This is a genomic window from Legionella sp. PC1000, assembly GCF_014109805.1.
GTDB classification, from domain to species: Bacteria; Pseudomonadota; Gammaproteobacteria; order Legionellales; family Legionellaceae; genus Legionella; species Legionella resiliens.
In genome coordinates, this window is record NZ_CP059400.1 from 114,487 (window position 1) to 172,157 (window position 57,671).

The window sequence follows — 57,671 nt, forward strand, 5'->3', positions numbered from 1 at the left end:
TAGAATTGATTGCCAATGCTTTATCATAAGCTTTAATTGCTTCTTCATATTGTCCCATATGGGCTAGGGAATTTCCTTGGTTATAATAACCTTGTTCATTTTTTAAGTTTTGATACAACTCAGCTGCTTTTTGGTAATCGCCTGCGCGATAGGCAGCGGCGGCAGCCCAATCGCTACGTGTAAATGTTTCCTTGGCTTGTTTGAATTGGTTTTTTGTCATTAAGTCTCGTCCTTGTTGATCCCGCGTGGACCACAAGTCTTGCCAATTAAAGGCATGGGTAGCAAAGGATAAAAACAAGATGAATAAAAGAATAAAGCGGCGCATCATACGGCTACCCTCTGTATCCAACCACGTCGAAATACGGGCAGAAGTAACAGCAGCGCAGGAATTAAAAACCACCGTCCTTCATCTCGCCAAAGTGGAATGTCTTCATCTTCACTTAGAGCAAACTTATTGTTATTACTGAAATTTAGCCATTGATCTATGTCATTTGAATCAGAAGTGTATTTTACCAATAGTCCTCGACCTGCATCAGCAAAACGATTAAATAGCGGGTTTAGGTTTTTATCAGCTTTGACTGGCATAATTGAGGAGTAAATTCCTGATTCTGCTAGTTTTTTCGCCAGTGCAATTGATGTATCGGAAGGGGAGTCTGCTGTTAATACCAAAATTTGTCCCTGTTTATAACCCGCTTGTTTGATTAAGTTGCTGGCTTCATTCAAGGCACTATCAAGATTTTGTCCAGTTACTGGCATGATATCTGGAGTGAGTGAAGACAGTAGGGAAGAAATAGTATGTCCATCATCTGTAAGTGGAGAGACAACAAAAGGTTCGCTGGTAAAGACCACAAGACCAAACTGACCGACATCTTTGTGAGCAAATAAATCATGCAACTTAAATTTAGCCCTACTTAATCGATTAGGCGATAGATCATTGGCCATCATATTGTCCGACATATCCAAAACTAAAACTCGGGGTTGTATCGGTTTATAGGTGGCTACAGGCAGCTTATCCCAAACAGGGCCGGCAATACTCAAAATCATAAACAAAATGCTTAAAAACAAACAGAGCATCGAGCCCATACGTTGCCCTTGTCCTTTTTTTTGCATGAGATGGCTGAGTAAATGCGGATCACAAACTTCTGCCCAAGCATGCAATTTAGGTTTTTGGCGCCAAAAAGCTACAGCTAACCCTAATAAAGGAAAAACCATTAACAGCCACCAAGGTCTTAAAAAATGAAAATCTGCAATCATGACTTTAATGCCTCCCGATTTGGCATTACAGCGCTTTCTTTCAGTTTTAAATCTGCTTTTCTAACTAGCCAAGAGAAACAAAGCAATAATGCAAGACCAACAAACCAGGGATAATATTCCTTTTGTGGACGGATTGTAGCTTGTTCCTGTTTTATGGTTTCTAATTCGTTAATCGTTTTATAAATTGAACGTAATGTTTCAGTATCCGTAGCACGGAAATAACGGCCTCCAGTCATGTCAGACATTCTTTTTAAGGTTTCTTCATCCAAATCTGCTGAAGCATTTTGCATCATAAAATTACCGACTAATGCTCTTGAATCTGCTTCAGAGCCTAAACCTATAGTGTAGATTTTAATTCTTTCTTCTTTAGCCAATTCGGCTGCTTTTAACGGAGCCAGTACGCCAGAATTATTTGCACCATCTGTTAGTAAAATAAGCACTCTTCCTTTTTTGGGTACATTTCTCAACCGTTTAACAGCAAGACCTACAGCGTCACCAATAGATGTGGTTTTACCTGCAAGCCCAGCGGTGGCATCTTCAAGACGCAGGAGAATGGTATGTCGGTCATAGGTAAGCGGCGTTTGCAAGTAAGCACGAGTACCAAAAAGGATTAAACCAATTTTATCACTTGAACGTTCACGCACAAATTGATCGGCGGCATTTTTTACGACACTTAAACGGCTTACAGGTCGGCCATGCAGGAGCATATCAGGAATTTCCATGCTTCCAGACAAATCTAAAGCCATCATGATGTTAAAACCTTCACGCTCAATAGGTTTGGGAGCACCAATCCAGCGAGGACCCGCTAAAGCAACAACCAATAATAACCATACAATGACTGGGATGAGCAGCGAATATTGTGCAGAAACAGAACGTTTTTCCTGATCTGCTATATCGATCATTGCGGCAAAGAAAGGTACTTTCAATGCAGCAGGCAATTGTACTTTGACTCTGGGCATCAAAAACCAGAAGATTAAGGGTAAAGGAAAGAGTATTAAAACCCAAGGATTAGCTAATTCGAACATGGCACTCCTCTTTGTTTAATCCAAAGCTGTGCTGTGCTGAACAAGGGCTTGATATCCACCGTTTCCCCTGTTTTGAAGGGCGCATCTAATAACAAATCTTTTACTGGATTGAAATCAATTCCTTTGCTTGTCTCATTTAAGAAGTTAAGCCACTGTTCTCCATGTAAACTTGCAACTTGCTCTCTTGGATAATAGACGAGAGCCACTCGGCGTAACAATTCTGAAATACGTGCACTGGTCTGAGTGCCATTATGTTCTTGCTCATATTCTTTTTGATAGGTATTTAACAAAAGCAATGCATGTTTTTTGGCCAGAGCATTGCGATATCTCTTATAAACATCGTAAGCAAGTATGATTGCTAAAAATAAAATCAAACCCATCAGAATATACCATCCTGGAGCCAATGGCCACCAGCCAATTGGAGTGGGAAGATGAATGTCTTTTAAGTGTGCCAAGGGATCAGTGTTAGCCACGGGATCTCCTGGGAAACGTTTGACGCACTAATGGCGCTAAATCAACGTCTGCTGTCACTTGAACATACTGAATATGTAAGCGTCGAAACTGATCTTGCAGGTTTTCTATGCGTTGTTGGCAATATTGCTCATAAGCGTTGTTCACTGAACGTACGCGGGTATCGAGTATTATTTCTTGCTGTCCATTTGTCATTGCATATTGCTGAGGTTTGGGTGGAGAAAGTTCTACTCGATCACAAACATGGTAAGCCAGAATATCATTATGGTAGCGTAATCGTTTTAAATGCTTTTCGCATTCACTATCCATAGAGTAAAAGTCACTGATCAAAACCAGGATGCTTCCTGGTCTGACTACACGGCGTAAGCGTACTAATGCGTCACTAAGCAGCCTTGGCTGCGCTTCGCGTTGCGCTTCAGTTTGATCAGTATATCGACTTAAGGAGGCCAGCAAAGGCAGTACCCCCATATCACGACTGCGTGGCGTAAACTCACTGTGATCCGTGGCAGAAAAGAATACTCCGCCCACTCTATCGCCTTCTTTGATCACTGTCCAAGCAAGAAGAGATGCTAAGCGTGCAGCAATGACTGATTTAAATGCGACGCGAGTACCGAAAATCATGGAGGGATTAAAATCAGTGAGAATCACCACTGGTCTTTCCCGTTCTTCCTGATAAATTTTGACATGAGGTCTTCCGGTGCGTGCGGTAACGCGCCACTCCATGTGGCGTATTTCATCACCAGCCTGATAATTTCTTACTTCGGCAAAATCCATACCACGACCACGTAATTTGGATAAATGATTGCCTGATCGTATTGCTTTACCTTCAGGGCGATAATGAACGGATTGGACATAACGTCTCAAGTCAATCAATTCATTTAATTCTGCAATAACGCCATTAACCATAAATACCTCTTGCACCTCATATTCTCTGTAAATGGGGACTGAATCATCAAATTCAAGGAAGTTATTTTGTTTGGTTTCCCAACCTACATATTTTTCAGGGAACATGGCGAAGCCGTTACCCGGGGTATCGATTTCCCCTCATCCCGGGTTCCGCTGCGCTGCACCCAAGCTACGGAACAGCAACCAAGCGCAATAAGGAGTCAATAAAATCATCACTATTAATTCCTTCTGCTTCAGCTTCAAAGCTTAATAAAATTCGATGCCGTAACACATCATGAGCAATCACATGAATGTCATCTGGAGTGACATAATCTCTACCGCAAAGCCAGGCATGAGCTTTAGAACAACGATCGAGAGCAATTGTGGCACGCGGGCTGGCTCCAAAGCGCAACCAACGGCCCAACTCTTCACTGTATACACCTGGATTACGTGTTGCTACGACTAACTGGACCAGATAATTTTCTAATGCCTCACTTGTATGAACATTAAGTACTTGCTTACGTGCTTCAAATAATGTTTTTTGTGATAATTTCTCTGATGCAGGCGGTTTAGTGGCCATCACCGCCCCTAAGGCCTCTCTGCGTGATAACGCTAAAATATCATGCTCAATTTTGGCATCAGGATAACTAATTTTTACATACATCAAAAACCGGTCCAATTGTGCTTCGGGCAATGGATAAGTTCCCTCCTGCTCAATGGGGTTTTGTGTTGCCATAACCAAAAATAATTCAGGCAAAGGATAGGTTTTGCCTCCTATAGTAACTTGTCTTTCGGCCATTGCCTCAAGTAAAGCAGATTGTACTTTCGCCGGAGCACGGTTAATTTCATCTGCCAAAAGCAAATGATGGAATATAGGACCTGGTTGAAATACGAAAGAACCATTTTGTGGATGATATACATCAGTACCTGTTAAATCTCCAGGCAATAAATCTGGGGTAAACTGGATGCGATGAAAATTCCCTTCAACTCCATCAGACAGTTCTTTAACCGCCCGTGTTTTTGCCAATCCAGGCGCCCCTTCAACTAATAAATGGCCATCGGCAAGTAAGGCGATGAGCAAACGCGAAATTAATCCACTCTGACCTAAAATTTGCGAATTTAAGCGATGACTTAACTGTAATATTTGATGCTGCACCGCATTTCCAGTCTTATTGTCTTCTACTTGCTCCATAGTTTCTACCTTAATATAAATAACATCGACAGAATTTAAAATAAAAAAACTTATCCTAGCGTGAATTACATTCAAAGCCAAGTACTGCAGATTATTATTTGTTTAAAATTTTAACAGAATAATCGAATTATAGACTTTGTGGGGCGCAACGTAACCTGGTTTTATATAAATTAAATTTTTAAACTGGGTACGCTCGCCTTATCTCGCTTTATTATTGCAGATAATCAGGGTGAAGCTCCAAAGGCATCATGGTTTGCAATTTTTGATATAGGGAAAGAATTTCTTCACAAAAAACATGAAGTTGTTGTTGGTTTTCCCATAAATCATAATCTGTTCCCTTAAGGAAAACCTGTTGTTTTGCGAGAGTCTTTAATAAAATGATTTCCTGGTGCGAAAATCCTAAATGGTTATTTAATTCAACCAGCTCCATAAGATTCTTATGCTCTTTGACTGGACGATGTTCATGCAAACAATAAGCTTTCAATGTCAGTTGAAAGGCTTGATACATCAATGAAGTTACTGGGGTTAACGCACTGAGTGGATCAGTTTGCCTATATATCCAATTGGTGATTTGTTGCAATAGATAGTCAGCAGCATAGGCGTGTTGTGTCGCAATATTGAGCATTTCCAAAGGGGATAAATAACGTTTGTCCATAAAGGAGTTTTCCTGTTTGATTCGATTTAGGTTCAAGTATGTTAAAATTGGCCCTAATTATATCCATGAATTAAATTGATGCACGCTTTTCTTAACAGTTCTTTGAAAATAGGGCCTTTAACATTGCCCAATCGGTTAATCCAAGGTCCTTTAGCAGGTTACAGCTGTGCACCATTCAGAATTTTATTTAATCATTATCGGTCACCTGCGTATGGTGTTACGGAAATGAGTTCTGCAACAGATATCCTCCATAAACATACCAGGAGTTCACGTTATATTTATCGAGCACCCCAGGAACGGATCCTGGCCTATCAAATTGCAGGTACCGAACCGCATATATTGACGCAAGCAGCACAGCAATTACAGTTCAATGGTGCGGATATTATTGATATAAATTGTGGTTGCCCAAAACCTAAAATACGTAAGAAAGGTGCAGGAAGTGCTTTGCTGGAAGATCCAGAACAGTTGGTACGCATCGTTAAAGAAGTACGTGCCGGGATTACTATTCCTTTAACCATAAAAATTCGGATTCAAGGTAATGAAAAGGATTTTCTTTTAGCGAAAAAAATTGAAGAAGCAGGCGCAGATGCACTGATTGTACATGGTCGGCGTTGGATTGATGATTATGATGTTGCATCAGACTTACACCAAATCGCACACATCAAGCAAAGTATTTCTATTCCGGTGATTGCCAATGGAGATATTCATGATATTCACAGTTTACACAGAGCAATAGAATTAAGTGGTTGCGATGCTTATATGATTTCGCGTGCTGGAAGTGGCAAACCCTGGCTCTATCAAGAGTTATTAGAGCAGCAAAGCGTATCAGTGAGCTTCAAGGAAAAACGTGATCTTTTTATGACCCATTTGCAAGGATTAGCCGTACTTGAAGATGAATATAAGGCAGTGCTACAAAGCAAATCTTTAGTTCGTTACTATTTTGGCAATTTGGTTGATGCATCATTATTAAATCGTTTTTATCAATTGGATTCATTAGAAAAAATTGACGGCTTTTTGAGGGAGATAAAAATTTAAAGCAAATCACTATAGTCTTGATTGTAAACTATGAGATGCTCTAATCGCCGGACAACTTGATTTGCTTTTTCCTGATCCCCATTTTCAAAACGAAGTTTGGCAAGATAATTCAAGTAGAGCTCAATATATTCTGGATGAATAGGGTACTGAAGGCCGGATTCCAAGATTTCCTGAGCGGAATGCAATTTATTTTGTTCTATTAAAAACCGGGCAAAAGTAAGTCGCGCTAAACAAAAATGAGGATTGTTTTTTAAAGCCTTAAGAAAATATACTTTTGCTTTTGGGGCCTCATTAAGCACTAAACTTTGCAACAAAGCCATTTGGAAATAAGACCGAGCAAAATAAGGATTCATTGCGATTGCCTGGTTAATCGCTTCTTTAGTTTTTTCTACCCAATAACGGCGTGTGAGAGCAGACTCTGCTTGTTGAATCAGTTGTAAGCAAGCATCTATTTTAAGACTTTGGATTTCAACAAAAGGAAATGATTTCAGCGCCTGATTACTCTTCTCAAAGGCCTCATTGAATTGCTTTGCTTGGAGGGCCGTTTCAGTTTTCTCTATATAGTATTCGAGTATTAAAAAACGAATAAAATAACTGCTGATAACTAAGAGAAATACAATTATTCCGCCTCTTAGGATCCACATATTTTTAAAAGAGAATGAATAAAGCCTGACAAGACCTTCGTTTCTAAAAGAATAATGAAGATAACCTAAACAACAACCCATAAGGAGATTCAGGGGAAATACATAAAAATTAAAATCAACAAGACTATGACATGTCAAAGCAGCTAATGCAGCAAAACACACCATACGCTGGATATGTGCAATTGGGTTGTGACTTGGATGATTTAAGTAACGTCGTAAATATACGACTAAAGTCATTATAATTCCAAACAGAATAACAATGCCTGGAACCCCAGTTTCAATAAATAGTTGCAATAAATCATTATGGGCGTATTCGAGATTAGAACCGTCGCCTGGCAAACTAAATGCAGGGTAGTAATGTTTAAAATTAAAAATGCCTAATCCGTACCAGGGTGTTTTTAGCCATAAGTGCCACGCACCTTGCCAGATGATAAGACGTGATTTCTCGTGGGCAAGTAATTCAAGCCGATGGTGTATGGCAGGTTGAGCAAAGAGATACAATGTACCCAAAGCCAGTGCCAAAACTCCTGCTAAGTGGGAAACATTTTTTATTTTTAGTTCATGACGACATAAAGTGAGTTCTAACAGGGTAAAGAAAATAAAACAAAGAATAACTCCACGGCTTAATGCAGCGAATAAGGCTAGGCTGATTATGTAGATGCTGGCTAAAAGAGCAACTTTTTTTATCGTTTTTTGTAATTTGGAGGCGGTTGTTTTTATAAACTCGGGGTGATTCGAAATGAAAAATTTCCCTATGAGTAACAGGTTAATCATCATTAAAAAAGCCGCAGCAGTGTTTTTGCTTGCAAAAAAACCGGCAGGCATGGCATTTCGAGCGAATAACTGAGTGAGAGCATATGCTGCGCAAATCAAACCTAAGATCCAGAGCAATCTGAGTAAATTGTTCCATAACCATTCAGAAAAGGGATTTCCATTAAATAAAATAAAACCAAATACCCAGGCGGAGCATTGAAAAATTCCGAAAAAAGCGGTGTTAGGAACCCAGCCTATCAAAGGTGGAAGGATTATCCAGATAAGCCAAATTATCAGTAAAAGAGTTAATGCGGAAAGTTGAATTGTTTTTTGGTGCCAAGAAAAATAAATGGAGCCTGCCACAGCAACAAGCATTATGCCGTAACTAATAAACAAAATGGAATAATCACTTGTTCCTTTAAATACAAAGGCCGTGATGACAAGCAGAAAAAACAGGATTCCCACCGTTTTTTGAAAACTTTTAAAATCGCTTAAGACATTCTGGGGCATCCTGTATTTCATCAAACATCACACACCATGAATTATCCAGAAACCCATTTCCCTTTAATAAAAGGGCCATCCAAAGAGAAATCATGTCGGCTTACAGTGGTTATAGGATTCGTGTTGCCTCCTGGAGGTAGAAGAAAAAGGTCTAAATAATGTTGCCACATCCAGCCTGCCATCAAACTGAATTGTCCGCTATGTGAACACCATTGATAGCTGGCGCCTAATTTAGCTTCCAGTTCGGGAACAATATGCGTATGGTTTGCCTTTGCACTAAAGGGGGAGACATTGGTCCCGCTTAAGTTTGCTCCTGATAATTTGGCTCTTCCTTGTCCAGATAACAGAGCCATGGCACTCTGAGCGAATAACGCAAAACCGTGATTTAGCTCATGAGACATATCGACACCAACGCGAGGACCTGCGCCCTGGAACCTAGTGTGGGTTATTGATCTTTGGAAAAGGAATGGAGTGGACTCTGATGGGAACAGTTCATACTCAAAGTCACCCCGTTTAATCTTGGCATAGACGTATTGCCCTCCACCATAAAAACGTATATTTGTTTTTTTGCCGAAATGACCGGTTTGGGCAAACTCTAAATTAACGACGTCAAGATGGGTATCAAATTTTAAATTGGTGATATTGGTAACAGGGGGGATATCTGGATTTGTAGAAGAAACTGCAAGTTCATCGAAATTATCATTATCAAAATGCAGCCAATTTAAATTGAGATCATTTCCTGTATTAAAATGATAGCTGCCCTCAAGTAAAAAGCCCCAATCCCAAGAGGAATCCACGGAATGAAATTGGTCATCCCCTGCATTTAAAATTGGGTTTAGCAGTGCTGAATTGGTGTTTGGTTGTAAATATAAGGCGCTAATGCCCAAATCCCAAGCATTGCAATGGCCGGAAACAGTTACATGATCAGGGCTGCATAAAGGTTTTACTTCACCCATAGTACCCGCTTGAACCATCTTGATGCTCAACGTACAAAGTACAAAGGCTGTTGCTATGTTTTTCATAAATTGATTAACTCATCCTTGTTTGTTTCATTCATTATTAAATAAAAGAATATGTTAATCAATCAGATCTGTGCCTTATTTGTAGCATTAACCAAGCCGCGTCATCCCCAACTTCCTTGAGTATTTATGGGGGTATAGAGATTTCAATATATTTTGAATCGCCCATATTTTTAAACGGTGGATTTGCAGATCATTTATCCCAGGAGTTGCTAAAATAATAAGTAGGCTATATAAGGCTTTTAAAGGATGAAAAATGCACTGACTGGCTTATTGACACTACTCTTGTTGCCCTTTACTGCTGTTGCCAGTATAGCAATAGTTGCCTTCGCGTTGGCCGTAGTTGCTCTTTTTTCCCCTCTTCTTATTTTAGGGGGTGCTTTATCCATTGCAGGAAATTTATCTAAAAAATTATCCGACCGGATTTTCTCTGATCAAAATAAGGATAATGCGTTTGGCAAAGGTCCTTTGATTGCATACTTCTCCACGATGGCCGTTCTCTTTCCCTTAAGTATCGTACCGGCTACTTTAGGCTTTGGTGCTCTTGCAGTAGTTGCTTCCGTGATACTTTTACCCACTATTGCGATATACGGTGCTTACACCCTTGCCGACCAGGAAACAGATCGTCTTGCTGCTTCATCAAGCTTAAATAATGAACCTGGTTTAAGTGAAGAAAAAAATCAGAGGGAGGGCAGTTACGATTATGGTGATATGCTGCGAGATTTGTTGAAAGGAAAAAAGGCTAAAGAATCGAAAGTACTTATCCAAGTAAGCTTCTCCCCCCATCCACTTTGAGTATTTGTCCAGTTATATAAGGATTTTCAGCCAAAGCTAAAATTGCCTGAGCAATGTATTCAGGATTGCCGTGTTTTTTTAGTGGTGTTTTCGTAATAATTTTTTCTTGTATTTCTGGAGGTAGAGTATTGGAGTACTCAGGCCAGACAATGGCGCCCGGGGCAACTGCATTAACCCTAATTTCGGGAGCAAATTCTCGTGCCAAGCTCTTTGTTTGCATTTCCAAAGCAGCTTTGCTTTGACAATAGACAGAGTATCCTTTCAGCGGTTTTTCTGCATGGATATCGCTCACATTGATAATGGCTCCTGAGTGTTTTGCCAGTAAAGGACGCGCAGCAAGGCTCAGTAAAAAAGGGGCTTTAACATGAATATCGAAAAGTGCATTCCAATCCGTTTCAGCGAACGCAGAAAATTCGGTGCGGATAAAAACAGAAGCATTATTCACTAATAAATCCAAACGTCCAGCCCAATCTTGAACCGCAGTCATAATTTCTGCTGCAGCAGACGTCTCAGCTAATTCCCTTTGTAGAACAAACGCGCTGTTTGGTCGTTGTTCGTTTAGGTCGACTGCAAGCGAATGGGCTTCTTGCAGAGAATGATGGCAATGAATAACTACTTTATATCCTGCTGCATTGAGTTTTTTTACTACAGCGGCACCAATACGCCGTGCGCCCCCGGTAACCAAAGCCACCCTCGCTTCTTGTTTGTTTGTCGGATTCAATGTATGTTTCCTATTCTCGATTATTCTGGGTGAAACGAAGCCCCACTTTTTTGGCCTACGTCCCGCGGCTTGTCCTCGGGATCTAAGGATCTCTCGTTATCACTGGATCCCGCGGACAAGCCGCGGGAGGTAGAGCCAAGGTACTTCGCTTCGGTTTTAATCAGCTAAAATTTTTTAATTAATTAAACTATGAGTATAATACAAACCCTACATACATTACTGACCCAGCGTCAGGCTATTCCTTTTGTGGAATTCATGCAACTTGCATTGTACGCCCCTGGCGAAGGATATTACAGTTCTGGGTTGCAAAAATTAGGGAAGCAGGGTGATTTTATTACCGCCCCCGAACTCACTCCTTTATTTGGTAAAACGCTAGCGAATCAGTGTCAGCAAGTATTAAAAGAACTCGAATCTCCTGTATTATTCGAATTTGGTGCAGGCTCTGGTGCTCTTTGTGTTGCTCTCTTGGAGCATTTAGCAGAACATAATTCTTTGCCAGAGGCATATTACATTTTGGAAGTCAGTGCCAATTTATACCATCGTCAATGCGAACTGATCGCACAAAAAATTCCTCATTTAGCTCATTTGGTTACCTGGATTGATCATTGGCCGGAAACTCCTTTTAATGGAGTGGTCCTGGCAAATGAAGTGCTGGATGCGATGCCTGTACATCGTTTTATGAAAACAGAGCAAGGGATTATGGAAAGTTACATTGCTTTGAATGAACAACACCAATTAACAGAACTATTTAAACCATGTCATAATCAGCGATTGCTTGATTACATTAATAACAGATTATCGCTGCCAAATACCCCTTATCTTTCTGAGGTGAATCTTTTTATCGATGATTGGATCCTGAATAATTATCACATGTTAAAACAAGGCGTAGTGTTTTTGATTGATTATGGATTCCCTCGTCATGAGTATTATCATCCTGATCGTAATCAAGGGACTTTAATGTGTCATTACCAGCATCAAAGTCATACAGATTCTTTATTGCATCCGGGAGAACAAGATATTACCGCGCATGTGGATTTTACTCATGTTGCAGAAGCGGGGCAACAGGCTGGTTTTCATATTGCGGGTTTTACCAATCAAGCCTCTTTTTTGCTGGCTAACGGTCTGCTAAGCTTAATCAATACATTGAATAATGAGTTGGACCAAATACAAGCAAAACAAGCGATAAAACAGCTCACTCTCCCTAGTGAAATGGGGGAGTTATTTAAAGTAATCGCGCTGAGTAAAAATGTGGAAATTTCCTTAAACGGATTTCTATTAAATGATAAACGAGTGAGTTTATGAACAGAAAAAAATACCTGACCACAGTAGAATTACAAAAAGAATCGATGAAGTTTTCTGCAGGCCACACTACTATTTTCTCTGCAACTGAAAGAGAACCATTGCATGGTCATATGTATGGGGTTTATTTGGCACTCACTACTTGGGTCGAAGAAAATGGGATGACTTTTGACTATCGTTATTATAAAGAACGTATTCATAAATTATGTCGTTATTTAAATCAAACGTTTCTGATGCCGCAATTTTCTCCTTTTCTGGAATATGCTGAGGATGAGGAATATTATTACTTTACCTTTAACCACAAAAAAATTCCCTTTTTAAAGGAAGACGTCACTTTATTGCCAGTTACCAATATTACCGTTGAAGAATTATCGCGTTGGTTTGTTCATGAGCTGATTAAAGACGAAGCGGAGTTGAAGCGACATCGCATTGAGAAGGTTGTGGTGAAGGTTTTTTCTGCTCCAGGCCAATCAGCAAGCCATCAATGGCAAAGAGCGAATGAATAAAAACGATCACAGCTATTCTATAGAGAACTCCCTTTTGTCATTTTCTCCAGACACATCCTTGGAACAAATTAGGGAGGGTGGAGACACCACACGAGAAAGTGAGCAAAATGGAAAGACTGCTTACCAAGTATGTATTCCCCATACACACCGAGATTTTTTTGATTATGCTGCCGAAGAAGTTACCCCTTGCATAGGGGCGCGTGTTTGGATTCCTTTTCGTAAACAAACACGTTTGGGCATAGTCATTGGTAAAAGTGAATCCTCATACAATGCTGCCTCATTAAAAAGCATTAGCGCAGTCATTGATGAACAACCATTAATGACACAGGAAACTTTAACTTTATGTTCGTGGATCGCGAGTTACTATCAATCGCCTTTGTCTGAAGTATTGCCGCTCGCGTTACCTAAAAAATATCGATTGGGTCAGCTTTGCCAATTACCTATGGGTGATTTTTATCAATTAGCATTGCCCCTTGATGAGGCCAAAAAACTTATTCCTGCTCGTGCACGTAAACAACAGGAACTGGTCGAATTCTTGAGTACCCAAAAAGAAGCGATTGCCAAACAATGTTTGACGGAAAAAGGATTTAACTCAAGCCAACTCTGTACCCTGCTTGCTGCACAAATTCTTTCTTTATCCCAACAAATACTACTGCCGGAAAAAGCAAATACTTCACTATCGCTCCCATTAGAGCTTAATCCTGAGCAAGCTGTGGCTGTGGCTGCAATTATAGAGACCTTGCATCAATATCAGTGCTTTTTATTGCAGGGGGTTACAGGGAGTGGAAAAACAGAAGTATATTTGCACGTGATTGCTCAGGTGCTAGAACAACAAAAACAAGTGTTAATTTTGGTGCCTGAGATAGGTTTAACCCCGCAATTAGTATCACGATTTACCGCGCGTTTTAAACATCCCATTGCGGTGATCCATTCTGGCTTAAATGAATCTGAGAGACAAGCCGCTTGGCAATTAGCAAAAGAAGGCAAGGTTAAAATGGTGATAGGAACCCGAGCCGCAATTTTTACACCTATGCCTGACTTGGGATTAATTGTCATTGATGAAGAACATGATCCTTCATTAAAGCAAATGGAAGGAGTGCGCTATTCAGCGCGTGATACTGCATTAATGCGCGCACATTTAGCGAATATACCCATTATTTTGGGCTCAGCGACTCCTAGTTTGGAAAGTATGTACAACGTAATACAAAAAAAATATACGGTGTTACGTTTAACTCATAAAGCACTCTCGACAACACCCTTGCACTACCAACTCATTGATTTGCGTTCTCAATCACTTCAACATAGTTTGGCAACCGTTACCTTACATGCAATTAAAGAACATTTACTCAAACAAAATCAGGTTTTGGTTTTCATTAATCGCCGAGGCTTTTCTCCTGTTCTGTTATGCCACCAATGTGGCTGGATGGTTGATTGCCGCGCTTGTGACAGCCATTTGACCCTGCATAAACAGCTAGGGCAGATGATTTGTCATCATTGTGGTTTGACCCAAAAAACTCCTGAACGTTGTTCCAGCTGTAACAGTATGGAATTGATACCCGTTGGCGCAGGTACCCAACGCATCCATGAGTTTTTAAGTGCATATTTTCCAGGGACTGAGGTCGTGCGTATTGATCGCGATGCAGTGCGCAAAAAAAATTCTTTAGATGAGCATTTGGATAAAATCCATAATGGCAAAGCACAGTTAATTGTCGGTACACAAATGTTAGCGAAAGGCCATCATTTTCCTCGCCTTTCTTTGGTGGTGGTTGTGGATGCAGATGCCGGACTTTATAATCAGGATTTTCGGGCCCTAGAGCATTTAGGACAATTATTAATGCAAGTTTCAGGGCGGGCAGGTCGAGCAGAGCAAGCAGGTCAGGTTTTGATTCAAACTCACGTGCCGAATCATCCACTATTGAATTTATTGATTCAGCAAGGATATGATCAATTCGTTGATGCTTTATTAACTACACGCCAAAAAGCACAACTCCCTCCTTTTCACTATCTGGCTGTAATTAGAGCACAAGGGAAAGTAGCAGGAAGCGTATTAAGGTTTTTACATGCCGCCAAAGAGCAAATCGTAACACATTCCATTACAGTGATGGGGCCAGCGCCTGCTCCTATGCCTCGAAAAGCCAATCAGTATCGTATGCAGCTGTTACTTAAGTCCTCCTCAAGAAAAACTCTTAAAAACTCATTAACACAATTGCGTGAATGGCTGGCAGGAAATAAATTAGGCAATGGGGTGCGTTGGAATATTGATGTAGATCCTATGGATTTATCATAATTCTAGAAAAAGCAGTTGAAATCTGCCCAAGAACACAGCTGCTTTTTCTAGGATAATGGAGATAGAGAAATGACTGACGCGAAGGTTGAAGTACATAAAAAGGTTTTTCCTATTGCCTGGGGAGATATGGATGCCCTGGGGCATGTGAATAATGCCCGCTATTTTGATTATTTTCAGGAAGCACGTATTGACTGGTTAAGACAGCTTCATATCAATATGACAGGAGAAACGGGTCCTGTAGTGATTCATGTTGCATGTACCTTTTTAAAACCAGTAATTTATCCTGCAATAGTGACTTTATGTTCAAAAATACACAGCCCTGGAAACTCCAGCATGATGATGGATCATGATCTGTATCAGGGTGAGATCCTGATGGCGCAAGGCAGTTGTAAAATTGTATGGGTGGATTATACGCAAAATAAATCGGTACCTTTACCTAATGAGATCCGCAGACTTTTTCAAATCAATTAATCTGGATGCAGCGACCCCGGGTTTTCCTGTGTTCTTTTTAAAGTATGCTCTGTGGATACCGCGCATAAAGCGCGGTACGTAGGTAAAAAACTTGCGGGGGTTCTATCAGGCTTTATACCTGGGAGATAGGCACTTAGAAAATAGTTTCTTGTTAACTACTGAATTTTTATAAACTTCTCTCTAAGCTTCTAAGCTTCTAAGCTTCTAAGCTTCTAAGCTTCTAAGCTTCTAAGCTTCTAAGCTTCTAAGCTTCTAAGCTTCTAAGCTTCTAAGCTTCTAAACTTCTAAACTTCTAAGCTTCTAAACTTCTAAACTTCTAAGTCTCTAAGCTTCTAATCCTCTAAACATCTATGTAGCTACGTACCGCGCTTTATGCGCGGTATCCACAACAATGCTCTACGCTTTGAGGGTTCTGCGGCACTCATCCGGCAAAAAAATACATTAAACAGCAATTGGTGCTTTGATTGCTGGATGGGATTGATAATTTAGAAACTCAAAATCATCATAAACATAGTCAAATAACGATTGCGGCTTCCGTTTGATATTTAAAGTAGCTAAGGGCAAGGGTTCTCTTGCTAATTGGGTGCGTGCCTGTTCCAAATGGTTTAGATATAAATGGCAGTCTCCACCAGTCCAGATAAAATCACCTACATTGAGATTGCATTGCTGAGCAACCATGTGGGTAAGCAGCGAATAAGATGCAATATTAAAAGGTACGCCCAAAAATACATCAGCAGAACGTTGATACAACTGACAAGAAAGAGTTTTATTGGCTACATAAAACTGAAATAAGGCATGACAAGGCATTAACGCCATGTGATCCAGTTCGCCAACATTCCATGCGCTGACCAGTAAGCGGCGAGAGTCAGGATTGGTTTTAATTTGTTGGATGACGTCACTGAGTTGATCAATGGTGCGTCCATCAACTGTTGGCCAACTTCGCCATTGTTTGCCATAAATCGGTCCCAAATCACCATTACGATCAGCCCATTCATCCCATATGGTCACTCCGTTTTCATTTAAATAGGCGATATTGGTATCTCCTTTCAAAAACCAGAGTAATTCATGCACGATACTGCGCATATGTAATTTTTTGGTCGTAACTAAAGGAAACCCTTGGCGTAAATCAAAGCGCATTTGATAACCAAAAACTGATAAAGTTCCAGTGCCTGTCCGGTCTGTTTTTTGGGTGCCATGTTGTAAAATATGTTCTAACAAGTTTAAATAAGTTTTCATCGTTTAGCCCACCATAACCAAAATCCCAGCAATAACATGGGAATAGATAAAATTTGTCCCATAGTCAACCATCCGAAAGCAATATAGCCCAATTGCGGATCAGGTTGTCGGAAAAACTCAGCAATAATACGACACACTGCATACCCCATTAAAAAAACGGCGGATACCCGACCAACCGGCCGAGGTTTGCGCGCATAAATCCAAACAAGAAGAAACAACCCAATTCCTTCCAGGCCAAATTCGTACAGCTCTGAAGGATGACGTGGCTGATTGTCAACATGGCTATATATCATTCCCCAAGGCATATCAGTAACTCTTCCCCATAGTTCTCCGTTAATAAAGTTACCAATACGCCCAGCCCCCAAGCCTATGGGAACCAGCGGCGCAATAAAATCGCCTATTTCCAAAAACGATTTTTTACTTTTGAGAGAAAAGAGCCAAAGTGCAAGAGCGACACCAAGCAAGCCTCCGTGAAAAGACATGCCGCCTTGCCAGATTTTAAATAATGACAAGGGATCATGTATTAATTCAGGGAAATTATAAAAAAGCATGTAGCCGACCCGTCCGCCAATAATGACACCGAGGGCTGCATAAAAGATCAAATCGCTGATTTGTTCTGAGGTCCAATCCAATTGATAGTGCTTTGCGCGCCAATGACCAAGTAGCCAACCACTCACAAAGCCAATCAGATACATTAACCCGTACCAATGAACTTGTAAGGGGCCTAGTGAAAATGCAACAGGATTTATATAAGGAAAGGTGAGCATATCTTTTAAGTTCCTTTTTTATCTGCATGTACGCTTCCATAATTTAAGGGATCGTAATCATGGATAGAACGTAGCCTGGGTGCAGCGTAGCGGAACCCGATATTAACTGAGCTCAAAACTCCTGGGTACAGCGCAGCGAAACCCAGGCTGCAATTTTCAATCAGGGTCTTATTCATAAAGACTTTCCAGCCCTAATGAGGCTACCCAATCCCTCTTCCTCCAGGGCTTTTTGTAAATGAAAACGTATTTGGGCAGGATGTTCAAATTCCAAGACTTCGGCAAGAATTTTGCGGGCGTTTGCAATAGCGAAATTACGAATAACCCATTTCACTCGCGGTAAACTTGAAGAGTTCATACTTAAGGTATCAAAGCCCATGGCGATTAACAAAATAACAGCTAAAGGGTCACTGGCCATTTCCCCGCAAATACTCACTTCTACTCCTGCTGCATGACCCCCTTCAACAACTTTTAGCAAAACACGCAACATGGCAGGATGCATGGAATCATAAAGGCCTGCAACGCGTGCATTGTTTCTATCTACGGCCAGAAAATATTGGGTCAAGTCATTGCTGCCTACAGAGATAAAATCAACACGTTTGGCGATTTCACGTGCTAAATAAGCAGCTGCTGGGACTTCAATCATAACCCCTAACTTTGGTTTTTCAATGGCACAACCTTCTTCTAATAATTCAGTGAACGCTTGATCAATAAGATAGGAGGCTTCTTCGACCTCACTTAAATTGGTGACCATAGGCAACATAATTCGCAAATTATTCAACTCTTCGCTTGCACGCATCATTGCACGGATTTGCATCAGGAAGACATCAGGATGATCTAGAGTGACGCGAATTCCTCGCCACCCCAAATAGGGGTTATCTTCTGCAACAGGAAAATAGGGAAGTACTTTATCACCACCAATATCAAGAGTTCGCATCGTCACAGGATGTGGCGCAAAAGCTTTCAATGTTTGTCGATAAATAATAGTTTGTTCATCTTCTGAAGGGAAATGATCCCGACTCATAAAAGGGACTTCTGAGCGATATAAGCCAACGCCTTCTGCGCCGACACTCATGGATAGGCCAGCGTCCATAGCTAAACCGGTATTCACTTGTAAAGAAACCTTATAGTTGTCAACAGTTTCAGCAGGTTTATCTCGTAAACTAACCAGACTCTGATTCAACGCCTGCTCTTCTTGCTCTAGAAGCTTGAATTCTGCGAGCACTGATTTTGATGGGGAAATATAAACTTGCCCATAATATCCATCAACAATAATGGCACGGCGGGAAATCAAATCTAATTTTAAACCACGAACGCCCATAACTGTAGGGACACCCAAGGCACGTGCTAAAATGGCGACATGTGAATTATTGGAACCTTTGGCTGATATAACTCCAGCCAGATATCCTTCAGGAATTTCTGCTAATGCTGCAGCGGTTACTTCTTCCCCAACTAAAACTGTCCTTTTGGGATAAATAATTTCTTCTTGTTGCGACCATTGTAATGCTGCTAAAACACGACGTCCCAAATCACGAAAATCACTGGCTCGTTCACGAAGATATGAATCTTCCATATTTTCAAATTGTGCGATGTGTTTTTTAATGACCGTCGCCAAAGCAGCTTGGGCTCCAATTTTCTCTTTACGGATTACCTGCTCTACTTCAATACCCAAACTGTCTTTATCAAGAATGCGTAAGTACACATCAAACAGCGCATGCTCATCTTCCGCAACAACGGATTTCATGCGTTTGCTTAAGCGGTGCATGTCATCCCTAGGTTCCGTGAACCAATTTTCTAGCGCATCCATATAAGCGCTCCGGCCAAATGTAAGAACCCGGAAAAAGCGGTCGTTGTTTTATCAAAACGAGAAAAAACACGCCGAAAGTGTTTGATTTTGGAGAAAAAAGCTTCAACTAAAAACCGCTCTTTGTACTGCTCTTTATCGATTTTTCTTGGGTTCTTCGCATTCTTTTTTGACGGAATGGTTGCAATACAGCCTTGACTCTCCAGTGTGTCAACAAGTGCCTGTGAATCATATCCTTTATCTGCAAGAACTATCGTGTCACGCTGCTCCTTCAATAGCTCTGCTGCTTGAGTAATATCGTTTCGATGTCCCCCGGTCAGGATAAACTTAATCGGATTCCCCAGTCCATCCACCAAAGCGTGAATTTTAGTGGTAAAACCTCCTTTACTGCGCCCCAATGCCTGAGCATCATTCCCTTCCTTGTCGTAACCAGATGCACACGCATGCGCGCGCACTATGGTGGCATCAATCATGACGGCTTGATCATCAACATCGCTAACTGAAGACATTAAGCCAGTCCAAATGCCGCGATCTGACCACATTTTATATCGCTTGTGAATTTTACGCCAATGTCCGTAATAGGGCGGGAGCAGGCGCCATTGACAGCCTGTACGTAATACATACCAGACTCCTTCCACAAAGCATCTTGTCTTCTCATTATTCTTAATGTGCAATCCTTTTACTCCTTGCAGAAAAGAATAAATTGTATCCCAGACTCGTTCTGATATATTATTATACATGTAGGCAGTTCCATTAGTGTTGTTAACGATCGCAATCGAATTTCACTATAAAAACTGCCTACTTTTCAAGTAATTAAAAAAATTGGTTCACGGAACCTAGTGGATTCCAGAGCTTCATAAAATGCATTGATTTCCTCATCCAAAGTTTCCACAGGATTTTGTGGAACCGCATCAATATCTGCCTGAGGGTATACAACCACAGCGGTACCTATTCCAATACCGGGAACAGAGCCGATTCCTGCCAGAGCGGTTGTACCTGTTTCAATTTTTTTGGTAACGCCTATAGGCTTGGGTTGGGTTAATTCAGCCAGTTCCCCTGTTGCTTCAGCATGAGCAATAATTCCGCCAAGTTGGGCAGCTAAGGTAATTAAAAAAGATTCTTCTGTATCATCGAAACAACGTTGTTCTGTTTGCTGAACAATGAGAACGCCATAGATTTTTCTATGCTGAATAATAGGTACGCCTAAAAATGCTTTGAAATGCTCTTCTCCCAATAAGGGATTATGATAAAAATCGGGATGGGAAGGAGCATCTTCCAGATTAATAGGTTCTTCGCGCCGGCCGACAAGACCTACAAGGCCGCTATCAAATGAAATACGAACTCGGAATCGTGCCTGCTTGTTTAAACCTTCGGTCGCAATAAGAACGTATTCAGCATGTTTGGTATCGATGAGGTAAACGGAAGCGGCCTCTGCATTAATGGCTTTATTAATGTGTTGCACCAGAATACCAAGGGCTTCGGAGAGCTGCTTGGCTGCAGTGACTTCTTGAACTATCCGTTTAAGTACTTTGAGCATCTACGCTTATATTACCTCTTTTTTCGTTTAATGCCGTAAGGTGTACGACGATTTTTTTTCAATAAAGGTTCTAACTCTTTTAACGCCTGCATATAAACTTGACGTTTAAAAAAGATAACCTGTCCTTCAGGTTCATGAAAATCAACCCAACGCCAGCTGTCAAATTCTGGAGAATCACTCAGATCCAGTTTAACTTTTTGCTCACTGGCAATGAGCTTTAATAAATACCATTTCTGTTTTTGCCCTATTACTAAAGGTTCGCTGCCATGACGCAGATATTGTTTAGGGAGTCTGTATTTAAGCCAGCGCTTGGTAGAACCAATAATTTCTACATCTTCCTTATTCAATCCTACTTCCTCATGCAATTCCCGAAACATTGCTTCTAATGATGTTTCACCAGCAGCCAAGCCGCCTTGCGGAAATTGCCAAGCATCATGACCAGTTCTTCTCCCCCAAAAAACTCTATTCTGTGCGTTGACTAGGACAATACCTACATTCAACCGATAACCGGCACGATCAATTACCATGATGTCACTGTTTAGATTAAACTGCTAATAGCTTGATTTTTCCATAAACAGCGAGAGCTTGGCAATTAAATCCGTAATTATTATTGAAAAAAGATAACTACTCAATAAAAACTGACTTATCTTCTTTTTCTGGACCTTGCTTACAGCAACAGGACCCCTTTTTTTCATTCAATAAAAGTAATACACCATTTCAAATCATTTGGTTATATAATTGAGTAAAATATTCTAATTTACAATCATATGAAAAAGAGAATTTTAATTATCAATACTGGCGGTACCATCAGTTGCATTAAAACAGAGAATGGTTATGAGCCCGCTGCAGGTTATGTGGAAGCTGCATTGCAACAAATAACTTTGCTCAAACATAAAGACATGCCTGAATATTCGGTAAAAGAATACAGTCCATTGCTTGATTCATCCAATATGACCGTATACGACTGGAACCGAATAGCCAGAGATATAGCGGATGATTATGCAAATTTTGATGGCTTTGTCGTTTTTCACGGTACTGATACCATGGCCTATACGGCATCGGCTTTGTCTTTTATGCTGGAGAATTTAAGCAAACCAGTAATTATTACAGGTTCCCAAATTCCTTTATCGGAAGTACGTAATGATGCAATAGATAATGTGGTTACTTCATTATGGCTTTGTGCAAATCAGCCCATACATGAAGTATGCATTTACTTTAATCAACATTTATTACGTGGCAATCGCACACAAAAGATTAGTTCGCAAGGATTTAAGGCTTTTGATTCGCCGAATTATCCACGTTTAGCAGCGATAGGTATAGACATTAAGGTGCAGAAAAATCTTGTGCTCAAGCGGTCGCAGAAGTCATTTCACTTACAAACGATAGAACCCCAATTTATTGCTAATTTCAGATTATTCCCAGGGTTTGCTACCGATGTTTTAGCTTATATCTTAAATCAACCCATATGTGGTTTGATCTTGGAAACATATGGTGCAGGCAATGCGCAAAATAATGACCCCCGTTTTTTAAAATTGCTGAAAGATGCCTGCGCGCGCGGCGTGATCATTATTAACTGCACTCAATGCCAACAGGGCGGGGTAGAAATGAGTCAATACGCTACGGGTCATTCCTTAAAAAAGGCAGGACTGATTAGCGGCCATGATATGACTCCGGAAGCAGCGCATTGCAAGTTACTGTATTTGCTCAGTAAACGATTGGACATTTCAGAAATAAAAAGACTGATGGAAACAGATCTTTGTGGGGAATTGACTGCCTAATCAGGGGCTTGGAAGTCGGAGTATCACGCAACGAGGCCCGGATTGAAACATTTTTATTGAGTTTCGAATCCCAGGGGTTGTTGCGAGTATACTACCGGAACGTATATACAGATTTAAACGGATAACTTCGATTCCTCACTTTTTTCCTTTTCTGCGGTTGGACATCGTTCTTTAATTTCCTCAAGCGCATTGTCCATAGCGACTTTTAATCGTCCTCTGCTGGGCTTTATGGTAGGTGCTTTAACCTTAGCCACTGCAATCAATGTTACTTGTACAGGTATCGACTCAATCGGTTTTGATTCTTCACAAATCCCGGCATTCTCTCTTTGAATCGCGTCTATTGCTTCAAGAACAAAAGTCTTACGTAAATCAGTGTAATTAGGTTTTTCTTTATCTAAACCATCCAGTTTTTCCTTACATTTGAGAATATGTTTCATCAGGCACTCTTCTTTTTTAGCTCTGATTTCTATTGCTGTGGAATGGCTAATGGAATTGGAAACAGTTTCGTATATTTTAGCAAGCATGCCTTCTCCAGGAGGGCAAAGAATATGCTCTCCCAAATAATAAGCTGCATGAGCACAGAGCAGGCTAAATGGATCATCATCATCGGGTACGTCAATCAGGCTAAATGGTTTCTCACCAAGAGATGTTTTCTTCTCACCAAGAGATGCTTTCTCAATAAGAAATGCTTTCTCAGCAAGAGCTGGTTTTTCAACAAGAGCGCGATAGAACCTGTCTAGGCTGGAATTAAGCGCACTTAAAGTGTCATTCAAACCGCCTCTTTTCCATGATTTTTTTGCACGCAAAAGCTCAACTCCAGTGTCTGTTTTACTGATCAGATCTTTTATTGCCTCCAAATTATTTTTATCTGTATCTTCCGTAGAAAAATCTGAAATTAATTTTTCTAGGTTACGTGTTATAGTCCTTTGTTGTTCGGAATGTTTCGTATCGCGGAAATATCCATAAAACATCCCGTTATCATCAGCAATCGAATCTTCTATTGATTTATTCAAAACGCGATCTATAAGTGCTTTAGCTGTTCTCACTAATATTGATGGCATAGCTCTACTCCTTGAACTGTAATTTAGTTATCATACCCCTTTTTACTTATGTAATATTGAGGCAGATTGTTTTATTAAAATCTTAACTTAGGAACTCATAACTCCATGAATTTACAAATTATTATTTTAGCTGCAGGTCAGGGTAAGCGGATGTATTCCAGTACTCCTAAAGTACTTCACCAAATTGCAGGGAAGCCCATGTTAACTCGGGTAGTGGAAACCGCACAGCAACTAAATCCTGATGTAATCCATGTTATATACGGTCATGGTGGTGAACAACTTAAGAACTCACTCCCTGACTTACCTGTGCATTGGGTATATCAGGCAGAACAATTAGGCACAGGTCATGCAGTAATGCAGGCTTTACCTTTTATTCCACCACAAACACAAGTATTGGTTCTATCTGCTGATGTACCGCTTATTCAAGCAGACACGCTACGCACTTTAATTGCGTGCGGCAATACAGCAAACGCTCATCAATCCATTTTGTCACTCTTAGTTGCTCATCTTGAAGATCCGAGTGGTCTTGGACGTATTGTTAGAGACAACCAAGGTGAAGTTTCCATCATTGTAGAAGAAAAAGATGCAAATGAGCAAGAAAAGAATATAAAAGAAATTTATTCAGGAATTTGTTGTGCCATTTCTGATGATTTGGAAAAGTGGTTGCCCCATTTGGGTAATGATAATGCGCAATCTGAATTCTATCTCACTGAAATTATTGCTTTAGCTGTTGCCAGTCAAACACCAATTAGAACATTGAGTGTAAAAGATAGCTCAGAAATTCAGGGTGTAAATAACCGCTTGCAATTGCAGCAATTAGAGCGAATATGGCAAGTACGACACGCTGAGAAATTATTGCAACAGGGAGTAGCTATAGCTGATGCAAATCGTTTTGATCTACGCGGTGAGTTAATCTGCGGTAAAGACGTATTCATTGATGTGAATTGTGTATTTAAAGGGAAGGTGACTCTCGGAGACGGTTGCTCTATAGGACCTAATTGCATACTTACTGATGTAAGTTTGGATGCAGGTTGTGAGGTTTATGCTAACAGCGTTTTGGAAGGTTGTAACATAGCAAATGATTGTACTATTGGTCCGTTTGCTCGATTAAGGGCAGGAACCGAATTAGCTGCACATTGTAAGATAGGCAATTTTGTTGAAACCAAAAAAGCCATATTTGATGAGGGTTCCAAAGCCAGTCATTTAAGTTATTTAGGGGATGTGAGTTTAGGGAAAGAAGTTAATGTGGGAGCAGGTACAATTACTTGCAATTACGATGGAGTGAATAAACACAAAACCATCATTGAAGATGGTGTTTTTGTCGGTTCAGACACCCAATTTGTTGCGCCGGTGACTGTAGGTGCTTATGCGACTATAGGAGCAGGCAGTACCATTCGAAAGGATGTACCTCCTGGTGAATTAACTCTTACTGAATCAAGACAGAAAACAGTTTATGGTTGGAAGAGACCAGTAAAAAAGGAATAACGCACGGAAAGCCATATTTGGCTCATCTTGAACGAAAATAAGCTGATAAATGCTCAGATATTGATGTGTCAACTTTGACCATTTTAGATTTTCCCCAGAGGAATCAACGGTGTTGACCTTAGGAATTTATCCTTATCACTACGTCCTGCGCTTTATGCGCGGTATCCAGAACGATATTTTAAGATGCCGCTGAGCATTTCTAGAGCAAGATCCCCTGGATACCGCGCATAAAGCGCGGTACGTAGACGAAGAAATTAAGCGCGGTAGGTAGGCGAAAAATTTAGTGGAGGTTTCTCAAAACTGACGATACCTCAGGTAAACAGACCCTGAACGATCGTCAGTTTTTTAAATTTATCGTGTACCACTTAAGTTTCTCTACGTACTGCTTTAAATTTCTCTACGTACCGCGCTTTATGCCTGAGAGATGGTCACTTTTTGTGACCATCTCTCAGGACTTGTCCGCGGGATCTGGCATGAAAGAGCAAACTCTCAGTCCTTAACAATTATGGAAAATTAGAGATTCAATCATACTGCAAACTTGATGCTTTGTTTTTTTCCATGTAGGTGCAGAACCATAGAATTAAAGGTAGAAAAACCAATGTCATGAATAACTTGTAATGCCAAACATTAGCGAGCAAACTAATAATTTGTTCATAAGGATAAATACCACCGAATAGTAAACTGTAGTCAATTAAACATAATAATGAATTAGAACAAAAATTAGCAATTAAGATACGTAATGGGCGGTGTAAACCCCACTTTGAATGTTTCAAGTAGTGGAGCAGCAAAGCATTACTGATAAAGGCAACAAATAATGTCAGAGAAGCCGCGGGTAGCCTTTTTAACATAATGTAATTGTAAAAAGGATTCAAATTAAAGAACGTTGGCGATGGCAAAGCAACAATCCCTATAAGCAAAATATCAAAAGTGAATTGACTGGCAATAAGGATCAGGCATAATTTTAAATTGACTCGATAACCCCACAGTTCGCCAAGTATTGTACTAATCATTAAAGTAAAGGGAAAAAATAATGAGCTGGCTGATAAAACCATATACTTATTAATAATCGTTACTATCCTGTATTCGCATGCTAAACAAATGAGCATTATGACGATCGCAACGCAAATAAAATAATCATATAAGGGTAATGTTTCTCTGCCCCGCTCGAGGTTTGGGATAAAAGGCAAATTCTGGTATTTCAGTAAAAAGGTCAGATAGAATACACCAATGATAAGCAGTATGATTGAAGCAATCATGAATGAATCAATAAAGATGTGTTTGTAGCTTTGGAGATGGACCCCTGAAAATAAGAGAAAAAAGTCCAAACCAAAAAAACTGAGGCCACCTAATAAAGCAAGCAGCATACATTGTTTTGGCGAGGGCAAAGCTTTACTGGCTTTAGGATAAAATAATAGATGGGGCACGTAGAAACTCAGTGCGAAAGCTAGAGTAGTCGCGAAGAATTTCTTAGGGATGTCTTCAAAAATAATTTGATAAACAGGATTATTATGCATGTATTCGGCTGCGGGCAGGTTGATTAGTATATAAACTCCAATACAAAATACATACAAAGTCAGTAAAGAGATATTCAGTAAATGTCTTTGTTCTCTGATGGTGCAATTTCTTAATGCTAATAAATACGAACCTGCAATTAATGGACAGATCAGACAGTTCACAGAGAACATGAGTCCTTCTATGAGAACGATTTTGAACGATACATTAATTAATAAGATAAGGGAGGTAATAACACTTACAGTCAGAAATAAAAAACAGCACCGCTGTGAAGGCAATGATTGATTCATATATTTAGGATTTCCATAACTTTGATTTGCTACTAATTGCCTTGTAATGAGCTAATTAGCGCGCAAATATAGCACCATTGCATTTAATATGGCAAGTAGTTGCGTCGTTCTACTGGAAATTACCTCGATCCAAGTATTTGATGAACCGCAATACCAATCAAGGGGATCAAAAGAATCAAGACCGCTGCATCCATTCTTTCGATCCCCTTAACTGATTAGCTGTATTCAAGTGATGAAGTCTGTTCCCCTATGGTATTGGTGACGGGCGAAGGACGCTGTTTGGTAGAAAATAAACTATTTGCCGATACTAAGGGCAGAGTCTTTTGAGGGAATAGCTTTTTGGCTTCAATCACCGTTGGTGTTCGTGGGGTTTTTAGCTCATTTGCTGAGGGTATTACTTTGCTTTGCGATTCTGGAGGAAGCTCAATAATCCTGTCCGTTTCATGCAAGCCCACATTAGGCGTTCCTTTAGCCAAGAGTACCTCATGCGATACGTTATTTCGCTCAATCCATAATTTAAGTGCTGAAACAAAATCCCAAAAATCTTCTTTTTTACTCAACGATAAAAGAAATTCAGAGAGCTTTATGGGCAAACCAAAGCGGTAGTTTAATACGACTGGAAGCGTATATTTGACCGTAGATGCGATTGCAGTAGGCGCCGTTGTTAGTGTTTTAACTGGTTTTGTGGCTTCAACGATTTCTATAATATAGAGTAAATCAGTGCGGATGTCGGGCCAAAATTCCTTAATCACTGGGTCATTCACTGCATTTTTGGGGCTATGAAACATACTGGGCAATAGATATTTTGTTGTTTTCTTAAAAAATCCAGGGGGTGCAGGTTTAATTTGCTCTAAATCACTTTCGAGTACTTTAGTTAGGAACTTGAAAACGGTTGATAAAGGGATAAATGGTTTTGCACCTTGAGGCGGTTTAAAATCAATGGGTATTCTTTGCATTAATCCTGCAAATAAAACGTCCACGGCAAACCGTTTCGTGCGATCATAAATCACTAAGGGATCAACCGGAATTCTATCTTTTGCTGATCGAACTAATGGCAAAGACATGTGCGATGCAACATTAATATGCGCTAAAAGCAATAAATGACGCAATGTTCTGAGGTAAAGATATGGAGGAGTACCTACAGTGGATTCAAATGCATAATCCATCAAGTACGCGGATGCAGTATAGGCTAAACCCAAAGACAATATTGATTCGGATTTCATGGCCTTATGCCGCTCACAGCGCTCGGGTGTTGCCATGCGGGTAATGTATTCACCATAAAAATAGATGGCTAATATCCATGCAATTTGCTCCCCATAGGGAAGGGATTTGCTAATTCCCCAAAGCACCAGATCATTAAATGCCAAAACCAAGGGTTCGCGCAGTGATCCTTTAAATTTACGTTTGAAATTACAATCTTCCTCTTTTTCTCCACAGAGTGTTGGGGGAGGGGGATTGAGCTTTGCTTTGTGCTCGTTAAACGCAGAGGAACCTAATGCATCAAGCGCCAAAGTATGTACAACTAGTTTAGATGCCTGTCTATAAGTAAATCCCCATACGGCATAATTCATTAGCGTCAAGGTAGGTAGAACCGCATAAGATGCCAACATTGCAGTTGGGTCTGTTGGGCGCAAGTAATTTTGAATGCTGTTGTTTGCATAATGTGCCCCGACAACGGGCAGAACATCATAAAAAAGTATATTTCCTGTCCCGTTGACGATTTTCATCACCGGGGGGGTGACTACTGCAGGAATTGCCTCACGCAAGGCTAAGACTTGTTCGGCTACATAAAAAGCTGTATTTGCAACGTAGCCTACAGTTTGTTTTATGGCGTTATTCCAAAGCCATGTTGTTCCATCACCAAGAGACTTGGTCCCATCAACCAAAGAAGTCCAAAAGTTCATAGTATTGCTCTCCCTGCAACAACGAAATTTTATTGTATGAGTAAAAAAATAGAAATGCCAGTCTTTTTCTCATGAAGCACAGGAAGATTACATATTGCTACGATTCTATTAAAAATTTTTTATCTTATAGACAAAGTGACTTATTTTTTGTCTTTTAATTCGACTATTCCAATGCCATCATTAATAAATTGCTCTTTCCATAGTAAATCACGATACGGTTGCCCCCTATTTTTTATAAATTTTTATCAGGGTACTCACAAAGATCCTGGATGAGGCACGTTTTACAATGAGGGCGGCGTGCAGTACATACATAACGTCCATGTAAAACAAGCCAATGATGCGCATCTTTTAAAAACTCAGGCTCAATCTTTTTTATAAGCGCTTTTTCTACTTCTAAAGGAGTTTTCCCTTTAGCAAGACCAGTACGATTTGATACCCTAAAAATATGGGTATCTACAGCCACTGTGGATTCGCCAAAAGCTGTATTCAGGATTACATTGGCTGTTTTACGACCTACTCCTGGCAAAGATTCCAAGTCATTACGTTTATTGGGTACTTTTCCGTTGTAATTTTTGATCAGCAAGGCACAGGTTTTCATAATGTTTTGTGCTTTGCTATTATATAGACCTATAGATTTTATATGCTCTTTAAGTTTTTCCAAACCCAATTCAAGAATACTTTGGGGGGTGTTCGCTACTGGAAATAGTTTGGCTGTTGCTTTATTTACTCCAACATCAGTCGCTTGTGCTGAAAGAATGACCGCAATTAATAATTCAAAAGGGGTGTGATAAACCAACTCCGTAGTTGGATGTGGATTCTGCTCACGAAAACGCATAAAAATTTCATGGCGCTGCTGTTTATTCATGATTTTTTTTCGCTTTTACTCGTGCTAATGCGTGTTGAATGTAGTTTTGCTTGGCTTTGAGATCTTGAGTCTTATCCGTTTTCAATGCGAGTAGGCGCTTTTCTCTATAGGCCTGTTGTTTTTCGTGTTCCTCACGTAATAAACGTGTTTGTTTGGCATTAAATCGGTTACGTGCCAACCCTTTATCATAGTGTATATCTGGTAAAGCAACCATTTCAATACAATCTACCGGACATGGTGCAACACATAAGCCACAACCCGTACATTCATGGTTGATAACCGCATGCATTAATTTGCCGCTACCAATAATTGCATCTACTGGACAGGCTTTGATGCATTTGGTACATCCAATGCATTCTGCTTCACGAATAACTGCAACAGAGGGATCTCTCGTATTGATAAGTGCTTCTTCCAAATAAGGGGCAGGATCAATATCGAGTAAAGCGCCTAAAGCTTTGACTGTAGTAACGCCTCCGGGAGGACATCTATTAATTGGAGCTGTCCCTTGAGCCAGGGCTTCGGCATAGGGCAAGCAACCAGGGTATTCGCATTCGCCACATTGAGTTTGTGGCAAAAGCGCATCAATTTCTTTAACTGAGGCCATGGTACACCTGTTTGGATTGCTCCAGCATGGCATGTATTTTTTCCTTTTCAACACGAACCATTAACGGCTGGAAGGTATTGAGATTATGATTGAGCAAAGGGTGATTAATTGATTCCCAGTTAAGGGGTTCACAATTTAAAAAATCTTCAGAAGCTTTTGCCATTAAAGGTAATACGGGTTTTAAATAAGTGATTAGGATTCGGAATAAATTAATCCCCATGGTACAAATGGCTTGTACTTCGGATAAACGTCCTTCTTCTTTTGCCAATACCCAGGGCTTGTGTGCATCTATGTATTGATTCACTTTATCGGCACAATCCATAATCTGGCGAATAGCGCGTGCATAATCACGAGAAATAAATGATTCAATCACCTCAGCGCGTACTTCGAGTAGGGCCGCATACAATTGCGGGTCACTTAAACTGCTGCTTAAACGGTTATCAAATCGTTTATTGATAAAACCGGCACAACGACTGGCAATATTGACTACTTTACCCACGAGATCGGCATTGATCTTATTGATAAAATCGTCAAAATTTAAATCCAAATCATCTACGCGACCGTTCAGTTTGGCGGCAAAATAATAACGTAGGTATTCGGGATGCAGGTGTTCCAGATAAGTCCGTGCTTCAAGAAAAGTTCCACGTGATTTTGACATTTTCTGGCCATCAACAGTCAAAAAGCCATGGGTGTATACCGCTGTAGGCATGCGGTGGCCGCTGGCAGCAAGCATAGCAGGCCAAAATAAAGCATGAAAGTAAACAATGTCTTTGCCAACGAAATGATATAACTCAGTAGTAGAATCCTTATCCCAAAATTCCGCAAAAGAAACGCCGTGCTCATCGCAGTATTTTTTAAAACTGGCCATATAACCTATAGGGGCATCAAGCCATACATAGAAGTATTTGTCCGTAGTTCCGGGGATTGGAAATCCAAAATAAGGTGCGTCACGCGAGATATCCCATTGTTTTAATCCTGCGGCAAACCATTCATCCAGTTTATTCGCTACTTCAGCTTGCAAATGACCGCTGCGGGTCCATTCTTTTAAAAGCGATTCATAACGTGGCAAATCAAAGAAATAATGCTCTGAATCTTTTTCTATAGGTTTGGCTCCCGAAATAGCAGATACCGCATCAATCAAATCTGTAGGTGAGTAGGTCGCACCACAGACCTCACAGTTATCCCCATATTGATCGCGGGCACTACATTTGGGGCATGTTCCCTTGACGTAGCGATCAGGTAAAAACATTTGCTTTACGGGATCATAAGCTTGCCGTATGGTTTTTTTAATAATGGAACCATTGGCCTGTAATGACGCGTAGATGGCGGCAGCTAAGTGCTGGTTTTCTGGGGAGTGGGTCGTATGATAGCAGTCATAATCGATAGCAAACGCTTTGAAATCACGCTCATGGCTTTGTTTTATTTCAGCAGTCAAGCTCTCTGGAGTAACTCCCATTTGTTCTGCTTTCAACATAATCGGGGTGCCATGTGCATCGTCCCCACAGATACTGATGCAATCGATTCCAGACATTTTATGGGTACGCACCCAAATATCTGTTTGGATATGCTCTACTAAATGTCCAAGATGTAAATGCCCATTTGCATAGGGTAAGGCGCTGGTAACCAGCATTTTACGTTGTTTTGCCATCAATACAGTACCTGCTGACGTGAAAATGATTGATTATAACGCATGTGAGTTATAAATGCTGTAGGTAATCAAGTGATTGCTGGAGTTATATTGGAACGTACATTGCGGTTGTCATCGCAAAAAAGAGCATTTTAAATTGTGGGAGTATAACTTAGGATTTATCATTATTTATGGGTACGTCTTATAAATAATTCATTAGAAATAAAAAACGCGGCATGCGCCGCGTTTTGCATTTCTACTTTAATACAGACTACTAAGGGTTGCTGCCGCTCAAACGGATTGTGTTTGAGGTATCAACAACAGGGGTCTCTTCTTTCTTAGCAGTTTTCAAAGGAGATGGGAATTGAGTTACTTCATCCTCACGCTTCATAGGAACTACAGTGCCTGAACGGTTTTCTAAGCCAGTTTCTTCACGCTTAGTAGTACGTAAGTCTTTTGAAGAGTATGGGTTTGAGGAAGAAAAAGTAGTACCTAGGCCTTTACCAAAATCTTCATCTTCTTCGATAAGAAGGTCTGTTCCTTTACTTCCTGTCTTTTTGCTGCTAGCACGAAGGCCTTTGCAGCATTCAGCAAGCCATTTAAATCCATTGACAAGACCAGCTGTTACATAAGTTGCAACAGAAGCAGCAGCAGCAGCTAATCCAGCAGCAAGACCGATTTGTGCAACAGTGCTAGCGCCAGCGATCGCAGCAATAGAAAGACCACCGATTGAGAATGTAGCAACTGCAGCTAAAGCAGCAGGCCACAAGAATAAAGTAAGGGCAACTGCACCAGCAGCAAGTAAAGAAATCCATGCAGCAGTAGCGATTGCTTTTTTATGGTTAGAAAGGAAGTCAGCAGTTGCACGGCTAACAGTTTTTATGCCATCAGCTAGGTAACCAACTAAACCACGTGTTGTTACAGGGTTACCATCGAGGTCTTCTTTAACTCTTTCTACTCCGTCTCTACCTTTTACTTTTACAGTAGAACCTAATACTAGGTTAGTCAGACCGGTAAAAGCATTTGCTGGCAATTCAAAAATTGTATTCATTACTTGTTTAAATTTCATGTGTTACTCCAAGGTTATAAATCAGGGCGAATAATAGCAATGATTTTGCTATATGTGAATCAAAAATGCTCAATTTGTTGTAACAAAAGTGTAAAAATATTTGATTTTTTCGTAGGAATAGTATAATAAGTGAGCAGATTTTATATTAATAAAACCTTAAGGTTTCTTTTTAGTCAGCCGAGGGATCTTAAGAACGGTGTAAACAAAAAGAAAACCATACAATCTCAGGATAATTCCCTTCAGTTTTATAAGTGACCGGAATGGCGATATAGCGTAGGATCATCAACTCCAGCCCCAAGAAAGCCACGTTTTCTAAACGTACAACTATCACATTGGCCGCATGCTTCACCTGCATCATTTGCCTGATAACAGGAAACAGTTAAGCTGTAATCTACGCCCAGACTTATCCCCAATTGGATTGTCTCTACCTTGCTTAAATGTTGTAAGGGCGCATGAATGGTGAATTGATCCCCGGTTACACCTGCTTTAGTTGCCAAATTGGCTAAGGTTTGAAATGCTTGGATAAATTCAGGACGGCAGTCGGGGTAATGAGAATAATCAACAGAGCTTGCACCGATAAAAATGTCCCTTGCTGCTATAGATTCTGCAAAACCTAAGGCCATAGCCAGGAAAATGGTATTGCGTGCAGGCACATAAGTTACTGGAATGTCAGAGCCGCCCTGAAAGGATGGTACTTCTATACTAGAATCTGTCAAAGCTGAATTACGAAATAATGCAGTATCTAAGGTGACAATTTGATGGGTCATAACTTGATAATGTTGGGCGATGCGTTGTGCCGCGAGTAATTCAGCTGAATGCCTTTGTCCATAAGAAAAGCTGATTGCATAACAGGAAAAACCTTTTGAGCGTGCTAAGGCAAGACAAGTCGTTGAATCCAGGCCACCAGATAATAGTACTATCGCTTTTTTCATAGTATATAAGTCTCCAAAATTTACTCATTTTTATAACTTTTCAAGAAGTCCGTGCAAGAAACCGCTGCCTACGTTCAGCGGCTTGTCCAGAATCCAGGAATCTTGCCCTGGTCTAGAGCTCTGGAGCCTGCGGACAAGCCGCAGGACGTGGGCGATTATAATTTGCGCAGGCTTCTTAAGAAGTTACCTTTTTTTAGGTTTAAAATGCTGTTAGAATGCGCCCATTATGCCATAACATGGAACTTTATGACGACTACTCTTTATCCCGTTATCCTTGCAGGCGGTTCAGGAACTCGTTTATGGCCTTTATCCCGTAAAAATTATCCGAAACAATTTTTGGCCTTAAATGGTGAGCTATCCCTTTTGCAGCAGACTGTGAAAAGAGTACAGAATCTGGTAAATACTCATGCACTTATTGTGAGTAACGATGCGCATTATTTTCTTTGTCAGGATCAATTAAATCAAATAAGTCATTCAATGACTTATTTGCTGGAGCCTTGTGCCCGCAATACAGCGCCAGCAATTGCCTGTGCAGCTCATTATTTATCCCAAATTGCCGGTCCTGATGCGGTGATGTTGGTTCTCCCATCAGATCATTGGATAGCTGATGATGGGGCATGGCAAGAAGCAATGTTGACAGGAGCACGGTTTGCAGCAGACCATCATGCCTTAATTACTTTTGGTATCCAGCCGGATAGTCCTAAAACAGGATATGGTTATATAGAAGCAGGGTTGTCGTTAGCTGATAAAGTACAACAGGTTTTAAGTTTCAGAGAAAAACCGGCGCTTGAGCAAGCAAAAGAATTTATTGCCAGTGGAAATTATTTTTGGAATAGCGGTATGTTTGTTTGTCGCGCCGACGTATACCTTCAGGAATTGCTCGAATATCAACCAGACATTCATTATTTTAGTCAGCAAGCCGTTTTGAAAGCACAACATCACCATGATTTTTTACGTCTTGATTTAGAATGTTTTTCTCGTTGTGAGACCGAGTCCATTGATTATGCAATAATGGAAAAAACGAATAAAGCTGCAGTGATACCTGTTTCCATGCAGTGGAGCGATTTAGGGTGTTGGTCTGCAGTCGCGGATGCGAATACGCCCGATAAAGACGGAAACACAGTTACTGGAAAAGTTATTGCACAGCAGAGTTCTAATTGCCTGATTCACAGCACAGACATTTTAGTGACGGCAATAGGTATACAAGATCAAATCATTGTTGCTACCCAAGATGCTGTTTTGGTAGCTGACAAGCAATATTCACAACACGTTAAAGATTTAGTGAGTTCTTTAAGTAAAGATCACCATCAATTAACTCAAGATCACCAACGCGTATCTCGTCCTTGGGGATATTATGAAGTTTTGGCTGAGGGTGCTTCATTTAAAGTAAAACGACTCATGGTAAAACCTGGTGCTCGTTTATCCTTACAAATGCATCAGCATCGGGCCGAACATTGGGTTGTTGTTTCTGGAAAGGCAGAAGTAATCAATGACACCCAAATGATTTATTTATCAGTCAATCAATCTACTTATATCGCGCAAAATACACTTCATCGTTTGAGTAATCCGGGTGATGAACCACTGTATGTTATTGAGGTGCAAAGTGGTGCGTATTTAGGCGAGGATGATATTAAACGTTTTGATGACATCTACGCGCGCGAACTCTCCTAACCGGGGTGTTTCTAGACTGGGCGAGGCGTCTATCTTTTGGTAACAAGTTAAGCATCTTGGGGAAATCCGATTTGAGTGCCAAGTCCTGCTCCTTAAACCGCTTATGGTTGCACTAAAGTAAAATTCATCGGTTGTGCAAGAATTTTACTATTTTATGCAAATTTTAGTTTCAATAGTGTAAATCAATGAATGCTCAGCTTGTTTTTAAAATTAGTGCTATGTTATAAAAAAGAACATACTAATTTTTTTACTGTGATTAAATGAATTAGTCGCCGCAATTCATGACACAGAGGTGGCATTATGGCAACGAGTAGCGCAGTTCTGCAATCCTTTCTTAGAGATGCATTCAAAGATAACAAGCAACTTGCTGATTTGAGTTTTGAGGACTTGCTCAATTACAACCGCGCTGAATGTGGCCTTATTCAGCTTGATTTTTTGCCAAAAACATTTGCTGATCTTCCTCAATTTACAGAAGATAGAGAAAATAATGATGTCGTCTTTTTGTATGAGGATACGCTTTATTATGGAGATAAAAAGAGTAACCGTATTCGGGAGTTGAAATTTCCCAAGGAACCTAAGAAACCAGCAAAACCCCCGGAGCCTGTGGAGCTTGAATCTGATGAATTGGGGCCGCCAAAATCAAAGAAACAGAGAACGGATCCGGAATACCTTAAATATCTTGAAGAGTACGCTCAATATGAGGCTGCATATTCTGAATATATAAAACAGATAAATGCTTATATTAGCCTCAAGAACTCATGCTCTGAAACCTACAAACGAGCGAAAGATAAAAATCTGGATTACATACGTAAGTTAACTGACCGTGCCTATACTGAGCAGCGTAGTAATGATTTTCTTCCTTCACTGAATTTTTATTTAGGAATATTGGATAAGACTGATTCAGTGATGTTTCACTATATGAACGATCTTCAAAAAGAAAAACTGGCATTTAATCTGAAAACTACTCTTTTACTATTGCTGGCTCAAAAACAACATGAAATAGAATATCAGAAAACTGAAAATGTAAATACCTATAATCAACATATTAAACGATGCTCAAAACTTCTTATGATGCTGGATCCTGAATATCGACGACGAATCAAAAGATTTCAGGCAGAGCCCCTTGAAGAGCAGCCAGTAAAATATTTAGGTATTCCTCTTGGGCAACTATTGGCTAAAGATATGGTTGATATGCCTGGTGGTTTAACCAAAGGCGCTAAAGAGTTCATGGGAAAAATGAATGAAGCGCGACTTTATTGGGTTTGGGGTTCAACTTTTTTAAAAACAGTAGTTGGCTTACTGCCTGATTATATGTATGCGGCACAAGGCCCTGAAGCCATGAAAACTCCGGATTTTTTCTCGGGAAATTTGAGTTGGATTTTATATTATACCCGTTTTTTTATGGAGTTGGGTTTATTATTCAAACATACCATTAAAGGTTCATGGATGAGTGCGGAGGAAGCAGAAACACCGTGGCAAGATCGTTTTCTCACCCAATGGTCACAAAGAAAATTTGCGTTGATGAATGATTTCTTTTGGGGAACGGCTAATTTACTCTGCTACTTTAAGCTTAACGGAACAGGCGGATTGGGTACAGCCGGAGATGTCCTCACTCTTGTTCTTTTAGTTTTTGATATCGCTGTGGCTGCGTGGGATTTTGAAGAGCAAAGGACAAAATATAATAAGGCCATGCTGCAATATGATGAAGATTTAGAAAGGTTAGGAAAACAGCTTCAAGTGCTCAAAGACAAAGAAGCCAAAGAAAAACTTCAGGATTTTGAGTTAAAAGAAAAACGCCAAGTCGAGGTGCAAATTCGCACTTTAGAACGAGAAAAGTTAAAGTGCTACAGAGATTGGCAACTGCAAAAAGTATCCTTAATCAATAATATTGCCTATGCCGTTGGTCTAATGTTGGCTTTTATTGTCTTAACTGCGCCATTTATGCCTATCTCAGCTCCAGTATTAGGTATCATGCTTATTGCCGGCGCGGCAGCTTGCCTTGCATTTACTATTATTAATAATGCAATCAAAGGAGGCATTGAACTCTACAAAACCTATAAAACACTGCAAGAGGAAAAGCAAGATCATGATGACAAAGTAAAAGAGTTACTGCGCTTGTTAAGAAAGAATCCAAATTTAAATGACAATGAGAAAAAACTTCTTTATCTTGAAATTAAGCAACATCAGGCAGAAACAGAATATCAGAAACAGATGATGACTTATCAATCAGTAAATTTGGCACGTCGTATTATGATTGAAGCTTTAGTTCCTGTTGTTGTTCTCGTAAGTTTAGTAGCTGTGCCTCTCGGAGGACTGGGGATTATACCTGTACTTATTGCAGCAATAGCGTTGGCAATTGCAACGCAGATGCTCGTGGACGCGTTATTTAAACCCGAGGAAAAAAAGGCATTGGAATTTGATGAGGACTCCTATAAGAAGTTTTGCAATGAGCTTGGAAAGCAACCGAAAATTGAACGCGGCCGACTGTTCACCTTGGGGGAGGAAACGAGTCCTCTATTGGATAATAAATTGGATGATAATGAACGTCCAGGGGATCCCAAGCTTGCAATGGAATAGCCTGGGTGACGATTTAACCGTAACCCAGGGCGCCTCAGCATTTAAACGAGACACCTTATTTAAAAATTTTTCATTAAAATTCAATGCGGTTATATAAAAATAAAAAACTGGCGTTCATACTCTTCTAAGGTATAATGTTTAAAAGAAGCCAGACTAGAGTGTCTTAATGAAAAAGCTCACTATCCTGTTGTTGCTTGTTTTTTCTGTCAACGTTATTGCTTCTGTTGCTCTAAAAGATGCATGTGATACGCATCCAGGCATGTCCGATTCTTATGTCTTAGCGCTTAGTTCGCAGCCGGGGTTTTGTCAAACATATGGATATGAAGCAGGTAAACCAGAATGCATGCATTTACCTAAAAATTCCTATCAGGCAAAACATCTGACCTTACATGGTTTATGGCCCAATCAAAATGCCTGCGGACAAAGTTATGGATATTGCGGTGTAGAGCAGAAATTCAATCACTGCGCATATCCCCCATTAAATTTATCGTCCCCGGTAGCTGAGCATTTGGAAAAAATTATGCCCAGTTATCATTATGGAAGTTGTTTGGAACGCCATGAATGGAATAAACACGGTAGTTGTCAAATTTTGTCTGCAGATGAATATTTTTCACTGGCCATGCGTTTGACTGAATCAGTCGATCATTCTGTTTTGGGAAATTATTTAACGGAACATCAGGGACAAAAGGTCCCCTTAACTGTTTTGCGGAAGATGGTCGTCCAAGCATTTGGTAAAAATAATTCCGGGAAAGTTTATTTAGGTTGTAGGAATGGCATATTGGTTGATATTTATATTCAATTGCCCGCATTAATTCCTTTTGATGAACCATTAGAGGCTTTAATCGATAATGCGCCTAATTCTCAAGTGAAGGATACGTGCCCTGCCAAGGTCATGCTCTCTAATTTTAATAAAGAAAGTTGGTTTTAGTAGCTTAGGTAAGACAAGGTGCAGCCTTTGAGCGGTAGCATGTGGGGGGGTGAAATTAGTCAAGAAAACTTAAGGCTAGTTGGAAGCTTTATACGCAGTATCCAGAGGAATGCGTTCGAAAGAATCATGCAGGGTACTCGACCTTGCACATTGCAAGAACTTCCTCTAATGTAGAGGAATTATTGATACGGGAATAAAGTCTATGCTAAAGCGGTGTTATTTATTGATTCTAATTGTCTTTTTATTAGCTTCTTGCGCCCATCATGCGCCAAAAAATCAACCGCTACCTCCGCCGCAAGCACTTAAGACAAAACAGGTCAGACAAGTCTCTGCGTTTAATCAGGTTAATCTGCAAGGACAAATCAATGTCAGTTTGCATACAGGGTATAAAAAGCCCCAAGTAATTTTATCGGGTGATGCGCGGGATTTGGCGGCAATAAAAGCCGAAGTAACACAAAACACTTTGTATTTGGTTCTAGGCACTGGTTATCCCAAATTTGGTCCGGTTTATGCCGAGGTTAGAGGCCAGTTTCTTAACCGCCTGATGGCTAATGGTACGCCTTTAATCACAGGAGATAGGCTGCATACCAGCATGTTGGATGTTTACCTGGTAAATACTGGAAATGTAAGATTGGGTGGATCTATTGGCTTGCGTGTTCTGGATATAAAAGGTAAAGGGCTTGTGCAAATTAGTGGAATAACAAGCCCAAGCTTACAGATCCGTTTGCAGGAAAGTCCAAAGGTACAACTTTCGGGAATTGCCAATTTATCTAATTTAACCATGCAGGGAAATGCCTGGATCAGTTTTTATTGGGTTAAAACGGATAACTTAACGGTACGTGCGAAACAGAAAACAACGATTCAATTAGCAGGTGCGGTGAATCGACTTGATGTGGAGCTTTGGGGGAATGCACGCTTTAAAGGACGTTATTTACGTGCGCAACGCAGTTTTGTGAGAACCCATGATCATTCTGTGGCAGAGATTTCGGCGGTGAAATATCAGAGCAATTTGGCCACCGATGCCAGTGATATTTATTATTTTAATCTGCCAACCACACGAGCAGATTTTATGGCTTATAATGGTGCAGTATTGGATATGCGCGAGTGGAATCAATACCACTTGAAAGATTTTACGCGCTATAACAAGCAGTTTCCTTAAAAGTAAGTTTGGTTACGGTGCCACTGATCTTTTTTGTGTAGGCGTTACATATTGGCAGCAGATTGTAGCCTGGGTGAAGGCGCAAGCCGTAACCCGGGGAAAGTTCGGGTCAAGGAACCTGAGGGATCGTCAGTTTTTCATTTAAATTTTTCTACGTACCGCGCTTTATGCGCGGTATCCAGAACGATATTTTAAGATGCCGCGGAGCAGTTCTAGAGCAAGATCCCCTGGATACCGCGCATAAAGCGCGGTACGTAGGCGAAAAATAAAGTGCAGTACGTAGGCGGAAAATAAAGCGCGGTATGTAGGCGAAAAATAAGGCGCGGTACGTAGGCGAAAAATAAAGCGCGGTACGTAAGCGAAAAATAAAGTGCGGTACGTAGGCGAAAAATTAGTGGAGGTTTCTCAGCAAAAAACTGACGCTCCTCAGGTCAAGGGATCCCGGGTTTTGCTTCGCTTCACCCAGGCTACATATCCTTTATTTAATCCTATAACGTGAAGCCGATTACCTTGTTACTCCTGTATTCCAGTAACAAGCATCTCTTCTCCTAACAGGGGGGAAGATTTTCCCTCCAATATCCGTTGATTAATGCACTGGGCAATCATATCCAGATCATTATCTAAGGGTAAAACATGTGCTGAGTTCACTAACCAATGTATGGTCGTATTGGGTAAATGAGAGAACATTTTTTCTACCTCTTTTGAGGCAACAACGCTATCATGGGTTCCCAAAAAGAGATCAATCGGGCAGTTTGGGGTAACCCATTGATACTCATTAATTAGAGTAAACAGTTCAATCAGTGCGGGAATGGGAATCTTTCTATAGGATATTTCAGCATATGTGTTGGTGATGAGGTTGCCTGCTCTACCGCGTAGTTCGCAAAATCCAAACTTTTGCAGTGCAGTAAGAAGTTTTAGATACTGATGCGTGTTCATCTGCAATTTGAGCGCAGGGGCTAAAAGAAACATATGATTGAATGTAAAACGCGCACTTAACTGACATGCCAGTATGCCGCCGAAGGATAATCCGAGTACATCTACTTTTTGGTATTCCTTAAATAATGCGTCACATTCTTGGGAAACGCATTCAAGCGAATCATTGGCCGTAGCTTGTGCAAAAGCAGCGATACTGTCTCCATGTCCTGGTAATACCGGGCAGACTAAAGCATCATAATGATTTAATTGAGGAATGAGATAGCGATAAACAGCCGGTGAAGAAGTAAATCCGTGCAGCAGCAGTAATGCGCGATCTTGTTTTGTTCCTAGTTGCCGAATTGGTTTAAGGAGTGCAAAATCTTCCCTTTTTAAATCAAACAGTTGTTTGCCACGGCGCATAAAGCGAAAATCATTAGGATTCATAATCATTCCATATGTACGTTATATTTATAAGACCTAAGACCTCTTTCCTACTGAATATGAAAAGAACTCTGTTTTGAAAAATTATTGTAAATTATGGTCCAAAACGACTCATAAAAAAACAAATCTTGATAATATTTAGTGTATCTGAAAATATTGGATCTACGCTATCTATATTAAGGGCAATGTTTAGCATAATATGCTATCTTTAACGTAATAGGGGTAGATTATAGAGGTTAAGATTTATGAGTAATGAAAAAGATGAAATTACAAAACCAAAACCAAAACTGAAAGATCCTGATCCTGTACCCCAAAAGCCACAGGTTATTGCTCCTTCCATTGAGGAATCTAAGCAAAAAGAAACCAAAGGTGATGAAGAGGATAACAAGAATAAAGCTCAGCCAGAAGAACCTAAAAAAACTACGCCTCAAAAAGAAGGCAGTGACAAAAAGAAAGACCCACATCAGGAGTTGCTTGAAACGCTGGAGAAGCTAGTTGCAGATATTAATGGAAGTATCAACAAAGCCTTAGAAGACGGGGCCAAAAAAGGTTGGGATAAACTTAAACAAACAGAAGTAGGGCAAGCTGCGGGCCGGTTGACCGATGCAATAACTGCTAAAAAAGACGAACTAGTACAACAAGTCAAGGATAAAGCGGGCGAAAAACTGGATGCGGTCACTAAGAGTATCAGTGAGACCACAGTGGGTAAAGCGGTTGGAGAGTTTACAGATAAAATAGGTTCTTTCCCTGACATGGTCAGCAAGGGGCTTACAGATGCCATAAATAAGGCTGCAAAATCGATTGAAGATAGCATGCAAAAGAAAGGTCCTGAAAAAGACGAGACCCAGACCTTGGAAATGCAGAGTCCCAGCGGCACCAAGACTGATAAAAATGTAATGTCGGATACGAGTAGCAAACTTGAAAGTATAGATTTTGACAAGATCACAGAAAAACCACCTACACCATCTTCACCTGAGAAAGAAAAAGAACTCACGGATTCTATACAACTTAATACCTAAGAGTATGATCAACTAAAGCGAAGTTGGAACCCGGGAACTTGTGTTCGAGAACCCGGGTTTTGCTTATTAAGCGTATCGTTTTTTTAACCCAATAACTTGTGCGGTAAGCTTTCGATGCGTCCGGCTTGCGTCACGACGACATAATTTAATTTACGTTGCAGTTCGCTGATTGTATCAGCGCCAGCATAAGTAAGGCCAGATCTTAAACCACCTACTATATCCGCAATAATTGCATCGGGATTTTCTTTGAAGGGCACTTCAGTTGCTACGCCCTCGGCAGTTTTCCATTCATGCATTTGTCCCAGGAAGTTTTCTTGCGCTTCTTTGGACGCCATTCCCCGGTAACGCTTCACTTTGCTGCCATCTTTCTTTTGAATGACTTCACCAGGAGTGGGTGCGGTACCCGCCAACATCCCGCCAATCATGACAAAATCAGCACCAAAGGCCAACGCTTTGACGATATCTCCGGAGGTTCTTATTCCACCATCAGCTACAATAGAGCGGTCAGCACGCGAGCAATCCTGGATACAGGTGAGCATGGGTACGCCAAAACCGGTCTTAATGCGGGTGCTGCACACAGAACCCCCGCCAATACCGGCTTTAATGATATCAGCACCACAGGAAGCAAGGTAATCCGCACCAGCGTAAGTGGCAACATTTCCTGCCATAATGCAGCGATCAGCAAGAATATGACGTAAGCTTTTTAAGGTTTTTCCTACATATTTAGCATGGGCATGGGCTACATCAACACAGAAATAGTCAGCTCCTGCATCGCGTAATGCTTCTGCTCGTTCCAATTCAGCAGCAGTACAGCCAACTGAAACAAAAACTATATTGTGGCATTTTTTAAATTCTTCGATGTTTTCTTCAATGGACATAAAACGGTGCAAGGCGCCCATAGCCCCTTTAGAGCTCATGAAATTAGCCATATCACTTTCAGTAATAGTATCCATATTTGAGCTGATTATAGGAAGCTCGAGGGTTAATTTACTCAGTCTGTCGGTACTGGTGGTTTCTACTACTCGTCTTGATTCATGGTGATTGTACGAAGGAACAAGCAGAACGTCATCAAAAGTGATGGCATAGTCAGTCATGGTAAATCCTTAAAGTGCATAGTGTCTGTTTACATTTCTACTGTCTTGGTCAAAATGGCCTGATTTTCTGTGCTCCGCTGCTCACATACTTCGTGTATGCTGCGCTTCGGTGCTCGAAGATCAGGCCATTTTGTCTCAAGCTAGCGAAATGTAAACAGCCACCGCATTTCTACTGTCTTGGTCAAAATGGCCTGATTTTCTGTGCTCCGCTGCTCACATACTTCGTGTATGCTGCGCTTCGGTACTCGAAAATCAGGCCATTTTAACTCAAGCGAGCTAAATGTAAACAGACACTAACTATAAATGCTCCGCAGCATAAAATGCAAGTCTTGAGCGTTCACCACGAGTTAAACTCATATGTGCACTATGTTCCCAGTGTTTAAAGCGATCTACTGCAAAAGTTAAACCTGAAGTGGTTTCACTTAAGTATGGAGTATCGATTTGTTTGATATCACCGAGGCAAATAATTTTGGAGCCTGGACCTGCTCGGGTGACTAAAGTTTTTATTTGTTTGGGAGTTAGGTTTTGCGCTTCATCTATAATTATGTAGCGATTTAAAAAAGTACGCCCACGCATGAAATTTAGAGAGCGAATTTTAATTTTATTTTGTAATAAATCCTGAGTTGCGCCGCGTCCAAAGCTGCCGCCTACTTGTGAGCTGTGCAGAACTTCTAAGTTATCCATTAAAGCACCCATCCAGGGTGTCATTTTTTCTTCTTCAGTTCCGGGCAAAAAGCCAATGTCTTCACCTACAGGAATGGTCACACGTGTCATGAGAATTTCAGTGTAACGATTTTGATCCAGAACCTGGGTTAAGCCTGCAGCGATGGTGAGCAGTGTTTTTCCTGTTCCAGCCGGACCTTGCAAGCTTACAAAATCAATTTCAGGATCCATGAGTAAGTTTAAAGAAAAGTTCTGTTCACGGTTTTTGGCATGAATTCCCCATACTGAGTGTTTTGTATAGTCACGAGTTAACTGTATTACCGCATGATCGCTTTCAAGTTTTTTCACAATCGCCTGAAATTGATCATCCTCAGTACTGATGCAATCATTGGGGTTCCATTGATTGATTAAAGGTCCTGCCACCTTATAAAAAGTTTTACCACTTTCTTGCCATGATCCCATATCTTTAGCATGGGCATCCCAGAAATTATTATCAAGAATATGCAGGCCACGATGCAGCAGATTCACATCATCCAAAACCTGGTCGCTGTAATAATCTTCTGCAGGAATTCCTAGTATTCCCGCCTTGATACGCAAGTTAATGTCTTTTGACACAATAATGACTTGTTTTTTGCCCGCATATTTTTTTTGTAAACCCAAAGCAGTGGCAAGAATCGTATTATCTACTTTATGTCCCGGAAGAGTGGTAGGAACAACCAGATCGAATTCATCGGTTTGAAAAAACAGTTTGCCGCTGCACTTTTTTTTATCTGAGCTAAAGTAGTTGGGTATCGTTAATCCGGATACGATTTGTTCGTGAGACGTATTACTCATGAGTTCCACCAACATGCGGTTGGTTTGACGTACGTTGCGAGCTACTTCTGATGTACCCGTTTTATGGCTGTCTAATTCTTCCAGAACAACCATTGGCAAATAGATATCATGCTCTTCAAAATGATAAATGGCTGCAGGATCATGCATTAAAATATTGGTATCAAGTACAAACAGCTTTCCACGGGTATTGCTATTATCCATAAAATTCACCTTGTGATTAAAACGTACAGCCTGGGTGAAGGGGGGCCATACTGTCATTTAAGTTAATGACTTTTGACCTTACCCTACGTCCCGCGGCTTGTCCGCGGGATCCAGTGATATCTCTTGTTCCTGGATTCCGCGGACAAGCCGCGGAACGTAGAAGGGATACTTCACTTCACCTAGGCTACAATTATTTGATTACTCCTTTCATTCTGCTTAGGGGATGAGATTCAGTCAAGAATAAAATGGCGGTGAATGAATACAATTTTTATTTTAATGCACTGAGTACTTCGTCTACATGTCCTTTAACACTGACTTTGCGCCACTCTTTGATTAATTTTCCTTGAGGATCAATGATAAACGTGCTGCGTTCAATGCCACGAACTTGTTTGCCATACATGGATTTCATTTTAATCACTTCAAACAATTGACATAACTGTTCGTCCTGATCACTAATGAGTTCGAAAGGAAAGTTTTGCTTGGCTTTAAAATTTTCATGCGATTTTAAGCTGTCGCGGGAAACTCCAAATATCTGAGTGTTTAATTCTTGGAACTGAGGGTAGGCATCCCGAAAGTCTTGCCCTTCTGTAGTACATCCTGGAGTTGCATCTTTAGGATAAAAATAAAGAACTACATATTGTCCTCGATAATCGCTCAAACGCGCATTGAGTCCGTTCGTTGCAGTGAAAGCAAAATCGGGTACGGATTCATCGATATTCATTAATCTCTCCCTGTTTTTTTCATTATGCGCGAACGGTCTCTTTGCCATTCACGATCTTTAATGGAGTCTCGCTTATCATGCTCTTTTTTACCTTTGGCCAGCGCTATTTTTATTTTGACTTTATTTTTTTTCCAATATAAAGAAAGTGGAACTATAGTATAGCCTTGACGTTCGACGCTACCGATGAGATGGTTTAATTCTTTTTTATTCAATAATAGTTTGCGCGTACGTATTGGATCAGGAATGGAATGTGTCGAAGCGGTGATGAGTGGATTAATCTGGGCGCCAAGTAAAAAAGCCTCGCCGTATTTAATAATGACATGGGCATCGGACAGATTTATTTTTCCTGCGCGTAAACTTTTGACTTCCCAACCTTCAAGTACTAAACCCGCCTCGTATTGATCCTCAATAAAATAATTAAAGCCTGCTTTGCGGTTCAACACAATGGTTGAATCGGATGGTTTTTTATTTGTCATATTTATTCTTTGTTGCGATCATGTTTGTAATCCAGTGGTAATTGAGGATAGACTCGATTTAATTGATCATCAACTGCTACTCGGTTATCAAAAACAAAACATTGCCCTTCCCAGAGCGATTCTTCTTTGGGCATTTGTTCAATATAATTGAGAATGCCATCATACAAATGATAGACATTTTCGAAACCCAGTTCTTTTAAATAAGCAGTGGATTTCTCACAGCGTATCCCACCCGTACAAAACATTGCAATTTTTTTATCTTTTTTATCAAGTAAATGCTCGCGCACATACTCCGGAAAATCTCTAAAGTTTTCAGTACTGGGATTGACCGCATTTTTGAATGTACCTAATTCAAATTCATAATCATTACGGGTATCGATTAACACCACGTCGGGATCTTGAATTAATTCATTCCATTCTTCAGGGCTTAAATAGGTTCCTACTGATTTTAAAGGGTCAACATTTTTTATGCCCATGGTTACAATTTCTTTGCGAAGTTTGACTTTAGATTTTTCAAATGGGTTTTCATCATCAAAAGTTTCTTTAAACTTTAAATCTGCCAAACGTTCATCCTGACGAATGAATTGATAAAACAGATCCATTTGCTCACGGGTCCCGGCAAAACTTCCATTGATTCCCTCAGAGGCTAATATGATGGTCCCTTTAATTTTGATTTCATGCATTTTTGCAAGCAAAGGCTCACGCATTGTTTCAAAATTTTCTAAAGAAACAAATTTATAAAATGCCGCAATCACTATTTTTTCCATTGTACTACCTGAAAGAGAAACAAAAATATTCGGCAAAAATTACCATTTACACAGAATTTAATCAATAGGCTTCAATTAAATGCATTCTAGTTTCGTGCCTTGTTTGATGAGACACTAGTTTAAAGATGAAGCAAAATTAACTAAATGCGTTGACAAAAACTAACCAGCGATCATACTGTTATATACCAAAGCTATCTGTGCTTTCATTCGCGGCTTTATTTTATAAGGAGATAATATGGCCCATTACATCCGGAAGTTGCGTTGGTTCTTAATCCTTTGTTTATTTGTCCCCTCTATGAGTTTCGCCGCTACTCCTGTAAAGTCTATGGTGGTTTTTGGCGACAGTTTGTCTGATACAGGGAATACAACCCACTTACTGAAAAGTTTACGTCAAGAAGAAGATCCCGCTTTTTTAGTGGCCCCCTTTAAAGTATTTGTTCTCAATAAGATGGTTGAGTTTGCCGAAGAATATTATGTGCCACAAATGGTTTTGGATTCAGGTATCGCCATAGTTACTGACTTTTTTGATAATCAATTGGCACCCTATATTGCCAATTTGGTTAGTAAAATAAAATTAGTTCCTGTATTACCTGGAAAACCTTATTGGAATGCCCGTTTCTCCAATGGTCAGGTATGGAATGAATATTTAGCAAAAATGCTTTCTATTGCCCCTGAGGATGAGGAGGTTTATTTAAACCGCGCATTTGGGGGTAGCTGGACAGCAACTTATGATTATCAACTCACGGTGTGGAATTTGATTCGTCATCCATTAGGAACAATCAAAAATCTAATTGTGGGTAAGTTGGTTCCTCCGAGTCTTGGTTTAACTGTTCAAGCTTATTTATTAGAGCATCCCGCTTTAAGTAAGGAAACCGTGTTTTTTATTTTCTCAGGTAGTAATGATTACATTAATGTCTTGTTCTTTGAAGACAATTACAACACGGAAGTAATGAGTACCTATGTTGATAATGTTTTATCCGGTGCAGGTTCTGCTGTGATGAAATTAATGAAAGCCGGTGCCCGTCGCTTTGTAATCATGGGGCTGCCCCATATAGGAGACACACCTCGCGCGGTGCAAACCACGGATAGGGAAGTTTTGAATAATGCGATTGATATGCACAACGATCGACTTCGAAATCGTATGCAGGAATGGGCAAAAATTTACCCTGATGCGAATTTTCTCTATATCGACATGAGCGAATATTTTGAACGTGCTTTAAGGAATCCGGAAACTTATGGATTTACTAACACTACGGAAGCGTGTATTGATGTGAAACTTCCTATGTACGACGCATTCCGTAGTTCGCCTTTTGCTAACAACTATGTATTACGTTATGCACAAGTACTTCAATATAGAGACGCAAGCTTTGCTGCAGGAGACAAGAACTATCAAGTATGTGATACTCCGGAAAGTTATTTATTCTGGGATGAAATTCATCCGAGTACACGTGCCCATGGATTGCTTGCCTTTGAGGTGTGCAAAGCTATGAAATACCATGGATATGATGTAATGTGTCAAAATCCTATAGAGTAAATAGAGTTGTGAGTTGCTAAGAGTTTTTCCAGTATAGCCTGGGTGAAAGCACTGCTGTAGCCCGGGTTTTCTTTTTGCAGAACTTCTCAATTGATCTCTGCGCCCTTCTCTTAGCATTTAATTTTAAGAGGAGCAATTTGCGACATTGTCTTCTTTAGCTCACATCACGGAACATGTTAGTGATTTATAAATGTTTATGGCATAATTGCCGTTTTTTTATTGATATATCGTTCATGTGCGGTTGTTGAAATGAGGAGCAGGGTATGTGTGGGATTATTGGAGCTGTGTCTGAAAGGGATATCAGTAAAATTTTACTGGAAGGATTACGTCGTTTGGAATATAGAGGTTATGATTCTGCTGGTATTGCTGTAATCGATAATGATGAACTTTTACAACGCGTGCGAATCCAGGGTAAGGTACAAAATTTAGCTGATGCCATGCAAGAAACAGCTATTGCTGGAAATACTGGCATTGCCCATACGAGATGGGCGACACATGGCAAGCCTTCAGAGCAAAATGCTCATCCTCACCTATCCCATGGACAAATTGCATTGGTACATAATGGAATTATTGAAAATCATGAAACCTTGCGCAATGAGTTAGTAATGAAAGGGTATCAGTTTACCTCTGAAACAGATACTGAAGTAGCGGCCCATTTAATTCATCACTACCATCTCCAGAGTGAAAACTTACTTGAAGCAGTACAAACTGCAGCTGCAAAAATGGAAGGTGCTTTCGCTTTAGGCGTTATCCATCAACAAAGGCCAATGGAGCTTGTTGCTATTCGTAAAGGGAGTCCTTTAGTTCTTGGTTTAGGTATAGGTGAGAATTTTATCGCTTCTGATGGATTGGCATTAAAATCTTTTGCACAATCAGTGATTTATTTAGAAGAAGGTGACAGTGCTTCTATTACCTCAGAAAATATAACAATTTATGATTCATCCAAATCATTTGTTGAGCGGCCTCTCCACCCTTTAACGAGCGATGCTGAAACTGTGAGTAAAGGTCCTTACCGACATTTTATGCTCAAGGAAATTTTCGAACAATCTAAAGTGCTGGCTGATACCTTAGAAGGTCGTGTGAATAGTCTTGAGGTGCTTAAATCCAGTTTTGGAGAGCGTGCTTCCAAAATATTCCCTCTAGTAAAGCAAATTCACATTGTTGCTTGCGGTACCAGTTATCACGCCGGAATGATTGCTAAATATTGGTTAGAATCATTGGCTGGATTACCAACCCAGGTTGAAATTGCGAGTGAATATCGTTATCGCGATGTAGTTGTACCCAAAGATACTTTATTTATCACTGTTTCCCAATCAGGTGAGACAGCAGATACTCTTGCTGCCTTGCAAAAAGCAAAAGATATGGGGTATTTGGCCAGTTTGGCTATTTGTAATGTAGCAACAAGTACTTTGGTCAGAGAGGCGGACTGTGTTTTTTTAACACGCGCTGGAGTGGAAATTGGCGTGGCGTCTACTAAGGCATTTACTACTCAACTGGCTGCTTTTTTAATGTTAGCTGCCGCGCTTTGCCATGATAATCGGGCAAATGAAGTTTTAAAGCAATTGCAAGAACTGCCTGCATGTTGTGAACGTGCTTTAAAGATGAACGAGGAAATCGAAGACCTTGCTTCCCTTTTTGTTAATAAAGCACATGCTCTATTTTTAGGGCGAGGCGTACAATACCCAGTCGCTCTGGAAGGCGCTTTGAAATTAAAGGAAATTTCCTATATTCATGCTGAAGCACATCCTTCTGGGGAATTGAAACATGGTCCTTTGGCCCTGGTTGATGAAAACATGCCTGTTGTTGCTGTTGCACCCAATGATGAATTATTGGATAAATTAAAATCTAATTTGCATGAGGTAAGTGCCCGAGGGGGGCAGTTATTTGTTTTTGTCGATGATACCCAAAGTTGGCGCGCAAATGGAGCACGTTTGATTAAAGTTCCTTACTGTGGTTTGTGGGTTGCTCCAATCATTTACACGATTCCTTTACAATTGTTGGCTTATCATGTTGCTGTTGTAAAAGGTACAGATGTTGATCAGCCACGTAATCTTGCCAAATCAGTGACTGTTGAGTAATAATGTGGCGGTTTTTTTAACGACTCACCCTTCGCATGGTACAGAAGTGGCGCGACTTTAGGATAAAAACGTGTAACCTGAAGGCATCACTCAGGTTCAATGATATGCTCTATTTCCGGGTTACGGCTGTGCCTTCACCCAGGGTTCAATTCCTGTAGGTTTAGGGTGAGATAATCCATTGTTATATATTTATGTTTTACGGGGATGTAAATGACTCAAGAGATGTCGAGATTAGCTGCAATTATTGCGCAAGAGCTTAAAGTTAAACCAGCGCAGGTAGAAGCAGCCATTCGTCTGCTCAATGAAGGGGCAACAATTCCTTTCATTGCTCGTTATCGCAAGGAAGCTACTGAAGGACTAGATGATATAAAACTACGTTTTATTGATGAACGCGTACTTTATTTGCGGGAATTGGATGAGCGTCGTGTTGTCGTTTTGCAGTCTATCCGAGAGCAAGAGAAACTCACTCCAGAGCTTGAGAAGAGTATTTTAGCAGCAGACACTAAAACGCGTCTTGAAGATTTATATTTGCCCTTCAGACCAAAGCGTCGTACCAAGGCGCAACTTGCGATAGAAGCAGGTTTAGACCCATTAGCCCAGAGACTTTGGAACAACCCTGAGCTGGATCCTGAAGAACAAGCAGTTCAATTTATTAATCCTGATGCTGGGGTTGAGGATGCAAAAGCAGCCTTAGAAGGTGCGCGCCATATATTAATGGAGCATTTTGCTGAAGATGCTGATTTGATTAATGAACTACGGGAATATTTGTGGCAGCACGGTATCGTCAAGTCAACAGGCAGCTCCAAGAAAAAAGAAACCGTGAATAAGTTTTCAGATTACTTTGATTATTCTGAGGCAATTAAGAAAATTCCTTCACATCGTGCTTTGGCTTTGTTCCGCGGACGTCGAGAAAGTGTTTTACAAGTGAGCCTTACTTTACCTGAGCATGATTTATCATATGGTGAAAATAAATTAGCTGCTCATTTCAATATTATTGATAAACAAAGAAAAGCGGACAATTGGTTACTCGAAACACTACGTCTGACTTGGAAAATAAAATTATTTACAAAGTTGGAGCTGGAGTTGCTCACTCGTTTACGTGAAATTGCAGACGAAGAAGCAATAAAAGTATTTTCCAGAAATTTACGCGATTTATTACTTGCCGCACCTGCAGGCCCACAAATTACCATTGGACTTGATCCAGGAATTAGAACTGGGGTTAAAGTGGTGGTGGTTGATGCAACGGGCAAGTTACTGGATTACACGGTTATTTTTCCCTTCGCTCCACAAAACGAATGGCATCAAGCGATTACTGATTTGGCTAAATTGGCAGCAAAATATCAAGTTAATTTGTTCAGTATAGGTAATGGAACAGGTTCTCGCGAAACAGAACGCTTGGTTACTGATTTAATAAAAATGTATCCTGATTTAAAACTGACTAAGGTCATTGTGAGTGAAGCAGGTGCATCTGTTTATTCCGCTTCAGAGATTGCCTCTCAGGAATTCCCTGATTTGGATGTTACTTTAAGAGGAGCTGTTTCTATCGCACGTCGACTCCAAGATCCGCTTGCCGAATTAGTCAAAATCGAAGCCAAATCTATTGGTGTAGGACAATACCAGCATGATGTGAATCAAGCTCGCTTAGCTCGTTGTCTTGATGGTGTTGTAGAAGATTGTGTGAATGCTGTAGGTGTTGATGTAAATACCGCTTCAGCGGCGTTGTTATCACATATTTCTGGTCTTAATGAAGCTCTGGCCAAAAATATTGTGCTTTATCGCGATGAACATGGTGCATTTAAAAACCGGATGGAATTAAAAAGCGTAAATCGCATGGGTGAAAAAGCATTTCAACAGGCAGCAGGTTTTTTACGTATCATGAATGGAGACAATCCTCTTGATGCTTCTTGTGTTCATCCAGAAGCTTATCCTTTAGTTGAAAAGATTATTGCGGATAAGAAAATTGATATTAAGAAACTGATCGGCAATAAAGAAATATTGCATAGTGTGAATGCAGAGGCTTTTATAGATGATCAATTTGGTTTGCCTACTATAAGAGATGTGCTGCGTGAATTGGAAAAACCGGGCCGTGATCCCAGACCGGAATTTAAAACAGCACAATTCAAGGAAGGTGTTGAGGACATCGGACATTTACATGAAGGAATGATCCTTGAAGGTGTCGTCAGTAATGTGACTAATTTTGGTGCTTTTGTGGATATTGGAGTGCATCAGGATGGATTGGTACATATTTCAGCAATGACTAACAAATTTATTTCTGATCCACGTACGATAGTAAAGGCCGGTGATATCGTGACGGTCAAGGTTATTGAAGTGGATAAGGAAAGAAAGCGCATTGGTTTAAGCATGAAACTAGAAGATGAGCCTGCGAATCAACCAATAAAAAAACCAGCAAAAACATCTGAAATGAAAAAGCCACCTCAGGTTAAAAAAACGGAGTATAAGAAAAAACCTGAAGCCAAAAAAGTTGAGCCGGTTAAAAAGACCGTATTTAATACCGCAATGGCAGATGCATTGGCTAAGTTAAAACGTAATTAAAAAACGGTATTGTTTGTTGCGAGCAGAAACAAACCTAAAAAGATTATAGTCTACGTACCGCGCTTCATGCGCGGTATCCAAGACGATAACTTTGAGATGTCCATGAGTATTCCTTTTAAAGCAAAATCTCTAGATACCGCGCATAAGCGCAGTATGGAGGCTGAAAATGCGAAAAACTTTTGTTGAACCTTTTGGACTTAGGTTTTCAATAGGAAAAAATAACTAGCTTCCCAAGCGGGGTTTCGCTGCGCTGCAGCTATATAACAACAGTATGGTGGATAATAATGATCAATACTCCAAAAGGAGAACTCACTATCCAGACTCTAGCAATGCCGGCAGATACCAATGCCAATGGCGATATATTTGGTGGATGGATAGTGTCGCAAATGGATTTGGCTGCAGGTATATTGGCAAAAAAATTAGCATTGGGACGAGTAGCTACAGTGGCCATACACTCCATGAGTTTTTTAAAGGCAGTCCATGTAGGTGATCTTGTTAGTTGTTATGTCACTTTGATAAAACAAGGTAACACGTCCATGACATTTACTGTTGAGGTATGGGCACATCCTGCCACCCAAAATGAAGCGTATCAAGTTACTGAGGGCGTTTTTGTATTTGTTGCCATTGATGAAGAAGGTAGGCCAAGACAGGTTCCTAAAAAAATATGACCAGTAATTCGCCAGAACTGCATCGCTTACTTACTGAAATGGCTACCCTAATTGAACAAAATGCGGAGCCAGATCCTCAGTTATATACTTTATTTTTCCAACAACCTGAACTTGCTTTTAAGTTAACCGAGATCATCAGTAACTTAGAAGAAAATCTGGATGAAGGTCTTTCAGTTTATTCAGCTTGTGTTTTTGCTTTAGATATTTGTGTCGCGCAATTGCAAGGTGCGGCAGAGTCTAATAATAAAGTTACTGCAAAAACATTAGTTCAATTGATGAATCATTTAGCCGAAATGATCAATTTGCGCAAACATACACTGAGTTTTTGGCTGCCGGTGTTAAATTCCTTTTATGAATCACATGTTGAATTGACTGAAGATCTAAAAAATGCCTATTACGAACTTGCCAGTGATGAGGAAGAGCTGATTCCTGAAGGCGAACCTATATCACATTTAGATGCAATTCGGGATTTAATACACGAATTATCTGATCTAAATGTTTTTGAAATCGCCGAAAATTTTTTCGCTCAAAGTTATGCAATGCCAGCTGACTTCTTTGTCGATCTTATGGCTGATTTATACAACATTGAAGAAGGTGCAGATATTGGCTTACTTATTTTATTGCATCCTAAGGCAGAGGTTCGTGAAATTGCTGTTCACACGCTGGATCAAATTATACGAGTAGTTACGCTTTCTTCTATCTCCCTTTCACGGTTGCAGACAATCAAGTATTGGTATCCAAAACAATATCATGAACTGTTTGATTCATGGATAAAAATCCAACGCAAACGAGGGGTTGTGTTTGCACCAGAACCTGAAGTAGCTAAAGTAGTCATTCGAGCGACAGAAGTAGATGGTACGGGTTCGCAAGGGGTTTTTCTTCATGTGCGTAAACATAGGAAAAATAGGCTTTGTGGCTTGTTATTAAAGTATGAGTTAGGTCTTAAAGATGCATGGATAACGCCTTCACTTTCAGTAAAAGATGTCAAGAATTATTATACTCAGGCTTTTGATGAAAATGTGACCTTGCGTGAGGTGGATCTTTCTTATTTTACAATGATGGTAGAACATTTCTTGGAAGTTACAATAAAAAAAGGTGAGACTCCTAATGTCCAGTTTTTAGAAATCCAGGAACTACTGGGGGTACGTTTGCGGCCTGTAAAGCTGGATGTAGACTATCTTTTTGAACAACTAAGCATACAAGTTACACCATTTACGCAAGAAGTGATTTCCGCATCCTTGCGACGTACAAAATCCTGGCTCAAAACCAAATCCTTTACTGAGTCCTGGTATTTGGAAAATCCTTTAATCGATAAAATAGTCAACCATAACAGCAGTTTTGTCGACGGGATTAGGGTATGTCGTATGGAGGAGGCCATGGAGGCTGTATTTTCTGAAGAAATGGAATTGCATCGTGACAAATGGGAATTTCATTTTTTATGGGTTTCTTTATGGATGAAAGCCAAGGAAAAACGAAATGAAAAAATGTGGCGCGATAGTTTTCTCATTGCTTATACCATTCATGAAGGTACACCTTTGAAAGAGATTCCTGTGATGCAGGAAATTTGTCGGCAGACGGTGATTAATAGTGTAGAAACCATGCAAGAGAGACGCACACATTTGAGTCAAGAGTGAGAGAAACCATGTTTACCGGTATTATTGAAAAAAAAGGTACTGTGATGAGTAACAGTAACCATGATGGTGCAAATCGGTTGGTTATTTCATCTGCTTTTAATCAATTGCAAATAGGGGAAAGTATTGCTGTAAACGGAGTATGTTTAACTTTATTACCCTTGGAAGACACAAAATTAAGTTTTGATGTTTCCCCCGAAACGCTGAGTAGGACTACTTTGGGGGGACTAAGAGTAGGTGATGAAGTGAATTTGGAACGGGCCATGCTGGCATCGACGCGTTTTGGTGGTCATTATGTAAGCGGGCATGTAGATGCGATTGCTCAAATTCATTCTATAAAGCACATTAATGAGTTTGTTGAAGTCGAGTTAAGTGGTTTTGATGCAAACGCAATGTTGTATTTAATACCTAAAGGGAGTATTACTGTTGAAGGGGTAAGCTTAACGATTAATTCAGTTGTGAATCAAAGCGTTAGATTAATGCTTGTTCCACACACATTACTTAATACTACCCTGAGCTTTTTAAAATATGGGCAAAAGGTTAATATTGAATTTGATTATTTAACACGTATTGTTGCCCATCAATTGCAAGTTGCTGGAAAGATACACAATCAAGTCCCGTTATGAATTAAGGAGTAGTTCATGACAAAACATTTAACATCCCGATGGCATCATCTTTTTATTGCCACAATTTTTATCGGGATTGTTTCTGGTTTTGGAGGGATGTTTTTAGCCATATTATTGCATTTTATTCAACACTTAGCCTATGAACATACCGTACTTCCTATTCTGGGAAATGAGCATTTTCTTGAAGTGGTTACTGGTTCAACTGCACCAAGGAGAGTAGTCGCTCTTCTTTTGTGTGGTTTCATTGCGGGTTTTGGCTGGTGGGCAGTTTTTCGTTATGGTAGTCCTTTAGTAAGTATTGCTAATGCAATTAAATCACCAAGGCCGTACATGCCGATAAAAACTACTTTGGTCCATGTACTACTCCAGATTATTACTGTTGCCTTAGGTTCTCCTATGGGACGGGAAGTGGCTCCTCGCGAATGTGCCGCTACTTTTGCATGTTGGTTTACTAATAAAATGAAGCTGCATCCTAAAGAAAGTCAAATACTTGTAGCGTGTGCTGCAGGAGCGGGATTGGCGGCAGTCTATAATGTTCCTTTTGGCGGCGCTTTATTTACTCTAGAAGTTCTGCTTAGCTCTTTTCATTGGTTTGCAGTAATTCCAGCAATTACTACGTCCGCGATAGCGGTGGTTATTTCCTGGATTGGTCTTGGTAATCAGTCTTTATATCATATTCCTACTTTAATACTTGATTCCCCAATAGTCATTTGGGCTATTCTTTCTGGCCCCATTTTTGGTTTTTCTGCTTATTGGTTTAAAGTGATTACGAATAGGGCCCAAAGCCGAGCACCACGAAATTGGAAAATAATCATATCGTGTTTGTTTAATTTTTTCATTATTGGTTTATTAGCGATTTATTTTCCAGAGATAATAGGAAATGGGCGTTCTGCAGCTCAATTAGGATTTGACGGTAATATGTTAGGACTTGGAATTGCTGTTGTCGTCTTAATACTTAGAATTTTAATTGTCTGTACCAGTGTACAAGCTGGTGCCTCAGGCGGGCTTCTGACTCCTTCGCTTGCAAACGGCGCTTTAATGGCTGTCGTTTTAGGTATTCTCTGGAGTTATTTGTGGCCAGGTGCCTCTGTATCTATATCTGCTTTTGCCGTTATTGGAGGAGCAGCCTTTCTG

50 protein-coding genes and 2 pseudogenes (2 of these 52 only partly in view) are annotated in these 57,671 nt (G+C 40.3%); 21 read left to right on the forward strand and 31 right to left on the reverse strand.

Going from position 1 to position 57,671, the window contains the following annotated elements; genetic code table 11:
• A protein-coding gene (locus FOLKNPGA_RS19145; protein ID WP_370529210.1) for a pentapeptide repeat-containing protein crosses the window boundary here: on the forward strand, nucleotides 1-3 show its 3' end. The gene continues 540 nt to the left of window position 1, outside the view; the window shows 3 of its 543 coding nt (coding positions 541-543); its start codon lies off the left edge, out of view; its stop codon occupies nucleotides 1-3.
• Between the two features lie 19 nt (nucleotides 4-22).
• Here FOLKNPGA_RS19145 and FOLKNPGA_RS19150 read toward each other — a convergent pair.
• The 7 genes and pseudogenes from FOLKNPGA_RS19150 to FOLKNPGA_RS00560 all read right to left on the reverse strand — a co-directional run.
• Nucleotides 23-328: pseudogene (locus FOLKNPGA_RS19150) on the reverse strand (tetratricopeptide repeat protein); the annotation flags it as partial.
• Nucleotides 325-1,254 (reverse strand): VWA domain-containing protein, encoded by a 930-nt coding sequence (locus FOLKNPGA_RS00535; RefSeq protein WP_182351262.1) that lies wholly within the window; start codon nucleotides 1,252-1,254, stop codon nucleotides 325-327. The gene FOLKNPGA_RS00535 and the pseudogene FOLKNPGA_RS19150, both read right to left, overlap by 4 nt.
• Nucleotides 1,251-2,279: a VWA domain-containing protein gene (locus FOLKNPGA_RS00540; protein WP_182351263.1), complete on the reverse strand. Its 1,029-nt coding sequence runs from the start codon at nucleotides 2,277-2,279 to the stop codon at nucleotides 1,251-1,253. The genes FOLKNPGA_RS00535 and FOLKNPGA_RS00540 overlap by 4 nt, the downstream gene beginning before the upstream one ends.
• The gene (locus FOLKNPGA_RS00545) at nucleotides 2,267-2,752 is read right to left on the reverse strand and encodes a DUF4381 domain-containing protein (protein ID WP_182351264.1); all 486 of its coding nucleotides are present in this window, start codon (nucleotides 2,750-2,752) and stop codon (nucleotides 2,267-2,269) included. Before FOLKNPGA_RS00545 ends, FOLKNPGA_RS00540 begins: the two co-directional genes overlap by 13 nt.
• Entirely contained in the window at nucleotides 2,745-3,656 is a 912-nt protein-coding gene (locus tag FOLKNPGA_RS00550) for a DUF58 domain-containing protein (RefSeq protein WP_182352710.1), read from the reverse strand. The genes FOLKNPGA_RS00545 and FOLKNPGA_RS00550 overlap by 8 nt, the downstream gene beginning before the upstream one ends.
• Before the next feature lie 169 nt (nucleotides 3,657-3,825).
• Nucleotides 3,826-4,827 (reverse strand): MoxR family ATPase, encoded by a 1,002-nt coding sequence (locus FOLKNPGA_RS00555; RefSeq protein ID WP_019232798.1) that lies wholly within the window; start codon nucleotides 4,825-4,827, stop codon nucleotides 3,826-3,828.
• Nucleotides 4,828-5,038: 211 nt separating this feature from the next.
• The gene (locus FOLKNPGA_RS00560; protein ID WP_182351265.1) at nucleotides 5,039-5,482 is read right to left on the reverse strand and encodes a hypothetical protein; all 444 of its coding nucleotides are present in this window, start codon (nucleotides 5,480-5,482) and stop codon (nucleotides 5,039-5,041) included.
• 78 nt (nucleotides 5,483-5,560) lie between these two features.
• Between FOLKNPGA_RS00560 and FOLKNPGA_RS00565 the strand changes: the two genes are divergently transcribed.
• The gene (locus tag FOLKNPGA_RS00565) at nucleotides 5,561-6,517 is read left to right on the forward strand and encodes a tRNA-dihydrouridine synthase (protein ID WP_182351266.1); all 957 of its coding nucleotides are present in this window, start codon (nucleotides 5,561-5,563) and stop codon (nucleotides 6,515-6,517) included.
• On the opposite strand, the gene FOLKNPGA_RS00570 is transcribed toward FOLKNPGA_RS00565, so the two are convergent.
• Nucleotides 6,514-8,424 (reverse strand): O-antigen ligase family protein, encoded by a 1,911-nt coding sequence (locus FOLKNPGA_RS00570; RefSeq protein ID WP_255466022.1) that lies wholly within the window; start codon nucleotides 8,422-8,424, stop codon nucleotides 6,514-6,516. The genes FOLKNPGA_RS00565 and FOLKNPGA_RS00570 overlap by 4 nt on opposite strands.
• A gap of 32 nt (nucleotides 8,425-8,456) precedes the next feature.
• Entirely contained in the window at nucleotides 8,457-9,437 is a 981-nt protein-coding gene (locus FOLKNPGA_RS00575; RefSeq protein ID WP_182351267.1) for an Lpg1974 family pore-forming outer membrane protein, read from the reverse strand.
• A 246-nt stretch (nucleotides 9,438-9,683) separates the two neighbouring features.
• Between FOLKNPGA_RS00575 and FOLKNPGA_RS00580 the strand changes: the two genes are divergently transcribed.
• On the forward strand, nucleotides 9,684-10,229 hold the full coding sequence (locus tag FOLKNPGA_RS00580) for a hypothetical protein (RefSeq protein WP_182351268.1): 546 nt from the start codon (nucleotides 9,684-9,686) through the stop codon (nucleotides 10,227-10,229).
• Here the strand turns inward: FOLKNPGA_RS00580 and FOLKNPGA_RS00585 are convergent.
• Entirely contained in the window at nucleotides 10,195-10,950 is a 756-nt protein-coding gene (locus tag FOLKNPGA_RS00585; protein ID WP_182351269.1) for a pteridine reductase, read from the reverse strand. The two genes, FOLKNPGA_RS00580 and FOLKNPGA_RS00585, sit on opposite strands and share 35 nt — an antisense overlap.
• 189 nt (nucleotides 10,951-11,139) lie before the next feature.
• Between FOLKNPGA_RS00585 and FOLKNPGA_RS00590 the strand changes: the two genes are divergently transcribed.
• From FOLKNPGA_RS00590 to FOLKNPGA_RS00605, 4 genes are all read left to right on the forward strand, one after another.
• Nucleotides 11,140-12,252, forward strand: a complete 1,113-nt coding sequence (locus FOLKNPGA_RS00590; protein ID WP_182351270.1) for a class I SAM-dependent methyltransferase — start codon at nucleotides 11,140-11,142, stop codon at nucleotides 12,250-12,252.
• Nucleotides 12,249-12,755, forward strand: a complete 507-nt coding sequence (locus FOLKNPGA_RS00595) for a 6-carboxytetrahydropterin synthase (RefSeq protein WP_182351271.1) — start codon at nucleotides 12,249-12,251, stop codon at nucleotides 12,753-12,755. The genes FOLKNPGA_RS00590 and FOLKNPGA_RS00595 overlap by 4 nt, the downstream gene beginning before the upstream one ends.
• A complete protein-coding gene (locus FOLKNPGA_RS00600; protein WP_255466023.1) occupies nucleotides 12,748-15,042 on the forward strand; it encodes a primosomal protein N' in 2,295 nt (764 codons plus the stop codon). The genes FOLKNPGA_RS00595 and FOLKNPGA_RS00600 overlap by 8 nt, the downstream gene beginning before the upstream one ends.
• Nucleotides 15,043-15,111: 69 nt before the next feature.
• Nucleotides 15,112-15,513, forward strand: coding sequence for a thioesterase family protein (locus tag FOLKNPGA_RS00605; RefSeq protein WP_182351272.1), 402 nt, complete (start codon nucleotides 15,112-15,114; stop codon nucleotides 15,511-15,513).
• Between the two features lie 441 nt (nucleotides 15,514-15,954).
• Here the strand turns inward: FOLKNPGA_RS00605 and thyA are convergent, their stop codons facing one another.
• From thyA to FOLKNPGA_RS00640, 7 genes and pseudogenes are all read right to left on the reverse strand, one after another.
• Nucleotides 15,955-16,749, reverse strand: coding sequence for a thymidylate synthase (gene thyA, locus FOLKNPGA_RS00610; protein ID WP_182351273.1), 795 nt, complete (start codon nucleotides 16,747-16,749; stop codon nucleotides 15,955-15,957).
• Nucleotides 16,746-17,516 (reverse strand): prolipoprotein diacylglyceryl transferase, encoded by a 771-nt coding sequence (lgt, locus tag FOLKNPGA_RS00615; RefSeq protein ID WP_182351274.1) that lies wholly within the window; start codon nucleotides 17,514-17,516, stop codon nucleotides 16,746-16,748. The genes thyA and lgt overlap by 4 nt, the downstream gene beginning before the upstream one ends.
• A 5-nt stretch (nucleotides 17,517-17,521) precedes the next feature.
• Nucleotides 17,522-17,692: a hypothetical protein gene (locus FOLKNPGA_RS00620; RefSeq protein WP_182351275.1), complete on the reverse strand. Its 171-nt coding sequence runs from the start codon at nucleotides 17,690-17,692 to the stop codon at nucleotides 17,522-17,524.
• Nucleotides 17,689-19,329, reverse strand: a pseudogene (ptsP, locus tag FOLKNPGA_RS00625) (phosphoenolpyruvate--protein phosphotransferase); the annotation flags it as partial. The gene FOLKNPGA_RS00620 and the pseudogene ptsP, both read right to left, overlap by 4 nt.
• Entirely contained in the window at nucleotides 19,308-20,057 is a 750-nt protein-coding gene (locus FOLKNPGA_RS00630) for an IS5 family transposase (RefSeq protein WP_058441825.1), read from the reverse strand. The pseudogene ptsP and the gene FOLKNPGA_RS00630, both read right to left, overlap by 22 nt.
• Nucleotides 20,058-20,122: 65 nt before the next feature.
• Nucleotides 20,123-20,854: a GAF domain-containing protein gene (locus FOLKNPGA_RS00635; protein WP_255466024.1), complete on the reverse strand. Its 732-nt coding sequence runs from the start codon at nucleotides 20,852-20,854 to the stop codon at nucleotides 20,123-20,125.
• Between the two features lie 11 nt (nucleotides 20,855-20,865).
• Nucleotides 20,866-21,381, reverse strand: a complete 516-nt coding sequence (locus FOLKNPGA_RS00640; RefSeq protein WP_182351276.1) for an RNA pyrophosphohydrolase — start codon at nucleotides 21,379-21,381, stop codon at nucleotides 20,866-20,868.
• Between the two features lie 240 nt (nucleotides 21,382-21,621).
• Between FOLKNPGA_RS00640 and ansA the strand changes: the two genes are divergently transcribed.
• Nucleotides 21,622-22,632: an asparaginase gene (gene ansA, locus FOLKNPGA_RS00645; RefSeq protein ID WP_182351277.1), complete on the forward strand. Its 1,011-nt coding sequence runs from the start codon at nucleotides 21,622-21,624 to the stop codon at nucleotides 22,630-22,632.
• 113 nt (nucleotides 22,633-22,745) lie between these two features.
• On the opposite strand, the gene FOLKNPGA_RS00650 is transcribed toward ansA, so the two are convergent.
• A complete protein-coding gene (locus FOLKNPGA_RS00650) occupies nucleotides 22,746-23,693 on the reverse strand; it encodes a hypothetical protein (RefSeq protein WP_182351278.1) in 948 nt (315 codons plus the stop codon).
• A gap of 105 nt (nucleotides 23,694-23,798) precedes the next feature.
• Between FOLKNPGA_RS00650 and glmU the strand changes: the two genes are divergently transcribed.
• A complete protein-coding gene (gene glmU, locus FOLKNPGA_RS00655; protein ID WP_182351279.1) occupies nucleotides 23,799-25,178 on the forward strand; it encodes a bifunctional UDP-N-acetylglucosamine diphosphorylase/glucosamine-1-phosphate N-acetyltransferase GlmU in 1,380 nt (459 codons plus the stop codon).
• A gap of 521 nt (nucleotides 25,179-25,699) precedes the next feature.
• On the opposite strand, the gene FOLKNPGA_RS00660 is transcribed toward glmU, so the two are convergent.
• From FOLKNPGA_RS00660 to queC, 7 genes are all read right to left on the reverse strand, one after another.
• The gene (locus tag FOLKNPGA_RS00660; protein ID WP_182351280.1) at nucleotides 25,700-26,980 is read right to left on the reverse strand and encodes a VUT family protein; all 1,281 of its coding nucleotides are present in this window, start codon (nucleotides 26,978-26,980) and stop codon (nucleotides 25,700-25,702) included.
• 215 nt (nucleotides 26,981-27,195) lie between these two features.
• Nucleotides 27,196-28,884 (reverse strand): hypothetical protein, encoded by a 1,689-nt coding sequence (locus FOLKNPGA_RS00665; protein WP_182351281.1) that lies wholly within the window; start codon nucleotides 28,882-28,884, stop codon nucleotides 27,196-27,198.
• A 232-nt stretch (nucleotides 28,885-29,116) separates the two neighbouring features.
• A complete protein-coding gene (gene nth, locus FOLKNPGA_RS00670; protein ID WP_182351282.1) occupies nucleotides 29,117-29,749 on the reverse strand; it encodes an endonuclease III in 633 nt (210 codons plus the stop codon).
• Nucleotides 29,742-30,353 carry an RnfABCDGE type electron transport complex subunit B gene (locus FOLKNPGA_RS00675; RefSeq protein ID WP_182351283.1) on the reverse strand — a complete coding sequence of 204 codons (612 nt, stop codon included), beginning with the start codon at nucleotides 30,351-30,353 and terminating at the stop codon, nucleotides 29,742-29,744. The genes nth and FOLKNPGA_RS00675 overlap by 8 nt, the downstream gene beginning before the upstream one ends.
• A complete protein-coding gene (gene metG, locus FOLKNPGA_RS00680) occupies nucleotides 30,340-32,001 on the reverse strand; it encodes a methionine--tRNA ligase (RefSeq protein WP_182351284.1) in 1,662 nt (553 codons plus the stop codon). Before metG ends, FOLKNPGA_RS00675 begins: the two co-directional genes overlap by 14 nt.
• A 253-nt stretch (nucleotides 32,002-32,254) precedes the next feature.
• Complete coding sequence (locus tag FOLKNPGA_RS00685; RefSeq protein WP_182351285.1) at nucleotides 32,255-33,049, reverse strand: hypothetical protein; 795 nt, start codon at nucleotides 33,047-33,049, stop codon at nucleotides 32,255-32,257.
• A 245-nt stretch (nucleotides 33,050-33,294) separates the two neighbouring features.
• Nucleotides 33,295-33,981 carry a 7-cyano-7-deazaguanine synthase QueC gene (gene queC / locus FOLKNPGA_RS00690; RefSeq protein WP_182351286.1) on the reverse strand — a complete coding sequence of 229 codons (687 nt, stop codon included), beginning with the start codon at nucleotides 33,979-33,981 and terminating at the stop codon, nucleotides 33,295-33,297.
• 246 nt (nucleotides 33,982-34,227) lie between these two features.
• Here queC and FOLKNPGA_RS00695 point away from each other — a divergent pair, with 246 nt between their 5' ends.
• The 4 genes from FOLKNPGA_RS00695 to FOLKNPGA_RS00710 all read left to right on the forward strand — a co-directional run bounded on the left by FOLKNPGA_RS00695 (nucleotide 34,228) and on the right by FOLKNPGA_RS00710 (nucleotide 40,316).
• A complete protein-coding gene (locus FOLKNPGA_RS00695; protein WP_182351287.1) occupies nucleotides 34,228-35,652 on the forward strand; it encodes a mannose-1-phosphate guanylyltransferase/mannose-6-phosphate isomerase in 1,425 nt (474 codons plus the stop codon).
• A gap of 300 nt (nucleotides 35,653-35,952) precedes the next feature.
• On the forward strand, nucleotides 35,953-38,229 hold the full coding sequence (locus FOLKNPGA_RS00700) for a hypothetical protein (protein WP_182351288.1): 2,277 nt from the start codon (nucleotides 35,953-35,955) through the stop codon (nucleotides 38,227-38,229).
• Nucleotides 38,230-38,395: 166 nt separating this feature from the next.
• A complete protein-coding gene (locus tag FOLKNPGA_RS00705) occupies nucleotides 38,396-39,157 on the forward strand; it encodes a ribonuclease T (RefSeq protein ID WP_182351289.1) in 762 nt (253 codons plus the stop codon).
• A 202-nt stretch (nucleotides 39,158-39,359) separates the two neighbouring features.
• Nucleotides 39,360-40,316 carry a GIN domain-containing protein gene (locus FOLKNPGA_RS00710; protein WP_182351290.1) on the forward strand — a complete coding sequence of 319 codons (957 nt, stop codon included), beginning with the start codon at nucleotides 39,360-39,362 and terminating at the stop codon, nucleotides 40,314-40,316.
• Between the two features lie 513 nt (nucleotides 40,317-40,829).
• Here the strand turns inward: FOLKNPGA_RS00710 and FOLKNPGA_RS00715 are convergent.
• Entirely contained in the window at nucleotides 40,830-41,675 is an 846-nt protein-coding gene (locus FOLKNPGA_RS00715) for a carboxylesterase (RefSeq protein ID WP_182351291.1), read from the reverse strand.
• Between the two features lie 242 nt (nucleotides 41,676-41,917).
• Here FOLKNPGA_RS00715 and FOLKNPGA_RS00720 point away from each other — a divergent pair, with 242 nt between their 5' ends.
• Nucleotides 41,918-42,691: a hypothetical protein gene (locus FOLKNPGA_RS00720; RefSeq protein WP_182351292.1), complete on the forward strand. Its 774-nt coding sequence runs from the start codon at nucleotides 41,918-41,920 to the stop codon at nucleotides 42,689-42,691.
• Between the two features lie 83 nt (nucleotides 42,692-42,774).
• Here the strand turns inward: FOLKNPGA_RS00720 and FOLKNPGA_RS00725 are convergent, their stop codons facing one another.
• The 5 genes from FOLKNPGA_RS00725 to FOLKNPGA_RS00745 all read right to left on the reverse strand — a co-directional run bounded on the left by FOLKNPGA_RS00725 (nucleotide 42,775) and on the right by FOLKNPGA_RS00745 (nucleotide 47,447).
• Nucleotides 42,775-43,785, reverse strand: coding sequence for a guanosine monophosphate reductase (locus tag FOLKNPGA_RS00725; RefSeq protein WP_182351293.1), 1,011 nt, complete (start codon nucleotides 43,783-43,785; stop codon nucleotides 42,775-42,777).
• Nucleotides 43,786-44,082: 297 nt separating this feature from the next.
• On the reverse strand, nucleotides 44,083-45,483 hold the full coding sequence (locus FOLKNPGA_RS00730; protein WP_182351294.1) for a PhoH family protein: 1,401 nt from the start codon (nucleotides 45,481-45,483) through the stop codon (nucleotides 44,083-44,085).
• A gap of 268 nt (nucleotides 45,484-45,751) precedes the next feature.
• Nucleotides 45,752-46,204: a peroxiredoxin gene (locus FOLKNPGA_RS00735; RefSeq protein WP_182351295.1), complete on the reverse strand. Its 453-nt coding sequence runs from the start codon at nucleotides 46,202-46,204 to the stop codon at nucleotides 45,752-45,754.
• A complete protein-coding gene (smpB, locus tag FOLKNPGA_RS00740; RefSeq protein WP_182351296.1) occupies nucleotides 46,204-46,680 on the reverse strand; it encodes an SsrA-binding protein SmpB in 477 nt (158 codons plus the stop codon). Before smpB ends, FOLKNPGA_RS00735 begins: the two co-directional genes overlap by 1 nt.
• 2 nt (nucleotides 46,681-46,682) lie before the next feature.
• Entirely contained in the window at nucleotides 46,683-47,447 is a 765-nt protein-coding gene (locus FOLKNPGA_RS00745; RefSeq protein WP_182351297.1) for a rhodanese-related sulfurtransferase, read from the reverse strand.
• Between the two features lie 235 nt (nucleotides 47,448-47,682).
• Here FOLKNPGA_RS00745 and plaC point away from each other — a divergent pair, with 235 nt between their 5' ends.
• The 7 genes from plaC to FOLKNPGA_RS00780 form a co-directional block, all read left to right on the forward strand.
• Nucleotides 47,683-48,981: a lysophospholipase/glycerophospholipid:cholesterol acyltransferase PlaC gene (plaC, locus tag FOLKNPGA_RS00750; protein ID WP_182351298.1), complete on the forward strand. Its 1,299-nt coding sequence runs from the start codon at nucleotides 47,683-47,685 to the stop codon at nucleotides 48,979-48,981.
• Nucleotides 48,982-49,244: 263 nt separating this feature from the next.
• Nucleotides 49,245-51,059 carry a glutamine--fructose-6-phosphate transaminase (isomerizing) gene (gene glmS, locus FOLKNPGA_RS00755; protein ID WP_182351299.1) on the forward strand — a complete coding sequence of 605 codons (1,815 nt, stop codon included), beginning with the start codon at nucleotides 49,245-49,247 and terminating at the stop codon, nucleotides 51,057-51,059.
• Between the two features lie 210 nt (nucleotides 51,060-51,269).
• Nucleotides 51,270-53,612, forward strand: a complete 2,343-nt coding sequence (locus tag FOLKNPGA_RS00760) for a Tex family protein (protein WP_182351300.1) — start codon at nucleotides 51,270-51,272, stop codon at nucleotides 53,610-53,612.
• 284 nt (nucleotides 53,613-53,896) lie between these two features.
• Nucleotides 53,897-54,280: an acyl-CoA thioesterase gene (locus FOLKNPGA_RS00765; RefSeq protein WP_182351301.1), complete on the forward strand. Its 384-nt coding sequence runs from the start codon at nucleotides 53,897-53,899 to the stop codon at nucleotides 54,278-54,280.
• Nucleotides 54,277-55,914, forward strand: coding sequence for a hypothetical protein (locus FOLKNPGA_RS00770; RefSeq protein WP_182351302.1), 1,638 nt, complete (start codon nucleotides 54,277-54,279; stop codon nucleotides 55,912-55,914). The genes FOLKNPGA_RS00765 and FOLKNPGA_RS00770 overlap by 4 nt, the downstream gene beginning before the upstream one ends.
• An 8-nt stretch (nucleotides 55,915-55,922) precedes the next feature.
• Entirely contained in the window at nucleotides 55,923-56,537 is a 615-nt protein-coding gene (ribE, locus tag FOLKNPGA_RS00775; protein ID WP_182351303.1) for a riboflavin synthase, read from the forward strand.
• Nucleotides 56,538-56,552: 15 nt separating this feature from the next.
• On the forward strand, nucleotides 56,553-57,671 hold the 5' portion of the coding sequence (locus tag FOLKNPGA_RS00780) for a chloride channel protein (protein WP_182351304.1). 162 nt of this gene lie beyond the right edge of the window; only the first 1,119 of its 1,281 coding nucleotides appear in the window; the start codon lies at nucleotides 56,553-56,555; the stop codon falls past the right edge of the window.

Coding starts and splice junctions, on each gene's coding strand:
- FOLKNPGA_RS00710 (WP_182351290.1), top strand. CDS start 39,360: ATGCTAAAGCGGTGTTATTTATTGATTCTAATTGTCTTTTTATTAGCT.
- glmS (WP_182351299.1), top strand. CDS start 49,245: ATGTGTGGGATTATTGGAGCTGTGTCTGAAAGGGATATCAGTAAAATT.
- nth (WP_182351282.1), bottom strand. CDS start 29,749: ATGAATAAACAGCAGCGCCATGAAATTTTTATGCGTTTTCGTGAGCAG.
- FOLKNPGA_RS00745 (WP_182351297.1), bottom strand. CDS start 47,447: ATGGAAAAAATAGTGATTGCGGCATTTTATAAATTTGTTTCTTTAGAA.
- FOLKNPGA_RS00770 (WP_182351302.1), top strand. CDS start 54,277: ATGACCAGTAATTCGCCAGAACTGCATCGCTTACTTACTGAAATGGCT.
- FOLKNPGA_RS00675 (WP_182351283.1), bottom strand. CDS start 30,353: ATGGCCTCAGTTAAAGAAATTGATGCGCTTTTGCCACAAACTCAATGT.
- FOLKNPGA_RS00700 (WP_182351288.1), top strand. CDS start 35,953: ATGGCAACGAGTAGCGCAGTTCTGCAATCCTTTCTTAGAGATGCATTC.
- FOLKNPGA_RS00560 (WP_182351265.1), bottom strand. CDS start 5,482: ATGGACAAACGTTATTTATCCCCTTTGGAAATGCTCAATATTGCGACA.
- FOLKNPGA_RS00715 (WP_182351291.1), bottom strand. CDS start 41,675: ATGAATCCTAATGATTTTCGCTTTATGCGCCGTGGCAAACAACTGTTT.
- FOLKNPGA_RS00600 (WP_255466023.1), top strand. CDS start 12,748: ATGAATAAAAACGATCACAGCTATTCTATAGAGAACTCCCTTTTGTCA.
- FOLKNPGA_RS00660 (WP_182351280.1), bottom strand. CDS start 26,980: ATGAATCAATCATTGCCTTCACAGCGGTGCTGTTTTTTATTTCTGACT.
- FOLKNPGA_RS00540 (WP_182351263.1), bottom strand. CDS start 2,279: ATGTTCGAATTAGCTAATCCTTGGGTTTTAATACTCTTTCCTTTACCC.
- FOLKNPGA_RS00640 (WP_182351276.1), bottom strand. CDS start 21,381: ATGGTAATTGATCGTGCCGGTTATCGGTTGAATGTAGGTATTGTCCTA.
- FOLKNPGA_RS00730 (WP_182351294.1), bottom strand. CDS start 45,483: ATGGATAATAGCAATACCCGTGGAAAGCTGTTTGTACTTGATACCAAT.
- FOLKNPGA_RS00760 (WP_182351300.1), top strand. CDS start 51,270: ATGACTCAAGAGATGTCGAGATTAGCTGCAATTATTGCGCAAGAGCTT.
- ribE (WP_182351303.1), top strand. CDS start 55,923: ATGTTTACCGGTATTATTGAAAAAAAAGGTACTGTGATGAGTAACAGT.
- lgt (WP_182351274.1), bottom strand. CDS start 17,516: ATGCTCACCTTTCCTTATATAAATCCTGTTGCATTTTCACTAGGCCCC.
- FOLKNPGA_RS00725 (WP_182351293.1), bottom strand. CDS start 43,785: ATGACTGACTATGCCATCACTTTTGATGACGTTCTGCTTGTTCCTTCG.
- FOLKNPGA_RS00550 (WP_182352710.1), bottom strand. CDS start 3,656: ATGGTTAATGGCGTTATTGCAGAATTAAATGAATTGATTGACTTGAGA.
- FOLKNPGA_RS00650 (WP_182351278.1), bottom strand. CDS start 23,693: ATGCCATCAATATTAGTGAGAACAGCTAAAGCACTTATAGATCGCGTT.
- FOLKNPGA_RS00555 (WP_019232798.1), bottom strand. CDS start 4,827: ATGGAGCAAGTAGAAGACAATAAGACTGGAAATGCGGTGCAGCATCAA.
- FOLKNPGA_RS00735 (WP_182351295.1), bottom strand. CDS start 46,204: ATGAATATCGATGAATCCGTACCCGATTTTGCTTTCACTGCAACGAAC.
- plaC (WP_182351298.1), top strand. CDS start 47,683: ATGGCCCATTACATCCGGAAGTTGCGTTGGTTCTTAATCCTTTGTTTA.
- FOLKNPGA_RS00665 (WP_182351281.1), bottom strand. CDS start 28,884: ATGAACTTTTGGACTTCTTTGGTTGATGGGACCAAGTCTCTTGGTGAT.
- FOLKNPGA_RS00535 (WP_182351262.1), bottom strand. CDS start 1,254: ATGATTGCAGATTTTCATTTTTTAAGACCTTGGTGGCTGTTAATGGTT.
- FOLKNPGA_RS00620 (WP_182351275.1), bottom strand. CDS start 17,692: ATGAATAAGACCCTGATTGAAAATTGCAGCCTGGGTTTCGCTGCGCTG.
- FOLKNPGA_RS00635 (WP_255466024.1), bottom strand. CDS start 20,854: ATGCTCAAAGTACTTAAACGGATAGTTCAAGAAGTCACTGCAGCCAAG.
- FOLKNPGA_RS00605 (WP_182351272.1), top strand. CDS start 15,112: ATGACTGACGCGAAGGTTGAAGTACATAAAAAGGTTTTTCCTATTGCC.
- FOLKNPGA_RS00590 (WP_182351270.1), top strand. CDS start 11,140: ATGAGTATAATACAAACCCTACATACATTACTGACCCAGCGTCAGGCT.
- metG (WP_182351284.1), bottom strand. CDS start 32,001: ATGGCAAAACAACGTAAAATGCTGGTTACCAGCGCCTTACCCTATGCA.
- thyA (WP_182351273.1), bottom strand. CDS start 16,749: ATGAAAACTTATTTAAACTTGTTAGAACATATTTTACAACATGGCACC.
- FOLKNPGA_RS00705 (WP_182351289.1), top strand. CDS start 38,396: ATGAAAAAGCTCACTATCCTGTTGTTGCTTGTTTTTTCTGTCAACGTT.
- glmU (WP_182351279.1), top strand. CDS start 23,799: ATGAATTTACAAATTATTATTTTAGCTGCAGGTCAGGGTAAGCGGATG.
- FOLKNPGA_RS00720 (WP_182351292.1), top strand. CDS start 41,918: ATGAGTAATGAAAAAGATGAAATTACAAAACCAAAACCAAAACTGAAA.
- ansA (WP_182351277.1), top strand. CDS start 21,622: ATGAAAAAGAGAATTTTAATTATCAATACTGGCGGTACCATCAGTTGC.
- FOLKNPGA_RS00580 (WP_182351268.1), top strand. CDS start 9,684: ATGAAAAATGCACTGACTGGCTTATTGACACTACTCTTGTTGCCCTTT.
- FOLKNPGA_RS00630 (WP_058441825.1), bottom strand. CDS start 20,057: ATGTATAATAATATATCAGAACGAGTCTGGGATACAATTTATTCTTTT.
- queC (WP_182351286.1), bottom strand. CDS start 33,981: ATGAAAAAAGCGATAGTACTATTATCTGGTGGCCTGGATTCAACGACT.
- FOLKNPGA_RS00595 (WP_182351271.1), top strand. CDS start 12,249: ATGAACAGAAAAAAATACCTGACCACAGTAGAATTACAAAAAGAATCG.
- FOLKNPGA_RS00565 (WP_182351266.1), top strand. CDS start 5,561: ATGCACGCTTTTCTTAACAGTTCTTTGAAAATAGGGCCTTTAACATTG.
- FOLKNPGA_RS00765 (WP_182351301.1), top strand. CDS start 53,897: ATGATCAATACTCCAAAAGGAGAACTCACTATCCAGACTCTAGCAATG.
- FOLKNPGA_RS00575 (WP_182351267.1), bottom strand. CDS start 9,437: ATGAAAAACATAGCAACAGCCTTTGTACTTTGTACGTTGAGCATCAAG.
- smpB (WP_182351296.1), bottom strand. CDS start 46,680: ATGACAAATAAAAAACCATCCGATTCAACCATTGTGTTGAACCGCAAA.
- FOLKNPGA_RS00685 (WP_182351285.1), bottom strand. CDS start 33,049: ATGAAATTTAAACAAGTAATGAATACAATTTTTGAATTGCCAGCAAAT.
- FOLKNPGA_RS00695 (WP_182351287.1), top strand. CDS start 34,228: ATGACGACTACTCTTTATCCCGTTATCCTTGCAGGCGGTTCAGGAACT.
- FOLKNPGA_RS00570 (WP_255466022.1), bottom strand. CDS start 8,424: ATGCCCCAGAATGTCTTAAGCGATTTTAAAAGTTTTCAAAAAACGGTG.